Origin of the sequence: Corynebacterium sp. HMSC072D12 (genome assembly GCF_001813925.1) — a bacterium.
Taxonomy (GTDB): Bacteria; Actinomycetota; Actinomycetes; order Mycobacteriales; family Mycobacteriaceae; genus Corynebacterium; species Corynebacterium aurimucosum.
Genome location: NZ_KV814396.1, coordinates 1 through 57,671 on the forward strand (window position 1 = coordinate 1; position 57,671 = coordinate 57,671).

At 61.6% G+C, this 57,671-nt stretch carries 41 protein-coding genes and 1 tRNA gene (1 of these 42 running past the window's edge); 24 read left to right on the forward strand and 18 right to left on the reverse strand.

The window, feature by feature from the left end; genetic code table 11:
• Positions 1 to 504: 504 nt before the first annotated feature.
• Positions 505 to 4,248, reverse strand: a complete 3,744-nt coding sequence (locus HMPREF2943_RS04805) for a multifunctional oxoglutarate decarboxylase/oxoglutarate dehydrogenase thiamine pyrophosphate-binding subunit/dihydrolipoyllysine-residue succinyltransferase subunit (RefSeq protein ID WP_070710947.1) — start codon at positions 4,246 to 4,248, stop codon at positions 505 to 507.
• Positions 4,249 to 4,401: 153 nt separating this feature from the next.
• A complete protein-coding gene (locus tag HMPREF2943_RS04810; RefSeq protein WP_070710948.1) occupies positions 4,402 to 5,169 on the reverse strand; it encodes a hypothetical protein in 768 nt (255 codons plus the stop codon).
• 115 nt (positions 5,170 to 5,284) lie between these two features.
• On the opposite strand from HMPREF2943_RS04810, the gene HMPREF2943_RS04815 reads away from it, so the two are divergent.
• The 3 genes from HMPREF2943_RS04815 (at position 5,285) to HMPREF2943_RS04825 (ending at position 8,869) form a co-directional block, all read left to right on the forward strand.
• The gene (locus HMPREF2943_RS04815; RefSeq protein WP_070710949.1) at positions 5,285 to 7,006 is read left to right on the forward strand and encodes a carboxylesterase/lipase family protein; all 1,722 of its coding nucleotides are present in this window, start codon (positions 5,285 to 5,287) and stop codon (positions 7,004 to 7,006) included.
• Positions 7,007 to 7,082: 76 nt separating this feature from the next.
• Positions 7,083 to 7,955 carry a DNA primase gene (locus tag HMPREF2943_RS04820; RefSeq protein ID WP_070710950.1) on the forward strand — a complete coding sequence of 291 codons (873 nt, stop codon included), beginning with the start codon at positions 7,083 to 7,085 and terminating at the stop codon, positions 7,953 to 7,955.
• Positions 7,956 to 8,017: 62 nt separating this feature from the next.
• Positions 8,018 to 8,869, forward strand: coding sequence for a hypothetical protein (locus HMPREF2943_RS04825; protein WP_070710951.1), 852 nt, complete (start codon positions 8,018 to 8,020; stop codon positions 8,867 to 8,869).
• A gap of 77 nt (positions 8,870 to 8,946) precedes the next feature.
• On the opposite strand, the gene HMPREF2943_RS12625 is transcribed toward HMPREF2943_RS04825, so the two are convergent.
• On the reverse strand, positions 8,947 to 9,468 hold the full coding sequence (locus HMPREF2943_RS12625) for a hypothetical protein (RefSeq protein WP_246817270.1): 522 nt from the start codon (positions 9,466 to 9,468) through the stop codon (positions 8,947 to 8,949).
• 94 nt (positions 9,469 to 9,562) lie between these two features.
• On the opposite strand from HMPREF2943_RS12625, the gene HMPREF2943_RS04835 reads away from it, so the two are divergent.
• The gene (locus HMPREF2943_RS04835) at positions 9,563 to 10,798 is read left to right on the forward strand and encodes an MFS transporter (RefSeq protein ID WP_070710952.1); all 1,236 of its coding nucleotides are present in this window, start codon (positions 9,563 to 9,565) and stop codon (positions 10,796 to 10,798) included.
• Positions 10,799 to 11,143: 345 nt separating this feature from the next.
• Here the strand turns inward: HMPREF2943_RS04835 and HMPREF2943_RS04840 are convergent, their stop codons facing one another.
• Genes HMPREF2943_RS04840 through HMPREF2943_RS04855 form a run of 4 tightly spaced genes read right to left on the reverse strand, consistent with a single transcriptional unit; the run spans position 11,144 to position 17,069 of the window.
• Positions 11,144 to 14,260: a DUF3427 domain-containing protein gene (locus tag HMPREF2943_RS04840; protein WP_070710953.1), complete on the reverse strand. Its 3,117-nt coding sequence runs from the start codon at positions 14,258 to 14,260 to the stop codon at positions 11,144 to 11,146.
• Positions 14,257 to 14,649, reverse strand: a complete 393-nt coding sequence (locus HMPREF2943_RS04845; protein WP_070443670.1) for a (deoxy)nucleoside triphosphate pyrophosphohydrolase — start codon at positions 14,647 to 14,649, stop codon at positions 14,257 to 14,259. The genes HMPREF2943_RS04840 and HMPREF2943_RS04845 overlap by 4 nt, the downstream gene beginning before the upstream one ends.
• Before the next feature lie 33 nt (positions 14,650 to 14,682).
• Entirely contained in the window at positions 14,683 to 15,651 is a 969-nt protein-coding gene (hutG, locus tag HMPREF2943_RS04850) for a formimidoylglutamase (protein ID WP_070443673.1), read from the reverse strand.
• Between the two features lie 2 nt (positions 15,652 to 15,653).
• Positions 15,654 to 17,069: an amino acid permease gene (locus HMPREF2943_RS04855; protein ID WP_070710954.1), complete on the reverse strand. Its 1,416-nt coding sequence runs from the start codon at positions 17,067 to 17,069 to the stop codon at positions 15,654 to 15,656.
• 361 nt (positions 17,070 to 17,430) lie between these two features.
• On the opposite strand from HMPREF2943_RS04855, the gene HMPREF2943_RS04860 reads away from it, so the two are divergent.
• From HMPREF2943_RS04860 to HMPREF2943_RS04895, 8 genes are all read left to right on the forward strand, one after another.
• The gene (locus tag HMPREF2943_RS04860; protein ID WP_070710955.1) at positions 17,431 to 18,777 is read left to right on the forward strand and encodes a YjiH family protein; all 1,347 of its coding nucleotides are present in this window, start codon (positions 17,431 to 17,433) and stop codon (positions 18,775 to 18,777) included.
• A gap of 37 nt (positions 18,778 to 18,814) precedes the next feature.
• Positions 18,815 to 19,543, forward strand: coding sequence for an IclR family transcriptional regulator (locus tag HMPREF2943_RS04865; RefSeq protein WP_070443682.1), 729 nt, complete (start codon positions 18,815 to 18,817; stop codon positions 19,541 to 19,543).
• Positions 19,544 to 19,728: 185 nt separating this feature from the next.
• Complete coding sequence (gene hutH / locus HMPREF2943_RS04870) at positions 19,729 to 21,282, forward strand: histidine ammonia-lyase (protein WP_070710956.1); 1,554 nt, start codon at positions 19,729 to 19,731, stop codon at positions 21,280 to 21,282.
• A gap of 297 nt (positions 21,283 to 21,579) precedes the next feature.
• Positions 21,580 to 22,479: an endonuclease domain-containing protein gene (locus HMPREF2943_RS04875; protein ID WP_070443688.1), complete on the forward strand. Its 900-nt coding sequence runs from the start codon at positions 21,580 to 21,582 to the stop codon at positions 22,477 to 22,479.
• A gap of 349 nt (positions 22,480 to 22,828) precedes the next feature.
• Entirely contained in the window at positions 22,829 to 24,505 is a 1,677-nt protein-coding gene (locus HMPREF2943_RS04880; protein ID WP_070710957.1) for a urocanate hydratase, read from the forward strand.
• Positions 24,506 to 24,526: 21 nt separating this feature from the next.
• Positions 24,527 to 25,705 (forward strand): imidazolonepropionase, encoded by a 1,179-nt coding sequence (gene hutI, locus HMPREF2943_RS04885; RefSeq protein ID WP_070710958.1) that lies wholly within the window; start codon positions 24,527 to 24,529, stop codon positions 25,703 to 25,705.
• A gap of 182 nt (positions 25,706 to 25,887) precedes the next feature.
• A complete protein-coding gene (locus HMPREF2943_RS04890; protein ID WP_256380932.1) occupies positions 25,888 to 27,315 on the forward strand; it encodes an ATP-binding protein in 1,428 nt (475 codons plus the stop codon).
• Positions 27,316 to 27,391: 76 nt separating this feature from the next.
• A complete protein-coding gene (locus HMPREF2943_RS04895; protein WP_070710960.1) occupies positions 27,392 to 29,386 on the forward strand; it encodes a DEAD/DEAH box helicase in 1,995 nt (664 codons plus the stop codon).
• A gap of 102 nt (positions 29,387 to 29,488) precedes the next feature.
• Here the strand turns inward: HMPREF2943_RS04895 and HMPREF2943_RS04900 are convergent, their stop codons facing one another.
• The 3 genes from HMPREF2943_RS04900 to putP all read right to left on the reverse strand — a co-directional run bounded on the left by HMPREF2943_RS04900 (position 29,489) and on the right by putP (position 32,410).
• A complete protein-coding gene (locus tag HMPREF2943_RS04900) occupies positions 29,489 to 29,932 on the reverse strand; it encodes a DUF2269 domain-containing protein (RefSeq protein WP_070443704.1) in 444 nt (147 codons plus the stop codon).
• A 47-nt stretch (positions 29,933 to 29,979) separates the two neighbouring features.
• Positions 29,980 to 30,522 (reverse strand): HNH endonuclease family protein, encoded by a 543-nt coding sequence (locus HMPREF2943_RS04905; RefSeq protein ID WP_070443707.1) that lies wholly within the window; start codon positions 30,520 to 30,522, stop codon positions 29,980 to 29,982.
• Between the two features lie 325 nt (positions 30,523 to 30,847).
• The gene (gene putP / locus HMPREF2943_RS04910; RefSeq protein WP_070443710.1) at positions 30,848 to 32,410 is read right to left on the reverse strand and encodes a sodium/proline symporter PutP; all 1,563 of its coding nucleotides are present in this window, start codon (positions 32,408 to 32,410) and stop codon (positions 30,848 to 30,850) included.
• Positions 32,411 to 32,653: 243 nt separating this feature from the next.
• Between putP and HMPREF2943_RS04915 the strand changes: the two genes are divergently transcribed.
• The 8 genes from HMPREF2943_RS04915 to HMPREF2943_RS04950 all read left to right on the forward strand — a co-directional run bounded on the left by HMPREF2943_RS04915 (position 32,654) and on the right by HMPREF2943_RS04950 (position 42,443).
• On the forward strand, positions 32,654 to 35,725 hold the full coding sequence (locus HMPREF2943_RS04915; protein ID WP_070710961.1) for a DEAD/DEAH box helicase: 3,072 nt from the start codon (positions 32,654 to 32,656) through the stop codon (positions 35,723 to 35,725).
• Positions 35,726 to 36,559, forward strand: a complete 834-nt coding sequence (locus tag HMPREF2943_RS04920; RefSeq protein WP_070644745.1) for an SWIM zinc finger family protein — start codon at positions 35,726 to 35,728, stop codon at positions 36,557 to 36,559. It begins immediately after the preceding gene.
• 62 nt (positions 36,560 to 36,621) lie between these two features.
• Positions 36,622 to 37,746 carry a metallophosphoesterase gene (locus HMPREF2943_RS04925; RefSeq protein WP_070710962.1) on the forward strand — a complete coding sequence of 375 codons (1,125 nt, stop codon included), beginning with the start codon at positions 36,622 to 36,624 and terminating at the stop codon, positions 37,744 to 37,746.
• A 3-nt stretch (positions 37,747 to 37,749) separates the two neighbouring features.
• A complete protein-coding gene (locus tag HMPREF2943_RS04930) occupies positions 37,750 to 40,335 on the forward strand; it encodes an AAA family ATPase (protein ID WP_070710963.1) in 2,586 nt (861 codons plus the stop codon).
• A 24-nt stretch (positions 40,336 to 40,359) separates the two neighbouring features.
• Positions 40,360 to 40,869 carry a MarR family winged helix-turn-helix transcriptional regulator gene (locus tag HMPREF2943_RS04935; RefSeq protein ID WP_070644742.1) on the forward strand — a complete coding sequence of 170 codons (510 nt, stop codon included), beginning with the start codon at positions 40,360 to 40,362 and terminating at the stop codon, positions 40,867 to 40,869.
• A 65-nt stretch (positions 40,870 to 40,934) separates the two neighbouring features.
• Positions 40,935 to 41,228: a molecular chaperone GrpE gene (locus HMPREF2943_RS04940; protein ID WP_070644741.1), complete on the forward strand. Its 294-nt coding sequence runs from the start codon at positions 40,935 to 40,937 to the stop codon at positions 41,226 to 41,228.
• A 181-nt stretch (positions 41,229 to 41,409) separates the two neighbouring features.
• Positions 41,410 to 41,619 carry a hypothetical protein gene (locus HMPREF2943_RS04945; protein ID WP_070710964.1) on the forward strand — a complete coding sequence of 70 codons (210 nt, stop codon included), beginning with the start codon at positions 41,410 to 41,412 and terminating at the stop codon, positions 41,617 to 41,619.
• 383 nt (positions 41,620 to 42,002) lie between these two features.
• Positions 42,003 to 42,443 (forward strand): hypothetical protein, encoded by a 441-nt coding sequence (locus HMPREF2943_RS04950; protein WP_070710965.1) that lies wholly within the window; start codon positions 42,003 to 42,005, stop codon positions 42,441 to 42,443.
• Between the two features lie 217 nt (positions 42,444 to 42,660).
• On the opposite strand, the gene HMPREF2943_RS04955 is transcribed toward HMPREF2943_RS04950, so the two are convergent.
• The 6 genes from HMPREF2943_RS04955 to HMPREF2943_RS04980 form a co-directional block, all read right to left on the reverse strand.
• Positions 42,661 to 42,734: transfer RNA gene (locus HMPREF2943_RS04955), tRNA-Arg, on the reverse strand.
• A 140-nt stretch (positions 42,735 to 42,874) separates the two neighbouring features.
• Positions 42,875 to 44,470, reverse strand: a complete 1,596-nt coding sequence (locus HMPREF2943_RS04960) for an alpha/beta fold hydrolase (RefSeq protein WP_070710966.1) — start codon at positions 44,468 to 44,470, stop codon at positions 42,875 to 42,877.
• A gap of 104 nt (positions 44,471 to 44,574) precedes the next feature.
• Positions 44,575 to 45,204: a LutC/YkgG family protein gene (locus tag HMPREF2943_RS04965; RefSeq protein WP_070443739.1), complete on the reverse strand. Its 630-nt coding sequence runs from the start codon at positions 45,202 to 45,204 to the stop codon at positions 44,575 to 44,577.
• Positions 45,201 to 46,706: a LutB/LldF family L-lactate oxidation iron-sulfur protein gene (locus HMPREF2943_RS04970; protein ID WP_070710967.1), complete on the reverse strand. Its 1,506-nt coding sequence runs from the start codon at positions 46,704 to 46,706 to the stop codon at positions 45,201 to 45,203. The genes HMPREF2943_RS04965 and HMPREF2943_RS04970 overlap by 4 nt, the downstream gene beginning before the upstream one ends.
• Positions 46,706 to 47,491: a (Fe-S)-binding protein gene (locus HMPREF2943_RS04975; RefSeq protein ID WP_010187137.1), complete on the reverse strand. Its 786-nt coding sequence runs from the start codon at positions 47,489 to 47,491 to the stop codon at positions 46,706 to 46,708. The genes HMPREF2943_RS04970 and HMPREF2943_RS04975 overlap by 1 nt, the downstream gene beginning before the upstream one ends.
• 313 nt (positions 47,492 to 47,804) lie before the next feature.
• Positions 47,805 to 49,457, reverse strand: coding sequence for an L-lactate permease (locus tag HMPREF2943_RS04980; RefSeq protein WP_070710968.1), 1,653 nt, complete (start codon positions 49,455 to 49,457; stop codon positions 47,805 to 47,807).
• A gap of 236 nt (positions 49,458 to 49,693) precedes the next feature.
• Here HMPREF2943_RS04980 and argS point away from each other — a divergent pair, with 236 nt between their 5' ends.
• From argS to thrB, 4 genes are all read left to right on the forward strand, one after another.
• Positions 49,694 to 51,355, forward strand: coding sequence for an arginine--tRNA ligase (gene argS / locus HMPREF2943_RS04985; protein ID WP_070710969.1), 1,662 nt, complete (start codon positions 49,694 to 49,696; stop codon positions 51,353 to 51,355).
• Between the two features lie 28 nt (positions 51,356 to 51,383).
• Positions 51,384 to 52,721 (forward strand): diaminopimelate decarboxylase, encoded by a 1,338-nt coding sequence (lysA, locus tag HMPREF2943_RS04990; RefSeq protein WP_070710970.1) that lies wholly within the window; start codon positions 51,384 to 51,386, stop codon positions 52,719 to 52,721.
• A 151-nt stretch (positions 52,722 to 52,872) separates the two neighbouring features.
• A complete protein-coding gene (locus tag HMPREF2943_RS04995; RefSeq protein WP_070646010.1) occupies positions 52,873 to 54,195 on the forward strand; it encodes a homoserine dehydrogenase in 1,323 nt (440 codons plus the stop codon).
• A gap of 17 nt (positions 54,196 to 54,212) precedes the next feature.
• Positions 54,213 to 55,136: a homoserine kinase gene (thrB, locus tag HMPREF2943_RS05000; RefSeq protein WP_070710971.1), complete on the forward strand. Its 924-nt coding sequence runs from the start codon at positions 54,213 to 54,215 to the stop codon at positions 55,134 to 55,136.
• Between the two features lies 1 nt (position 55,137).
• On the opposite strand, the gene HMPREF2943_RS05005 is transcribed toward thrB, so the two are convergent.
• Positions 55,138 to 55,839: a helix-turn-helix transcriptional regulator gene (locus HMPREF2943_RS05005; protein ID WP_070710972.1), complete on the reverse strand. Its 702-nt coding sequence runs from the start codon at positions 55,837 to 55,839 to the stop codon at positions 55,138 to 55,140.
• A 118-nt stretch (positions 55,840 to 55,957) separates the two neighbouring features.
• Positions 55,958 to 57,671, reverse strand: partial view of an ATP-binding cassette domain-containing protein gene (locus tag HMPREF2943_RS05010; protein WP_070710973.1) — the 3' portion only. It continues 26 nt past the right edge of the window; the window shows 1,714 of its 1,740 coding nt (coding positions 27-1,740); its start codon lies beyond the right edge, outside the window; its stop codon occupies positions 55,958 to 55,960.

The window sequence follows — 57,671 nt, forward strand, 5'->3', positions numbered from 1 at the left end:
AATCAACGCACTCTAAAACCGGAAGGGCCAGATTGGGGAGCTCGCTGTCCAGCTCAACGACTCTCTTAGTGCTGCCGTGGGTTCTGCCGCGATCGTCGGCAGCTGGGGCGCCATCGTGGTCGAACGCGCTGGTGCGTGCGAAGACCGCTTAGAGGTTTCGCCACAGCTTGATCTCATCGTGCAGTTCTGGCCAACATTTCGTGGAGTTTCTGAGAAGAGGTTCTTATGCGTGTCTCCCTTCGCGCTCACCGGGAGAGCTTGTGGTTGCTGTTTGAGGCTCACGGTGAGCGCGAAGGGCGATTAAGGGAGAACGGAGGGCGGGTAGCTGAGCGCGAGGGGCGGGTGGCTGAGCGCGCAGCGCGGCTTTTGTGGTCTGGTAGGGGAGGAACCCCGGGTTACACAAGCAAGAAAAGGCCCCGGCCACCGCACTCGCTGTGAGTTCGTGGTGGCCGGGGCCTTGCTCGGCGCTGGGCTGTGTGCCAGCGCCTTCGGCTTTAAGCGCCTTTAGACGTCGAAGGCTTCCTCGAGCAGGTTCTTCTGCTCAATCTGGTGGACCTTCGCGTTGCCGGTGGCAGTCGAGGACTGCGAGCGGCGGGAGACGCGGACCAGCTCCGGCATATCCGGGATGAGCTCACGCAGGTGCTCGTTGTAGAACGGCCACGGGCCCTGGTTGGCCGGCTCGTCCTGTACGAAGCGAATCTGCGTTGCGTTCGGGTAAGCCTCGAAAGCCTCACGCAGGCGATTGAACGGAATCGGGTGGAGCATCTCCACGCGCACGATGGCGATGTCATCGCGGCCATCGGTTTCCTTCTTCTTGGCCAGCTCCCAGTAGAGCTTGCCGGAAACCAGCATGATGGTCTTGACCTTGTCAGTATCGCCGACCTTCTTGCCGTTGATGTCTACGAAGTTCGGGTCGTTGATAACGGACTGGAACTTCTTGACCTCAGTGAAGTCCTCCACGGAGGAGGTTGCGGCCTTGTTGCGCAGCATGGACTTCGGGGTGAAGACCACCAGCGGGCGCTTCATCTCACCAAGAGCCTGGCGGCGCAGCAGGTGGAAGTGGTTAGCCGGGGTGGAAGGCTGAGCCACGGTCATGGAGCCCTCAGCGCACAGCTGCAGGAAGCGCTCAATGCGGGCGGAGGAGTGGTCCGGACCCTGGCCCTCGTAGCCGTGCGGCAGCAGAAGGATCAAGCTGGAGAGCTGGCCCCACTTGGCCTCACCGGAGGAGACATACTCATCGATGATGGTCTGCGCACCGTTGGCGAAGTCGCCGAACTGTGCCTCCCAGGCCACCACGGCATCCGGGTTACCCACGGTGTAGCCGTACTCATAGCCCATGCCGGCGTATTCGGTCAGGGCCGAGTTGTAGACCATGAACTTACCGCCATTGCCCTTGGACGAAGCCAGCTGAGCAATCGGGTTGTGCTCCTCACCCGTGCGCGGGTCGAAGGCCACCGCGTGGCGCTGGGTGAAGGTACCGCGGCGAGAATCCTCACCGGCCAGGCGCACGACCTTGCCGGAGTTAGCCAGGGAACCGAAGGCGATGAGCTCGCCCCAGCCCCAGTCGATGCCTCCCTCGCGCGAGGACTTCTGGCGCTCCTTGGCCACCTTGGCCACGCGCTTGTGGTACTCGAAGCCCTCCGGCGGGTTGCCGTAGGCATCACCAATCTCGGCGATCTCCTCAGCGGTAATGGAAGTGTCCAGACCGCGGGTCAGCTCCTGGGAGGAGGTGATACCAGTCTGCTCCTTCGGGCCAGCCTCTTGTGCCTTCTTGTGGTCAGCGAAGACGGACTCCATCTGGTCGTGGAAGTCACGCGCAGCTGCCTCTGCCTCTTCATCGGAGAGGTCACCGCGGCCGATGAGTTCCTCGGTGTAGCGCTCACGGACGGACTTGTGGTCATCGATGATGTCGTAGAGACGTGGCTGGGTCATGGACGGGTCATCGGCCTCGTTGTGGCCGCGCAGGCGGTAGCAAACGAGGTCAATGAAGACGTCCTTGCCAAAGCGGCGGCGGTACTCGGTGGCCAGCTTGCCCACCCAGACAACAGCCTCCGGGTTGTCGCCATTGACGTGGAAGACCGGGCAATCGAAGCCCTTGGCCAGGTCGGTGGCGTAGTGCGTGGAGCGACCGGAATCCGGGGTGGTGGTGAAACCAACCTGGTTGTTAACCACCACGTGGACGGTACCGCCGGTGGTGTAGCCGCGCAGCTGGGAAAGGTTGATGGTCTCCTGGACCACGCCCAGGCCGGTGAAGGATGCATCGCCGTGGAGCATGATCGGCACAACAGTGTGGCCCTCAGCACCCTTGTCCAGGATGTCCTGCTTGGCGCGTGCGATACCTTCCATGACCGGGTCGACGGCCTCGAGGTGAGACGGGTTAGCAGCCAGGGTGACCTTGATGTCCCCGTCACCGAACATCTGCAGGTGCTCGCCCTCTGCGCCCAGGTGGTACTTCACGTCACCGGAGCCGCCCATTTGGCCGCCCTTGTAGTTGCCGTCGAACTCACCGAAGATATCTGCCAGTGGCTTGCCCACGATGTTGAAAAGGACGTTGAGGCGGCCGCGGTGCGGCATGCCGATAACAACTTCGTCGAGGTCCTGGCCTGCTGCGGTGTCCACGATGGAATCCAGCAGGGCAATGAGGGACTCAGCGCCCTCCAAGGAGAAGCGCTTCTGGCCCACGTACTTGGTCTGCAGGAAGTTCTCAAAGGCCTCAGCGGCGTTGACCTTCTGCAGGATGTACTTCTGCTCAGAGTTAGTCGGCTTCGGCATGCCGGCCTCAATCTGCTCCTGCAGCCAGCCGCGCTCATCGCGGTCCAGGATGTGGGCGTACTCGGAGCCAACCTTGAGGGTGTAGGCGGAGCGCAGGCGGGTAACCACCTCGCGCAGCGTCATGGTCTCCTTGCCACCGAAACCGCCAACGTTGAAGGTGCGGTCCAGATCCCAGATGGTCAGGCCGTGGGTAGCCAGGTCGAGGTCGCGGTGATCCGGCCAGGGCAGGCCCGGCTGCTTCCAACCCAGCGGGTTGATGTCCGCGAGAAGGTGGCCACGGGAGCGGTAGGCCTCGATGTACTGCATGACGCGGGTGTTCTTGTCGACGCCCGTGTTCGGCACGTCGGCAGCCCAACGGAAGGGCTGGTAGGGAACTCCCATGGACTCGAAGAGCTCGTCCCAGAAGGCATCATCCAGGATGAGCTGGCCCACGGTACGCAGGAACTCACCGGACTCCGCGCCTTGAATAACGCGGTGGTCATAGGTGGAGGTCAGGGTAACCAGGCGGCCGACGCCGAGGTCTGCCAAGCGGTCGGCGGAGGTGCCAGCAAACTCTGCCGGGTAATCCATGGATCCCACACCGATGATGGAGCCGGAGCCCTTGGTCAGGCGGGCGATGGAGTGGCGGGTACCGATGCCACCCGGGTTGGTCAGGTTGATGGTGACGCCGGAGAAATCATCCATCGTCAGCTTGTTCTTGCGGGAGCGGTCAACGATGTCCTGGTAGGCATCGATGAACTCGGAGAAGGTCTTGTTCTCCGCTTCCTTGATGGCAGCGACGACGAGGGCGCGGGAGCCATCCTTCTGTGGAAGGTCAATAGCCAGGCCGAGGTTGATGTGCTCCGGCTGAACCACGGTGGGCTTGCCGTCCTGGATTTCGTAGCGCACGTTCATATCCGGGTGGATCTGAACGGCCTTCACCAGCGCGTAGCCCAGGATGTGGGTGAAGGAGATCTTGCCGCCGCGGGTGCGCTTGAGGTGATCGTTGATCATCGCGCGGTTTTCCCACATGAGCTTGACCGGGATGTCACGCACGGTGGTAGCGGTGGGGATCTCCAGGGACTCGTCCATGTTCTTGGCAATGGCCTTGAACATGCCCTTGAGTACGCGGGAGCCCGGCTCCGGTGCCTCCTTGATGCGGTCCAGCGGGGACTCGGACTTCTTCTCCGTCTTTTTCGCGTCCTTCTTGGATGCGGCGGAAGCCTTGGAATCGCTCGGTGCCTTAGCGCCTGGAACAGCGGAAGACTTCTCCTCAGCCTGGGTCTTCTTCGGCGCAGCCTGTGCCGCGTCCTTCTTCTTGGTGGGGGTGCTGGATTGAGCGTTCGCAGCCTTGGGCTGTGCGGCCGACTTCGGTGCTCCGTTGGCCTCAAAGTACTCGCGCCACTCCTTGTCTACGGAGTTCGGGTCCTTGGAGTACTGCTGAAACTGTTCGTCAATCAGCCACGCATTCGGGCCATAGATGCTCGAGTTGCTCACGGCAGATGCTCGCCTCTTTCTGTGCTTCTAAGTTTGTCTTTATTCGACTCTAGTAGGCCAATCCACGGGTGCGAAAGGCACCCCGAAAAGTGTCTCTCCTTATGATACGGCCCTTGTAAGTTTGCTCACTAACCTGAGCGGGTTTCGCCCCTTTTATTCCCCCTGCAGGGGGGAGAGTTGGGTGCCCGCATGGCTGATTACTTGGCGGCCCAATTTACGGTTGGCGGTTGTTCCCAGCACCGCGCCTACACCCATCGGCAGCAGTTTGGATACCCATGCCCACTTGAGCTTCTTGGTGGCCTGCTTCATGAAGAGCTTGGTCAGGCGGCCGTTGAGACCGCTGAGGGTAGGGCCGGAAAAACGCGAGAGGGTAGCAGCGGAGGTGACGCCCGACAGCGAGGTTGCATCACCCACAAAGGTATCGACCAACGCGCTGCCTTGGGAGCCGGTGAGCACCACCAAGACCAGCGCGCGGCGGCGCTCCTTATCCCGGATGTTGTCACCGCGCAGGTGCGCGGAGGCGAGAATGTACCAGGCGGCGGCTTCAAGGAAGACCAGGGATTCCGCGCCGATAGTGGCTGCGCCGGTGACCAGGCCGATGCCAGGGATAGCCGCGGAGGCGCCCGCGGCAGCACCGGTACCGGTGATGATGTTCATGAAATGCTTGTCGATGAGCTCTTGCAGCTCCGCAGGGCTGGCGTCGGGGTTGCGCTTCTTTAGACCCTCGACATAGTTGATGATGACGGAGGACTGGACGGAGACGACTTTGTCGATGGCCGCCAGGAATCCCTTGGTGATGCGGTTGGCCTCATCCACCTCCAAGGTTCCCACAGCCTCTGCGGAGCCGGCCTGATCGACCGATGCATCCCGGCGACTAATGTCCTTGCCCTCTTTCTCCTTGTTAAAGACCTTGTCCAACATTGTCTCACCTAACTTTTTAACTAAATCTGATTGTGAATCTGAACTGTATGTTTACCACCGTATCGAAAAAGCTTTATCCAGCGCGCTAGCAGGGTGGCGCACTAGGGTATGAGGCATGAGCGAGTTTGAGCCTTTCCCTCCGCGTGAGGTCAGCGCGGCTGCGGCGCGCTTGCTTGCAGATTCCCTCCACGCCCGTGCCCTCGCCGCACAGGAGGCGGCACGCACCGCGCTTGCCGACGATCTCACGGTGCTCACCACCGGCGGCTGGGTACGAGGTTGCATCGAGGAAGAGTTACGCACGGACCGCCCGCTCAGCGCTCCTGTCCGCTCGTGGCGCGGTATCCCTTTTGGCGCAGATACCTCGGGCGCCAACCGTTTCATGGAACCGCGGCCTGCCCCGGCGTGGGAAGGAATCCGGGATTGCCGTGAGTTCGGGCACGTGGCCCCGCAGCCGGTGTACTCTTGGACCGACCGCATCGAGGGTGCAGAAGATTGCCTGACCCTTGATGTCGTCCGGCCGCACGATACGGGTTCACCCGATACACCGTCGGGTTCTAAGGCAGGGGAGAAGCTGCCCGTCGTAGTGTATTTGCATGGCGGCAGTTTCATTGTGGGTTCCTCCCACATGCTGATGCTGCGCGGCTTCGAGTTCGCAGCCCAGATGGACGTTGTTTATGTTTCGGTGAATTTCCGCTTAGGTGCCTTGGGCTACCTCGACGTCCGCAGTCTTGGCGGTGAGGCCTGTGCCAACCCGGCTGTGGCGGATCAAGTCTTAGCGCTGGAATGGGTACGCGAAAATATCGCGGCCTTCGGCGGGGACCCAGAAAACGTGACTCTCATGGGTGAATCCGCCGGCGGCGCGGCCGTCCTCACTCTCATGGCGGTGCCGCGTGCAGAAGGGCTTTTTCACCGCGCGATTGCGCAGTCGCCGCCGATCGGCATGATTCATTCACGAGCGCAGTCAGTGTTTTGGGCCCGCGAGCTGGTTCACAAGATGGCCTTGCCGCGCGATACCACCGCCGATGATCTGCGCCGCGAGGACTTCGCGGACCTCGTGCGCTCTGGCCAGTCCATGATGTGGCGCGCGGGCGAGTTGCTGTACCTGAACTCCTGCTATGCGCCGACTGTCGACAGCGACCTCATCCCGCAACATCCCATCGAAGCCTTTGAGGACGGCAACCAACACCCGGTGCCGCTGCTGGTGGGAACCAACTCCGGTGAGGCCAGCTTTGGAAAATTCCTCTTCCAACGCCAGAGCGCCCGAGAGCGAGCGGCCCTCCGACTTCTTGCTTCCTTTGATCCGGAGAGCGCACCGGATGTCATCGCGGCCTACGGCGGTGCCGTCTCGCGCCGCGATTTCGGGGATCTGCTGACCGACGCCCTCTTTTGGGCCCCGACCGTCCGCGTCGCTTCCGAGCACGCACGGCGCTATCCCACGTGGATGTACCGCTTCGACTTCGCTCCGGCGGCGCTGCGCTGGTTAGGTCTGGGTGCGATGCATTCGATGGAGCTATCCAACATCTTTGGCGATCCAGGGGCGTCGAGAGTGTCCTTCCTAAACAGCATTGCTAAGCCTTCCGAAATGGAGGACGTGACCGAGACCATGCAGGCGCAGTGGGGCGAGTTCATTCGGGGCGGAGCGCCTCTAGACAACTGGCCGCAATACCGCGCGCCGCAGCGCTCGACCATGGTTTTTGATGTGGAGCCGCGCGTGGAGGAGGCGCCGATGGAGGGGCGTCGCCAAGCATGGGAGGCCTATGACATGTTGGAGTGGGGTACTGGGCGCCCGGAGATTCTGAAGGAACTGGGATTCCTGCTCGATGAGGAGAGCTATTGACGGAGATCGCAGGTAAGATGTGTGGGGCCTTGGCAGCAGCCCGGGTGAGACTCCCACATGGACGGATGTTAATCACATGAGCTTTTTTGAAGATATCGCCTCTGCTCTGGACGGGGAGGGCATTGAGTCCCGCGTCAACGACGATGTGATGTTCGTGCCCATCACCTCCGATTTGGAAATCCAGTTTGTGGAAATTGACCCCATCCTGCCGGCGGCCAACGTCTACATTGCCGCGGCCGATGTGGATGAAGATGATGAAGACTTCGAGGCCGTTTTGGTGTCCGTGGCGTTTTCTGTGGACGATGCGGTTGAGGCCGTATCCCGCCACATTGCCACGGACCAGGTGGTGACGGTGCTGCGTGACCTGCTGGAAGGCACCGATGAACGCATCGCTGAGTTGGAGTTTCTTCAGGATGAGTTCAACCCGAATCTGGTCGTGGCGGAAGTTGCCAACGACTCGGAGCTGCGCGTGCTCGTGGAAACCATCGACGGTGTCCCGAGCGCGATCGTGCGTTTTCTCTCCTTCGACTTCGATGAGGAAGAGCTCGATGAGCTGGAGGATGAGGCGATCAGTAAGCTCTGGGATATCGACAGCCCGGAGGACATGAGTGAGGAAGAGCGCGTTGCCATCTTCGGCGATGCAGACGACGAAGACGGCGGGCTAGCCCCCATCATTGAGGTCCCGGCTGAGGCACTCGAACTGGGTACCTACACCGACTTCGACCGCCTCTTCGATGTGCTCAGCTTGGTCTCCGATCAAGCCTTAGATTGGGAAGCACAGCTAGTGAGCATCGATGACGATGACTTCGACGAGCCTGAGGTTTATGACATCTTCGGCGCCGATGATGAGGACGATGACGTTCTCTTCGAAGACGATGATGACGAAGACGATGATTACGACGAGGACGGAGCAGAGGACGCCGATAGCGACGGTGACTCCGAGGACTAAAAGCTCCCAGGGTAGGGTAGGTGCGTACTTTTCCCTACGTTAATGAGGAGCAACCAAAACACATGCCGGACAAGAAGGCATCGCGGAGCCAACGCCTGTGTGTTGGCTCCGCCCTAGTGTGTGCGGCTCTGGCTTGGGTCCTGTCGCTGAATTCGAACTACGGTAGCGGGGACTATGTTTTTGGCTCCGTCCTCTCCATCAGTGTGTGGTGCCTGACACTGCTCGGCGCCCTTCTCTTCCTTGCCGCACAATGGCGTTCTTTAGGCCATCACGCATTGCTCAACCCGTTGCTGGCGGTGATAGTGAACCTTGTGCTGTCCTCGTTGATTTTTAACGTGAGCGTTCCCTTGTACTTGGACATGATGGGCACGGCATTCGTGGCAATTGTCTACGGACCCGTCTTGGGAATGGGCACGGCGCTTTTGACTGCGTGCTTGGCCAGCATCAACAACCCGCTGCTTTTGGTGTACCTACCGGTGGCCCTGGTGGTGGCCTACCTATTTGGTTGGCTGGCGCGCCGTGGTGCCTTTAAGCGCATGATGGTCATGATGCTCGCCGGCGCTGGTGTGGGAGTAGTTGCTGGGCTGTTGACCACGATGTGTACCTTGCTCTTGCCCGGTGAGTATGGACAAAGCGGACCCATCAAGCTCATGGCCCTGTGGGAGCTAATTTTGCATGACGGACGCCTGGCAGTTCTCTTGCAGAGTCTGAGCTCCGACGTGATTGATAAAACGTTCACGGTCCTCGTAGTCTGCGTAGCTATTCGCTTAGCGCCGCAGCCCATCCTCCGTCTTTATGACTATCCGGAGACGCGCCCATCCCGAGACCGCGTCTTAACGGAGGACAGGTTCACGCTTTCCCTCGATGAGGAACCACCCCGCAACCTCCTGGGCCGGATACAGCGCTACTTCTAAAAGCTCTCAGAGCTCTCGTAGCTGCGTGGCTCCACCCACTCGGGCCACACCCGCATTGGACAGGAGCCAAGAGAGTATTAGGCGGCTTGGCTGAAGCCTTCGAAGAGGGAAAGCGGTGAATGCACCGGGGTGTAGGTGCTATCTACCAGCCACACAAACGTCGCCGCACTGCTGCTGGAAATCTCATGAACTGCGGAGACAAGCTCTTCTGGGACCAGTGCCCGCACCCAGGCTTCCGCTAGCGAGGGAGTAACGGGACGTCCAGTCGGATCGGTGATGCGTACGGTAATGAGATAAGAAGGCACGCGCTTATCGCCATAACCCAGCACGCGGGCCTTGGCCCGCTCGCCCACGCGGTGGCGCGACACAGTAAAAGCCAGCGGTAGCGATTCGCCGCCTTCTATGGCCACTGGTGGCAGAACCTTCGATGGTGGCCGCCACTGCGGAGTGGGCCGCGCGAGTGAGCGAGGATGGCGGATGATGCTCTCCATGGAGCGAAGAGTTTCATGGTGGTGGTAGAGGATCTCCGTGGTCAGCTCACCGGGGCTGAGCGTGGACGGGGACTGAACGGACTGGGGAATGCTGCTGTAATTCTTCATGGCGCACACACTAGATGCCTGTGCGGACATTCCACGTCAAAGTGTCGAACTATTGTTCGACGATTTGACGTCGTGGGCTAGAGTGAGTGGCGATATGAAAAATACTGCAGAACCGCAGGTAAAAATCCCGCGGGAAATTTGGGTCATGGTCACCGCCGGGTTCATCATCGCCTTGGGGTACGGGCTCATTGCACCGCTGCTGCCGCAGTTCATCGTCAGCTTCGACGTCTCAATGGCTGCGGCTGGTCTCGTAGTCTCCGTCTTTTCTGCTAGCCGCCTTGTCTTCGCACCCGCCGCCGGGTTCCTCATCGACCGCGTCGGCACGCGCCGCGTCTACGTGACGGGCCTGTTCACCGTGGCAGTGACCACCGGTTTAGTGGGCGTGGCGCAGGAGTATTGGCAGATCGTTGCGCTGCGCACTATCGCCGGCATTGGCTCGACGATGTTCACTGTCGCGGCGATGGGGCTCATTGTGCGCCTAGCACCACCCAGCATTCGCGGGCGCTGTTCGGCAACCTATGCCACGTCTTTCCTTCTTGGCAACGTGATTGGCCCGCTCGTGGGCGCGAGCCTCTCTTTCTTAGGATTCCGCTGGCCTTTCTTTATCTATGGCGTTGGCGTCGCCATCGCCGCACTCGTTGTGTGGATCCTTATGCCCTCGGTCAATGAGGCCGATGAACGTCGGCGTCACCTTACGCCCATGCGCTTGGAGGAAGCCTGGGCGGATACTGCTTACCGTGCAGTGCTGACGTCGAACTTCGCCCAGGGCTGGATCAATATGGGTGTGCGCGTGGCGGTCCTCCCGTTGTTCGCGGCCGCCATCTTCGCCAACGGCGCATCCACATCCGGCGTTGCGCTAGCGGCCTTTGCCGCGGGCAATGCCATCGTCTTGCAGTTCTCCGGCTCCTGGTCGGACCGCGTGGGGCGCCGGCCACTCATCGTTGCGGGACTTGTGGGCTCCGCGTTGTTCGTGGGCACGCTGGGCTTGGCGACGAACATCGTCTCCCTCCTCATCCTCTCCGCCCTGTCCGGCGCCGCCTCGGGCCTTATTGCCCCTTCGCAGCAGGCAGCCGTGGCGGATATCGTCGGCTCGAAGCGCTCGGGTGGTCAGGTGCTGTCGACATTCCAGATGGCAGGTGACTTTGGGCAAATCTTAGGCCCCATCGTCATTGGACTGCTGGCGGATAGGTACGGGTTTGAGACAGCCTTTGGCTTCTGTGCGGTAGTTGCTGCAGCTGGCGTTGTGGCGTGGATTTTCGGACGCGACACATTGGCGGAGAGAAAGGGAATCCTGCAGGGCCTGCGCCACCGCTACCGCCCGCGGCGTTAATAGACAAAAGACTGGAAGGCTCCGTCAGTATCTTTCTGGCAGAGTCTTCAGGGCCGTTTAGTTCTAGTGGGTGCGGCGCGCTTTCTTGCTGCACGCAGCCCAGCGAGGGGTGGTGCCGGTTTTGAAGCTGCGCTCCCGAAAGCGCGTAAAGCCATAGATGGAAGTTTCAGAACCGTTATCTGGGCGGCTCCACCTCTTCCGGCTACGCTCGCTCGCGGCTGCCATAACCGTCCTCCACACTTCTGTACCACGGCATCAGAGACTAATCTTTTCTTAATCTGCTAAGGAAACCTTAATTTAACGGTGCTTACGGCGTCAACTTCATAACCTGACCATAATTGAGGTTTAAGCCACAGTGCGCCCGGCGGTGTAGAGCTGCTTAGGCATATCGCGGCGAAGGCTCCATTCAAACTGGATGGGTTTCTCGCCCCTGTGCGAGACGTAATCGACATTTCCTAAGAAGGTGTATGCCGATGCCGTGTCCACCTTGTTCCGCTTGGTAAAACGCGTGGCGATGATGATGTTGCCGTTGAGTTCGTGGTGGTGGATGTAGCGTCGGGCCATTGCGGACTTGAGCGACGTAGTGGATTGGGATTCCCAGTGCAAACGATCAGGCGCCAGTGGGTAATCGCGGTAATTCGTGGAGGCACTCACGTTCTCATCCTTCTGGAAAGTTACCAGGAAGAGATCGGTATTAGTGGCGTCGAAACGGCGTACGCCCTCACGTGGCAAATTTGCGAGTTTACGCAAAGGACCATCGTCCAAAGCACCAACGAGTTCACCCAGGCTGTAGTCCGCGTGAGTCTCCAAGACGCTATTCGTAGACTTCTCTGGAATGATGCGGGAGCGGTCGAGCGTGAGCTGCATGACCTGAGTTACCTCAGCGACGAAGGAAGGACAGGCCCGGATGATACGCAGGGCCTCATCAAGGGATTCCGGCACCGTCGTATTTGAATTTGCCCACAGAGCCAGCACGAGCATGGTGGCGTACCGAATTTGCTCGCGGGTCATATCCTTCTCCTTGGGACCGTTCGGGGAAACAAGAAGGCTGTAGGCCGCTACGCGGTTGGGGTCATTGATGTGCAGTAGCACGCGGATTCGGCTGATAAGAAACTCCTCGTGTTCATTTGCGGGGGCGGAGGGCAGAAGCTTCTCATCGCGCAGCAGCGTGGTCCACGTAATTCCCTTGCGGCGGTAGATGTCTTCTAGCGGAACTCCGGAGCTGTTAGTGAAACTGGCGAGGTCCGTTGTGCCGTAATCAGAAATAAGTGCTCGTATTTTCTTAATGGAGTTACGGGCTAAGCGCTTGATGTTCTTGAGAACGCGCTCGGTCGTTACACGGTCCAAGGTGATGTTGGAGCCTGGCGGGGCGGTAGGAAATCCTTGCTCTACCTCCTTGGCCAAGTTCTTTCCGCGAGCAGGAGTTAGAGCTTTGAAGCGCTCTTCGAAATCGAATTCTTCGTGCTGTACACCCAAGAAATCAAAGACAGTGCAGGCATTCTTTCCCTCATGGAGACGCAGCCCGCGGCCAAGTTGTTGGACAAAGAGCACAGGGCTTTGCGTTGGGCGCAGAAGCAGCAGCGTGTTGATCGATGGAATGTCGACGCCTTCGTTGAAAATATCGACGGCGAAGATGATCTTAATAGTGCCTTCGCGAAGCTGTTCAATGGCGCGGCGACGCTCATCAAGGCTGAGCTTGCTGCTGACCGCCAGAGCTGGGATGCCGAAAAGATTGAATTGCTCCGCCATGTATTCGGCGTGGGCGATGGTCACGCAAAAGCCGAGGGCTTTCATCTCGGAGAGATCGAAAATGCGACGGTTGAGTTCATTGATAATGAACCTGGTGCGCTTCTCTCCAGCCTTGATATAGAACTCGCTCAGCTCCGAAGCTTTGTAGTCCTTCTTTCCGCGATTCCAGGTCAGGCTTGTCAGGTCAGTAGCATCGTCGACTCCGTAGTAGTGCAACGGTGCGAGAAGCTGGAGGCGCAAGGCATCCCAGAGTCGAAGTTCATGAGCTACGCGGTAGTCGAAATACTTTTGAACGTTCTCGCCGTCACCGCGCTCCGGAGTGGCAGTCAGCCCGAGGAGCTCACGCGGCTGCAGGTAGTCCAGAACCGCGCGGTACGTCGCGGCCTCTGCGTGGTGGAACTCATCAATGACGACGACTTCAAAATGGTCAGGCGCAAGCTGGGCTAGGCGCTTGCCATGCAGAGACTGGATGCTCGCGAAGACATGGTCCCACTGGGCGGGCTGTTCACCGCTTAAGAGGAGCTCGCCAAAACCTGCGGTGCTAAGCACCTCGCGATAGGTCCGCTGGGCCTGGGTAAGAATCTCGCGCCGGTGCGCAATGAACAGCAATCGTGGCCTGCGCCCCAGCTTCTCGCATAGGCGGCGGTAGTCCAGTGCTGCCACAACAGTCTTGCCTGTACCAGTAGCGGCAATGAGGAGATTGCGATGACGATCGTGAACTTCGCGCTCGGAATCTAAAGCTTCGAGCATCTCCTCCTGGTAGGGATAGGGCTCAACGCGAAGGCCTGAGAGTTCGAGCTTTTCACCGGGCTTTGCTTCAAGAAATCTGGCGCCGCCGAGGGCCTCCTTGAGGCGCTCGAAGTCTTGGTCCGGGTCAAATGCTTTGAAATGAGTGTCGTACCAATAGCTGTCGAAGGTCTTGATGAACTTTTCGATTATCTCCGGCGTGGAGGAACGAGAGCCCCGGACGTTCCATTCCCAACCGTCAACAAGCGCTGATCGCGAGAGGTTTGAGCTACCGATGAAGGCGGTGTCGAATCCGGACTGACGGCGGAAAAGCCAGGCTTTGGCATGTAACCGTGTGGTCTTGCTTTCGTAGCAGATCCGGACTTCAGCGCCGTAGTCTTCCACGAGGCGGCGCACGGCGGCGGCTTCGGTCGCCCCGCAGTACGTCGAAGTGATGACGCGCAGCGGGATCTGGTGATCCCTGAGGTATTCCAATTCATCGCTGATGACCGCGATGCCTGAAGTCTTGATGAAAGCGCACAATAGGTCGACGGAGTCGGCCGTTCGGATCTCGCGGGCAATCTCGACTGACATGTTGGTGTCGTCCACGCTGTTGGTGAACAAGGCGCTGGAGTTGAGCGAGACTTCCGGGAGTTTCGGGGCCTCTTCGAGCTCTGATCTATAGATGGCGTAAAGCAGTTCCTCGGCGGAGATGGACTCATCCACCCCGAGGTGTTGCGCGAGCCCATTGATGAGGGCCACACGCTCTTCGGGCTTTGATAACTCTGTGAGCTTGCGCTCGAGGGCCTTGGCAAAATGCTGGGACACTGCCGCGGCGAACCGGGGGTTGACATCCTTCTTGGAACCGGAGGCGATGCCGGTTGCTGCCGTGGGCCGAGCTCGCTTGGTTTCCTCGATTCGCTCCTGGACTCGGGCGGTGACCGGGGTTTCGTAGATGCCAAACGGCAGAATCGACTCGGAACTCATAGGCGCGAAGAAAGCAGTTTGACGGTGGGGATATCTGCAGGGGCCCAGTCGAGTTCCCGGGCCTCGGCAGGGGACACCCAACGGGTGGCATCGTGATCACTAAGAACGAGTTCCCCAGATTCCTTGGTGCACAGGAACGTCGTGAGCTCGATGGTGGCGAAATCATACTCGTAGACGGTCGTTGTGACCTGGTCACCAACCTTTGCGCTGACGGACAGCTCTTCTTTGATTTCACGTGCGAGAGCCTGCTTAGGCGTCTCGCCTTCTTCAATCTTGCCGCCTGGAAATTCCCACATGCCGGCTAGTGATTTTCCTGGAGCTTTGCGGCAGGCCAGGAATCGATTGCCGTCTACGAAGACGGCTCCGACAACACGAATCGGTGAACTCATGGGCACTAGTATGCCGGCTGGCCCGCACCTTATCTAGGAATTCGCTCCTGTGGTAGCAGAAAAGTGCGCTGTCACAATGTCATCAATCAACCGCGCGGCCAGCTTGGCGGTGTGGCTGTCGGTGTCGAAGGTGGGGTTGAGCTCGACGACGTCGACAAGCGCGAGGCGTCCCGTGGCGGCGATGGTGAGCGCGAGTTCACGGATGATGTTCAGGGGTACGCCGAGGCCAGCGGGGGCGGAGACACCCGGTGCCTGGTCGGCGGGGAGGACATCCAAGTCGATGGAGAGATGGATGGGCTTGGTGCCGGAGCAGATGCTGTCGATGGTTGTGCGCAGCTGGGAGCGATCCATGCTGAGCAAATCCTCGTCGAGGACGACGGTGACACCGAGGGCGGAGGCTTCGTGGAAAAGCACGGGCGTGTTATTGGGGCGGGAAATTCCCAAGACGGAATAGTCAAAGTCCTCCCGGCCCACCAGTTCAGAGATCTGCTTAAACGGGGTGCCGGAGGTGGGCACGTCCGCGGTGCGGAGATCGAAGTGCGCGTCCAAGTTGATGATCTGCAGAGGCCCCTGGGCGCGGAAAGCACCGCGGTGGGAGCCGAAGGCGGTTTCGTGGCCGCCGCCGAGGATGATGGGCAGGTGCCCGGCGCGTGAGAGTGATTCCACCGCATTGGAGAGGCGCTCGTGGGCGGCCTCCAGGTCGGTGCCTTGGGTGGTGATCGTGCCGGCGTCGTACAGCGGATGCGGATGGTGCAGCGCCAGGGAACCCAGGGCGCCGCGCAGGGCAGCTGGGCCTGCAGCCGCGCCGGGGCGGCCATGGTTGCGCTCAACGCCCTCGTCGGAGGCAAAGCCCAGGAGTGCCACGCCGGGGTGTTCCTGGGGGTTCGCTAGGTCGAGGGGACGAACTACGCTGTGCCACCGCGCATGCTCGGGGCCTGGGCCATCGGAGCGGCCGGACCACTCGGGGGCAGGGGAGTAGGCGGGGGCATCAACGGTGTTCATGGTTATCCTTTCGCGTCTGTTTCTTGTTCGGCTGTATTTTGCAGGGCTGCTTCCTGTGGGGTGCTCGCGGCGGCGCTGCGGCGGCCGGTGAGGTAGAAGATGGCGGTCATAAGGAGGATGAAGATAACGCCGGTGGCGAGTGCCGGGCGGTATTGCTCCTGCCACACCATGATGCCAAAAGTGAAGATGATGAAGGCGATGGAGAAGTATTGGCCCCAGGGCCAGAAGGGGACGGTGTATTCCAGGCTGGCGCGTTCCTCGGGCGACATCTGGCGGCGGGAAGCCACGTGGGCCAAGAGGATCATCAGCCACACGTAGATGGTGGCAAACGTGGCCAGGGAGGCGATGACTTCGAAGACGTTATCCGGGATGAGCGCGTTGAGTCCGGTGCCGATAATCATGACGATAAGCAGGATGATCATGGTCATGACCGGCACACCTCGGGTCTTTTTGGCCATGACCTTTGGCGCGAGGTTCTGGCGTGCCAGTCCGGTCAGAACGTTGCCGGCGCCGAAGAGATCCGCATTGATGGCAGAAACCGCCGCGGTGATGACAACGACGTTGAGTGCGGCGGCAGCCCAGGTGACGCCGAGGGTGGAGAAGATTTGGACGAAGGGGCTTTCCTCACCGGTGATGCTGCGCCAGGGATTGATCATGAGGATGACCAGGATGGCCAGGACGTAGAACAGCAGGATGCGTACCGGGATGGTGTTGACGGCCTTGGGCACGGACTTGGCGGGATCTTCTGCCTCCGCACTGGCGACGCCGACGATCTCCGTGCCGCCGAAGGCGAAGAGAACGAGGATGAAAGAGGCGACCATGCCGGAGACGCCGTTGGGGAAGAAGCCGCCATCGTTGACGAGGTTGGCCGGGCCGGTGGTCTCCGCGGTGGAGAGGCCGAAGACTAGGACGGCCACGCCACCTAGGATCATCGCGATGACCGCGCCGACCTTGACGATGGTGAAGGCGAATTCCAGCTCGCCGAAAGCCTTGACGGTGGCGAGGTTGGCGCCGCCGACGAGAAGCAGTGTGGCGGCGACCCACACCCACTTGGGTGAGCCGGGGAACCAGAATTGCATGTAGACGCCAATAGCGGTGAGGTCGGCGAGGGCCACGATGACCATCTCGAAGGCGAACATCCAGCCGGTGATGTAGCCGGCCCAGGGGCCTAAGAAGGTGCGGGCGTATTCGGCGAAGGAGCCGGTAACGGGGTGGTGCACGGACATCTCACCGAGCGCGCGCAGGAGGAAATAAACCACGGCGCCGCCGAGGAGACAGACCAAGAGGACCGAGGGGCCGGCGGCTTGGATGGCGCCGGCAGAACCGTAGAACAGGCCGGTGCCGATAGCTGAGCCTAAGGCGATGAAGTGCAGGTGCCGGTGTTTCAAGCCGGCGCGCTTGGTGGTGGTTTCTGCCACGGGGATGCGTCCTCCTCTGTCCCCTGTGCGGGCGCTAGTTGGTTCTAGCACCGCGAATGTGGGGAGTGGTTGGTGCGAGTGGGTCTGGGAGCTACTTTCCTCTAGTTGAGACGCGGGGTCAATTTTGTGGTGGGTAGCTTGATCCGGCGCTATGGTGGGCGCCTCATTTCGTGCGTGGGGGTGACGTGCGTGACATTTGTGTGGGGTGCCGCTAGTATGTGGGAGACCTGCGTGTGGCTGTCGCGTGGGCATGGCTAGAAGCAATCGCTGTGTAGCGGCGTGTGTGCTTGGCGCGTTCCTTTAAAGGGCGCGTGCGTGGCCGTGCTAATGACGTGTCGTTTCCACCACCGTGAGGTAGAACATGAACTCTGAAGACGCAATCGTTGACGCCTTCTACGAGAACGAGGATGACGTGCCCTCCAAGAAGGGCATCTGGCGCCTCTTTGTCTACAGCGCTATCGGCGCTTTCGTATTCTTCTTTCCCATTAGTTATGACGGGAAGAAATCCATCCCGCTTGACCACGTGGTCACCATCATCCGCACCTATGCCGAAGTCTTGGTGCCCTGGTTCATCCTGGCGCTAGCGCTCTATGGCACGGTGCGCAGTATCGTGAATAAAAACTGGCAGGAAGGCCCGCTGCAAGCGGTCTTTACCGCGCTCAACGCGGTGGGCCTGGTGGTCTCCTTCTTGATGGTCATCGGAAAGCTTCCAGGGGTACTCGGCAACGAGGACATCGTGCCCTTCCTGTGGAATTCGGTTGCGACACCCGTCGGCCTCATCGTACCCATCGGCGGCGCATTCCTAGCTCTGCTCATCAGCTACGGCTTTCTGGAATTCGTGGGCGTATTTATGCAGCCCATCATGCGCCCGCTCTGGCGCACACCGGGGCGCTCCGCCATCGACGCGGTAGCCTCCTTCGTGGGCTCCTACTCTTTGGGAATCCTCATTACTGACCGTGTGTACCAGCGCGGCGGCTACACCGCGCGTGAGGCCTCCATCATCGCAACGGGCTTCTCGACGGTCTCGGCAGCGTTCATGGTCATCGTGGCCAAGCAGCTGGACTTGATGGATATGTGGGGCGTGTACTTCGCAGTATCCCTTGTGGTTACCTTCCTGGTCACGGCGATTACCGTGTGGATTCCGCCGCTGAGTAGGATTCCTAATGACTACGTAGATGGTGTAAAGCCGGACCCGGAAAAGCCGGTAAAGGGCAATTTCTTTAAGGCCGCCTGGCGGGAAGCGCTGCTAGCGTTGGACCGCGCGCCGTCTTTAGGCGCTGCCATTTGGGAGAACCTGCGCGATGGCGTGCGCATGGCGTCGGCGATTGTGCCCTCCATCATGTCCGTGGGCCTGATTGGTTTGCTGCTGGCAAACTTCACCCCTCTCTTCGACTGGCTGGGGTACCTGTTCTACCCGTTCGCCTGGATTGTTCAATTACCGGAACCGGAACTGGCGGGTAAGGCCGCGGCTATGGGCATTGCGGAGATGTTCCTGCCGGCGACGGCCGTGGCGGGCTCTGAAAGCATGGTGCTCAAGTTCGTCATCGGTGTGGTGGCTATCTCCGCCATTATCTTCTTCTCCGCGCTGGTGCCGTGCATCTTGGCCACCAAGATTCCGATCAAGCTGTGGCAGATCGTGGTCATCTGGTTCGAGCGCGTGGTGCTGACCATCATTATTGCGACGCCGATTGCCTTCCTGGTGACTTAGCTGGGGCTTGTACGAGGGCTCATTAGAATGTGGGCCCATGAGTACCTCCCGAGTCCCGGCGGCGCGCAATGCACTGGAGATCCTCCGGCTGCTGTCGACCATCGACGTGCCGATTTCCGCCGCGCGCATCCGCAGTGAGCTGGACCTGCCGCGCTCAACTACTTACCACCTGCTCAAGGAGATGGTGGACGCGGGGTTCGTGGTACACCTGCCGGAGAACCAAACCTACGGGTTGGGGCTTGCTGCCTACTCGATGGCCGCGGCCTATGCCACGCAGCAGCCTCTGGTGCGGGCGACGCAGGGGCACCTCGAGCGGATTGCCAGCAGTGTTGGGGGATCGGGGCACTTATCGCGTTTGGCGGGCTCGGAGATTCTCTACCTCAACGAGGTGCGCGCGCCGGGGGCGCTGTCGCTGGTGACGGAGAAGGGCGTGCGGCTGCAGGCACAGCGGACGGCCTCTGGGCGGGCCATGTTGGCATTGCTTCCGGAAGCAGAGTGGCGTGCAGCATTTGTCCCGGGGTCCTTAGGTTTTGGGGAGTACAAGGAAATCTTGCGCCAGGTACGCGAACGCGGTTGGGCCGAAGAGGTCGAGGTGGTGGCGCGCGGGCAGGCGTCGGTAGGCGTGGCGGTGGTTGACCACGTGGGCAGGCCAGCAGCGGCACTCGCGGTGACTTTTCCCGTGGGCGCAGCTGATGCCACTGATGCCGCGCAGCAACTGCACGCGGCTGCGCAGCAGGTGGCCGAGAGGATGTACGGGCGCCGCTAACAGGTAGTGCCCGAGGTATTGGCGCGCCGGGCAGCCTGTTGTACTATGAGCGCAACGCGTAAGGCTGTCGCGCGTATCACTATTTTTCTATTCTTGTGAAAACGAGTACGTGTTTTCACGTGCCTTCTTCCCTTCCACGTGGGTGGTGGGACGTGGGTAACGCAGCGACGTTAAAGGAGCCTTACATGTCTAATTCTTATCCTTCCACCGTGACCGTGGGTATCGGGGCGCTGAGTATCGAAGAAGTCGTGGCCGTGGCACGCTACGGCGCGAAGGTGGAGATTTCCCAGGATGCGATTGAGGAAATCGCCTCGACCCGCGAGCGCGTCGAGGAACTAGCCCAGGATCCGACCCCGGTCTACGGTATTTCCACCGGCTTCGGTGCGCTGGCGCGGCGCCACATTCCGGAGGAGATGCGCGCGCAACTGCAGCTCTCACTCGTGCGCTCGCATGCGGCGGGAACGGGCCCGGAAGTTGAGCAAGAGGTCATCCGTGCGCTGATGTTGCTGCGCTTGTCCACCCTGTGCACTGGACGTACCGGCGTGCGTCCGGTGGTGGCGGAAACTTATGCCGCGGTGCTCAACGCCAATATCCATCCGGTGGTCCGCGAATACGGCTCCCTGGGCTGCTCCGGTGACTTGGCGCCGCTGGCACACTGTGCGCTGGCGCTGCTGGGTGAGGGTGAGGTGCGCGTCGATGGCGGCCAGGTCACCCCGGCCGCCGAGGCGCTGTCGGCTGCGGGCATTGAACCGCTCAAGCTGCGGGAGAAGGAAGGCTTAGCACTCATTAACGGCACCGACGGCATGCTGGGGCAGCTCTGCCTGGCTATCACTGACCTGCGCGAGCTTGCCAAGACCGCTGACATCGCCACCGCAATGACGGTGGAGGGCTTGCTGGGGACCTTGGTGGTCTTCGCCGATGACCTGCAGCAGCTGCGCCCGCACCCGGGCCAGGCAGATGCCGCCGCCAATATCCTGCAGGTCGCAGAGGGCTCGGAGATTCTCGCGGCCGCCCTCGAGGAATTCAAGAAGAAGCAGGTACAGGACGCCTACTCGGTGCGCTGTGCCCCACAGGTGGCCGGTGGTTTCCGCGATACCGTGGCGCACACAGCAACGGTTGCGGAGCGCGAGCTGGCCGCGGCCGTCGACAACCCGGTGGTGGCCAAGGATGGACGCGTGGTCTCCAACGGCAACTTCCACGGCGCGCCGGTGGCCTATGCGCTGGACTTCTTGGCCATCGTCGTGGCTGACCTGGCCTCTATTTCGGAGCGCCGCACCGATCGCTTCCTCGACGTTGCCCGCAACCGCGGCCTCAACGCCTTCCTTGCGGATGACCCGGGCGTGGACTCTGGCCACATGATTGCGCAGTATGCGCAGGCGGGCATCGTCTCTGAGCTCAAGCGCTTGGCCAACCCGTCTTCGGCGGACTCCATTCCGTCTTCGGCCATGCAGGAAGACCACGTGTCCATGGGCTGGTCGGGTGCCCGCAAGCTGCGCAAGGCCGTAGACGGTCTGCAGCGCGTCCTCGCCATTGAAATCCTCACTGCCGCCCGCGCCATCGATATGCGCGAGGGTCAGCCCGCCAAGGGTACCGGCGCGGTCATCGATGCTCTGCGCCAGACCGTCCAAGGTCCGGGCACCGACCGCTATCTGTCCCCGGAGATCGAAGAGACCGTGCGCCTGGTCAAGGAAGGTGCGCTGGTGGCTGCGGTAGAGGGGGCTGTCGGCACGTTGCGCTAACTCCACCCCCAGCCCCATGGCGTATGCCATGGGGCTTTTTCATGCGCCCTTGATTTCAAAAGTGCAGACCTGGAAGTGCAGACCTGCTGGTCGCCGCAAAGCACTGTCCTCGCGATTGACGACGCCCACCTGCATGAATGCACTTCCAGGTCTGCACTTTTGCCTTCGCAGCGGAGACGAGAGGCGCCCTGAGGCAATGAGTGGGTGATTTTTTGTAGTGCGGCGCGGGTGTGGATGCGGGTGAAGAGCGGAAGCCTATCTGTGGCGAGTCACACAAAGCTGGGTTATGAGTAGTGCATGAACAATGAAGAACTCTTTAACTTTTTAGACCAGCATCTTATCGACCTTCGGAAGCTGCCCAATGATGATCCCCGATGGAAGAAGGTGCACGCCGGCAAAGTGGCCACACTGGCGTGGTGCTTCGTGCTGCCGTTGGTGCACTGGCACGAGCTCAAGCCGTGGCACAAGGAGACCGCGAAGGCATACGCGCTCGGGTTGACCTTGCCCAAGGCAACATTAGTAGGAAAATCCGCCGCGCTCATTCACGGGGTTCCCCTGGTTGTGCCACCCGCCGAGTGGGAGGCAACGTTGCCTTCGAACTCGGTACCCCCACGAGCTAAAGCCAATGTCCGGTATCGGCGCATGAACTTGCGCGGTAAAGAGGCGGTGGTGCACGGGATTCGCGTGTCCTCGCTGGAACGCACGGCCATTGATATTGCGCGGTTCTATGGATTTGAGGAGGGGCTCGTTGCCGTCGATGATGTGCGGGCGCGCAATGTTGGCCAGTTCTGGATCAATGAGACGCTCGGCGCTATGGGGAGAGTTAAGGGCGTTGCCGCCGCGCGGCGGGCGGTTGCTGAAAGTATTAACTGCGCGGAGTCACCGTGGGAATCCTATGCCCGTGCCTTGATCCTTGCGGCTAATTACCCTGAGCTGCGCTGGGTCAAGGCGCAATATGTGATTGAGAATTACCGGGCGGACCTGGTTATTAATGGGTGGTTGGTGATTGAGATTGACGGGAACGTCAAGTACCGGCACGAGGTTGAAGAGGTGATTCGCGCGGAGCATCGGCGTCAGCAGGACATCCTCAACAAGGGCTACATCGTCTTGAGGTTTAGCCCGGAACAATTAAGCGCGCGCCCCGACTACTTCCAGGAGACCGTGGGGAAGCACTTGGCGCGTGGTCCGCGGTTGTAAAAGTGCAGACCTGGAAGTGCATTCATGCAGGTGGGCGTCGTCCAGCGCCCGGGCAGTGCTTGACGACGACCAGCAGGTCTGCACTTCTAGGTCTGCACTTTTGGCTTTGGGCGTTGCTGGGTTACTGGGTGTCAGACGGACATGGCGGGTGTAGGCAAGACGGGGGCAGACCACCGGTCACGCGGCAGTCTCGTATCTGAGACAGGCGGCCTAAAAGTTCCCTGGCTCATGGTTTTGGGTCACAGTAACTTGTCCTGTGTGACGCTGACCAAGCCCCACTAGGGACAGCCCCGGGGAACCGGCCTTGGGGGTTTGGGAGGGCGTCGAAAAGCACGAGCGAAAGGAAGTCATGTCTGAACCCCGCGAAGTACGCGCTCCGCGCGGAACCGAAATCACCGCCAAGTCTTGGCAGACCGAAGCCCCGCTGCGCATGCTCATGAACAACCTTGATCCCGAGGTTGCCGAGCGTCCCGAGGACCTCGTGGTCTACGGCGGCACCGGGCGTGCTGCCCGCAGCTGGGAGGCTTTTGATGCCATCGTGGAGTCGCTGAAGGACCTCGAGTCCGATGAGACGCTGCTGGTGCAGTCCGGCAAGCCGGTCGGCATCTGGAAGACCAATGAGTGGGCACCGCGCGTGCTCATCGCCAACTCTAATCTGGTCGGCGACTGGGCCAACTGGGAGCACTTCCGCAAGCTCGAGGACGAAGGCCTGATGATGTACGGCCAGATGACGGCCGGTTCCTGGATCTATATTGCTACCCAGGGCATCCTGCAGGGCACTTTTGAGACCTTCGCGGCCGTGGCCAAGAAGCGTTTCAACGGCACGCTCGCCGGCACTTTGACGCTGACCGGTGGCTGCGGCGGCATGGGCGGCGCGCAGCCGCTGTCCGTTACTTTGAACGGCGGCGCCTGCCTCATCGTCGATGTTGACGAAACCCGCCTGAAGCGCCGCCAGCACAAGCGCTACCTCGATGAGGTCGTCACCGACCTGGATGAGGCCCTCAAGCTGGTGCTCGACGCCAAGGAGAACAAGAAGCCGCTGTCCGTGGGCCTAGTGGGCAATGCCGCCGAGGTTTTCCCGGAGGTGCTGCGCCGCCAGCGCGCGGGCGAGTTCACCGTGGATATCGTCACGGACCAGACCTCCGCGCACGACCCGCTGAGCTACCTGCCTACTGAAATCACGGTGGAGGATTGGCACAACGAGGCCAAGGCAGATCCGACCACCTTCACCAAGAAAGCCCGCGAGGCCATGGCCGCCCAGGTCCAGGCCATGGTGGAATTCCAGGACGAGGGCGCCGAGGTCTTCGACTACGGCAACTCCATCCGCGACGAGGCCCGCAAGGCCGGCTACCAGCGCGCCTTCGAGTTCCCGGGCTTCGTCCCGGCCTACATCCGCCCGCTCTTCTGCGAGGGGCTCGGCCCGTTCCGCTGGGCAGCGCTCTCCGGCGACCCGGAGGAGATCAAGGTCACCGACCAGGCGCTCAAGGAGCTCTTCCCGGACAACGAGCACCTGCACAACTGGCTTGATGCCGCCGAGGAGTACGTGGAGTTCGAGGGCCTGCCGGCGCGTATTTGCTGGCTGGGCTACAACGAGCGCCACAAGGCTGGTCTGCTCTTCAATGACCTGGTCAAGGAAGGCAAGATCAAGGCCCCGATCGTCATCGGCCGCGACCACCTCGACTCCGGTTCCGTGGCCTCCCCGTACCGCGAGACCGAGGCCATGCTCGACGGCACCGATGCCGTGGCTGACTGGCCGCTGCTCAACGCCATGACCGCTGTCTCCTCCGGTGCCACCTGGGTATCCATCCACCATGGCGGCGGCGTGGGCATGGGCCGTTCCATTCACGCAGGTCAGGTCACCGTGGCTGACGGTAGCGAGCTGGCCGCCGCCAAGCTGCGCGCGGTGCTGACCAACGACCCGGGCATGGGGGTTATCCGCCACGTGGATTCCGGTTACACTCGCGCCAAGGAAGTTGCCGACGAGCGCGGCGTGCGTATCCCGATGGAATTCAAGGCCCGCGACTAGATAAGAGAGGAAAAGAAGATCATGTCCACCCTGTTTACTGGAATCTCAGAGCTGCGCACGGTGTCGGAGGCAGGCACGCTTGCCGACGCCTCCCTCATCGCCAACACCGACGGCACCATCGCCTGGATCGGACCGGAGTCCGAGGCGCCGGCCGCGGATGAGAAAGTCGACCTGGGCGGGCGCGCGGTCCTGCCGGGATGGGTGGATTCTCATACGCACATGATCTTCGACGGCGACCGCTCCGCCGAGTTCGAAGCCCGCATGGCGGGCGAGTCCTACCAGGCCGGTGGCATCGCGGTGACCATGGACGCTACCCGCTCGGCGGGGGAGGAGCGCCTGGAAAAGCTGTTGGTGGAGCGCATTGCCGCCGCCCGCCGCGGGGGTACGACGACCTTGGAGACGAAGACCGGCTACGGTCTTAATACTGAATCCGAGGTGGAGGCCGCGAAGGTGGCGGCCCGCCACGTCGATGACGTGACCTTCCTCGGCGCACACCTCGTGCCGCCGGGAGCAGAGGTCGAAACCTACCTCGACGAGGTTGTCGGCCCGATGCTGGACGGTGTGGCCGAGCACGTGCAGTGGATCGATGTCTTCTGCGAGCGCGGCGCCTTCGACGAGGGGCAGTCGCGCCGCGTGCTCGAGGCGGGCAAGGCGCGGGGCCTGGGCGTGCGCGTGCACGGCAACCAGCTCGGCGAGGGCCCAGGCGTGACGCTTGCCGTGGAGTTGGGCGCTGCCTCGGTGGACCACGTCAACTACCTCAGCGATGCGGATGTCGAGGCGCTGGCTTCCTCCGATACGGTGGCCACGCTGCTGCCAGCCTGCGATCTGTCTACCCGTGAGCCGCTGGCGCCGGGCCGGAAGCTTATTGATGCCGGCGCGACCGTCGCCATCGCCTCGAACCTCAACCCGGGTACCTCGTATACCTCCTCGATGAACTTCTGCGTGACCACGGCTGTGCTCCAGCAGCACCTCACGCTTGATGAGGCCATCGCCGCCGGCACGCTGGGCGGTGCCACCGCGCTGCGCCGCCAGGATGTTGGCGAGGGTAAGGACGCGAAGGGCCGCCCGGCTAAGGGTTCGCTGGTGGTGGGCGCTGCTGCGGACCTGCACGTGCTTGATGCCCCGAGCGCTATTCACCTGGCTTATCGCCCGGGCATGCCGATGACCTGGAAGACCTTCGTGGGTGGCCGTGAAGTCTAGAACGTAAAGTCTTGCACTCTAGAGTGTAAAACTTTGTAGTCTGCGGTATTCTGCAGGCATGATGTGGACGGTTGATGAGCTCGAGGATTACCTCGAGCACTGTCGCCTTTTGTAGTCGGATACTACGACCGTGGAAGTGAAGTCGGGACGCGGGGGAATGCCGCAGTCCCTCGGGGGCTACTCTGTGTGCCTTCGCCAACATGCCGCGCGGTGGCACCGTCATTATTGGAGTGGCGGAACCCGACTTTGCGGTGCACGGCGTGGACGATCCCGGCGCCATCGAAAGCGCGCTGGCGGATCAGGCACGCACTCTAGTGGAACCCGCGCCCTTCATTGAGACTCAGACCCTGTACGTCGAAGGGCGAGCTGTCGTGCTTGGACACGTCGAAGGCGTGCTGCCGCACCAGCGGCCGGCACTCTATCGGGGTCGGCCTTACCTGCGAATGGCGGATGGTGACTACGTCATGAGCGCCAATGACCTTCGCATGGTCGAAGTGGATAAGCTGCACGCTCGCGAGGCCATTGCCTATGACTCAGCACCGGTTCCCGGGTCAAACCTAGAAGTCTGTGATGCTTCGGTGCTTAAGGAGGCGGTGGCGGAGCTGCGCAGCGCCACCCCTCGTTTGCGGGGTGCGAGCGATGCCGAGCTGCTGGAGCTATTCCGCGTGGTTGATTCACAAGGGCAGCTGAGTGTGGCAGGTTTATACGCTCTGGGGCGCTTTCCGCAGGGATTCTTTCCCGACCTGCATATTTCTGCGGCCGTGCAATACCCAGCGGGGGAAGAAGGACCGCGTACCCGGAATCTGGAGGAATTCTACGGCCCTGTGCCGGATCTGGTGGATGGAGCCGTGGCGTGGGTGCACAGGAATATCGACACTGACTTGGTCTATGGCACAGATGGCCACCTGCGCGAGGTTCCAGAACTACCGCTGGAGGCTGTTCGTGAAGTCATTGCTAATGCCGTGGTCCACCGCGACCTTGGCCCAGAAAGCTTAGGCGCCGGCAAATTTGTCACTGTCCGGCTGACCCGCCAAGCACTGATTGTGACCAGCCCCGGTGGATTGCGGGGCATCTCCGTGGAAGAGCTTAGGGGAAAGATGCTGTCACCCGTCGCTGTGAACCCGCGCCTATACACATTGAGCACGAAGCTGCGGCTTGAGGGCGGCGAGCGTGTCATTGAGGGCCAGGGCGGAGGAATGCGGGTGGTTTTTGAATCGCTTCGGAAAGCTGGACTGCGTCCGCCCACCCTCATCGACACTGGTGTGCGCTTCACCGTGATCCTCTGGAGGGCGGGGCGAGGCGATGACGAACATGACGCGGCACCGCACGGCGCTAACGCTTCCTCTCTGTCTGCTCCGGAGCCTGCGAGCATAGGCAGTGAGGACAGTGTGGTGGAAGACGGGCTCGTCGCCAAGCTCGGCGGAAACCCCGCACTTGTGCTTGCTGCGTTGCGCCGGAAGGGCGAGCTCTCGCTCGTGGACATCGTAAACAGTACGCAGCTCACCCGCGGCCAGGTGCGTTACGCGCTGGGCAAGCTTATCGAGTCCGGGCACGTCATCATGCGCGGCAAACACGGTGACCGAGCCACGCGTTACGCTGCGAAGGAGTAGCCCCTAGTGGAAAAGCTCGGGTAAATCTTCGGCGAAATAGCTAATTGGATGTTGGTACCGTACTCTGGTGTGAGCAATGAGCATTACCGATAACGCCACCGGCGGCGTCAACGAGCCGGAAGAATTCAATAAGTCGGAATCTCAGGAAAACTCGCAAGGTGGCGAAGCATTGGACGCTTCGCAGGTGTCGAATCAGGACACCGGGGCTGCGAATAACCCTGAGGACACCGGCGCTGAAGAAGAATCAGCCAACGACAACTCCCAGGGTTTTGCACACCTCGGCCTTCCCGATGACGTTCAGGAAGCCGTGTCCAAGGTGGGCTTTACCAAGCCATCCCCAATTCAGGAAGAAACCATCCCGATCCTCATGGAAGGCCGCGACGTCGTCGGCCTCGCCCAGACGGGTACGGGTAAGACCGCAGCCTTCGCGCTGCCGGTTCTCTCCCAGATCGATACCGAGGCCCGCTACCCGCAGGCTTTGGTCCTGGCACCCACTCGTGAACTGGCCCTCCAGGTAGCGGACTCCTTCCAGTCCTTCGCTGACCACTTGGGTCGCATCGAGGTTCTGCCTATCTACGGTGGCCAGGCTTATGGCATTCAGCTCTCCGGGCTGCGCCGTGGCGCCCAGATCATCGTCGGCACCCCAGGCCGCGTTATTGACCACCTGGAGAAGGGCTCCCTGGACATCTCACAGCTGCGCTTCCTCGTCCTCGACGAGGCGGACGAGATGCTCAACATGGGCTTCCAGGAAGACGTCGAGCGCATTCTTGAGGACACCCCGGAAGAAAAGCAGGTCGCACTGTTTTCGGCCACCATGCCGAATTCGATTCGCCGCCTGTCCAAGCAGTACCTCAACAATCCCGCTGAGGTCACTGTGAAGTCGGAGCGCCGTACGAATGACAACATCACGCAGCGCTTCCTGCTGACCCCGCACCGCCACAAGATGGATGCCTTCACCCGCATCCTCGAGGTCATTGACTATGACGCCATCATCGTCTTCTGCCGCACCAAGCACGCGACTGAGGACGTGGCCGATAGTCTCAAGGAGGCCGGCTACAACGCTGCTGCCATCAATGGTGATATTGCCCAGCAGCAGCGTGAACGCACCGTCGATCAGCTCAAGGATGGCCGCCTGGACATCCTGGTGGCTACCGACGTGGCTGCTCGCGGTCTTGACGTGGACCGCATTACCCACGTGGTCAACTACGACATCCCGAATGACACCGAGTCCTACGTGCACCGCATCGGCCGTACCGGCCGTGCTGGCCGCACTGGTGAGGCCATCCTGTTTGTCACCCCGCGTGAGCGCCGCATGCTGCGCTCCATCGAGCGCGTGACCAATGCCCGCTTGGAGGAGATGGACCTTCCGACCGCGGATGAGGTCAACGCTAAGCGCAAGGAGAAGTTCTTCGCTTCCATCGGCGCTTCGCAGGAGGACAAGCAGTTCGAGTTCTTCCGTGACATGGTGCGCGAGTACTCCGCGGCTGAGAACGTGGCGATGGATGATATCGCTGCTGCTCTGGCCGTGCAGTTACAGGGCGGGACGGACTTCCTGCTCAAGGAGCGTCCGGTATCCAAGAAGGACCGTCGCGAGCGCGACCGCTTCGAACGCGACGGGCGTGGCCGTGGCCGTGAGCGCGCTGGCCGCGACCGTGACCGCGGCCCGCGCCGACCGGACGGGGACTTTGAGACGTACCGGTTGGACGTCGGCAAGCGCCAGAACGTGCGCCCCGGAGCCATCGTGGGCGCGCTGGCCAATGAAGGTGGCCTGTCCTCCAAGGACTTCGGCCGCATCACCATCGCGGTGGGCCACACCTTGGTGGACCTGCCGAAGAACCTGGACCCGGCAGTGCTGGAGCGTCTGAAGGACACCCGTATTTCCGGACAGCTCATCAAGATTCAGAAGGACACCGGCCGCCCACCGCGCCGGAACTTCGACAATGATCGCGGCCGCGGCGGCTACGGTGGACGTGGCCGTGGTGGCCGTAGTGAGCGCGGCGGATACCGCGACCGTGACCGCGGTGGACGCGGTCGTGATCGTGGTGGGCGCCGCGGCGGCTGGCGCGACTAGTCCTGCCAGGCATCGCAGCGGCCTTAATGCTGCACGAGAAAACCTCCCAAACTCTCATTGAGGGCTTGGGAGGTTTTGCTATTGAGGGCTAAACCGGAAAGTTTAGACGTACATCAGGATGGCGCAGACAACCCACAGCAGGTTGAAGATGCCGGAGAACATAGCCAGCTGCTTCTTCAGCTTGGCCACATCGGCGCTGCCCGGGCTAGCAATCGCAGCCATGGCCTTGTTCTGCTTCGGGATAACCACGACGAGCAGAATGACCCAAGCGATGACGGAGAGCAGAAGGGCAATGTGGAACTGGACCTGGGATTTGTAGGCATCCAGGTCGGTAAGGAAAACGGCCAGGCCAATAACCGGAACAATGGCGGATATGTAGCCATAGGTCGAGGTGATCTTGTTGAGGATGCCGGCGGCACCAGCAGCCGAAGCATCACCAGCGCCAGCCTTTGCCAGCTGTGCTGGGAAGGCGGAGGTGGAGATACATACGGTACCGACCAACAAGATAGCGGCGAAGGCGTGGAGGAAAATGAGCAAGCTAGTCATGGGGAGTGCGCTTTACCTTTCTGTACGGGGCTTTTCCCAGCGAAAGTCTAACGGTGCTGTGAGATGAAATCGAATCGGCACTGGTGGCGCATGACCGCATAGTCGCGGGAGGGAAGCGGGAGTTGATACTTGCGGGCCACAGCGGCAAGCCGCTGCGAATAGTCGCAACGATCAGCCGGTGGGAGCCAGTCCGCCGGCAAGGAATCGGACTTGGCTTGGTTCAAATTGCGGGCGGTAGCGACGAGGTTGAGCGGATCATTGGCGAAGGCCATTTTCTTATCACGCGGCCACGTTGATGCGCCAAGGTCCCAGGCCGCTGAGAGCGGAAAGACGTGGTCGACTTCCACGCGCGCCGGCGCCGGAGCGCGGGAATAGGGGTCATAGAGTGTGCCGTTGGTGGTCTGCGCGGCTTTGACATTATCGCGGGTTCCGGGAGCCCAGCCGCCGAAGTCATCGCGGTCATAGCCAGGGGCCTCCACGCGCGCAGGCACGGTAGTCACACCCAGGTCGGGGCCGGGGAGGAGGTGGTAGCCGCCGTAGGCCACGGTGGCTATAGAGAGGAAACCGATATAGGCCGCGCGCAGGTTCATGCACTTTTAGACTGCTGGGGTGTATGAGCGGTTCCCGAATAAGCAGGAAGCACGTGACTGTAGAAACGGGTTAGGTGGGGCAGCCATACGGCTTTTCCCAAAAGGCATTAGTCAGAAGGTTTCTTTGGGGGCAAAGGCACCTTTTAGAGGCTCGCACACGGCGTTTTCGAGGCAAAGGCACCTTTTGAGAAATGCCTTTTGAATAGAGGCTTTTGAGTAGCGACCTTGTAGAGCCATCCGAGTCAATCACAAGCGAAACCCCGCCACAGCAGTAACTGGACTGCTGAAGCGGGGTTTGCGCAGAAGGATCGGGGAGAGAGGAGGGTTACTTCTGAACCTTCTCTGCGGCCTCCTCGAAGTCCAAGTCATCGTTCTTCTCAACGAGCTTGGCCAAGCGGGTAGCCTCCTCGAACTCCTGGGTGACCTTCGCATCCGGGGCCTTGGTGGCCAGGGAAACGCCGACAGCCACGAGTAGAGCGGAGATGAAGCCCGGAACCAGCTCGTAGAGGGTATCGCCCAGCGGGCTCATGCCCCAGCCGATGGCCACGATCGCACCGGTGAGCATTCCGGCGATAGCGCCGGTGGAGTTGAGGCGCTTCCAGTACAGCGCCAGCAGGACGATTGGGCCGAAGGCGGAGCCGAAGCCAGCCCAGGCGAAGCCAACTAGGCCCAGGATCGAATCCGACGGGTTGATGGCCAGCACGGCAGCGATGATGGCGATGGCCACGACGGCGGTACGGGAGAGGTTGATCAGAACCTCCTGGCGCGGCTTCTTCTTAGCGAAGATGAGGTAGAGGTCCTCGATGAGGGAGGTGGAGACAACCAGCATCTGGGAGGACATCGTGGACATGATGGCTGCGAGAACGGCGGTCAGAACCAGACCAGCAAACAGCGGGTGGAACATGACCTGAGCCATGTCCAGGAAGATGGTCTCGTAGTTTTCCTGGTCAGTAATGGAGTGGCCGGTCTGGGTGAAGAACACGGTACCCGACAGCGCCACGAAGATAGCGCCAATCAGGGAGATACCCATCCAGCTGACACCGTAGAAGCGACCCGCGCGGGCATCGGAAGGCTTACGCAGCGCCATGAAACGCACGATGATGTGCGGCTGGCCAAAGTAACCCAAGCCCCAAGCCAAGTTACCGATGATGACGGCGGCGGATACGCCAGAGAACAGGGAGAAGTAATCGGGGTTCTCAATAACGCCATTGGTGGCGTAGGGGTTCTCAGCAGCGAAGCTGAAGATCTCGCCCGGGTTGTCCAAGGAGAAGAGCACCATGATCGGCACGATGATGAGGGAGGCGAACATGAGCAGGCCCTGGACGGTATCGGTGTAGGACACCGCAAGGAAGCCACCGACGAAAGTGTAGAAGACCGTCACGGCAGCCACGACGAGCATGCCGACCATGTAGTCACCGCCGAAGCTTGACTCGAAGTAACGGCCGCCAGCCACCATGCCGGAAGAGACGTAGAAGGTGAAGAAGAAGATAATGATCGCCGCCGCGATGATGCGCAGCACGCGCGACTTATCGTGCAGGCGGTTCTCAAAGAAGGAGGGGACGGTAATAGAGTTGCCGGCAATTTCGGAGTAGGAGCGCAGGCGCGGCGCGACCCACTTCCAGTTGGCCCAAGCGCCGATGAGGAGGCCGATGGCCATCCACAGCTCGGACATACCGGTCAGGAACAAAGCGCCCGGCAGGCCCATGAGCAGCCAACCCGACATATCGGAAGCGCCGGCGGACAGGGCGGCTACGAACGGGTGAAGGCCGCGGCCGGCGAGAACGTAGTCGTCATACTCATCCGTCTGCTTGTAGCTCCAGAAGCCGATAGCGGCCATGGCAAGCAGGTAGATGATCATCGCAACGACATACCAAGTGGAGTCTTGCACTGATCTCTCCTTGAGATTGAGATTAAAAAATAGGACCTCACCACGCTAACGAGGCACAAGCTCCTACCCAACTGAAAATTGGCTGGTTGACCAGTATTTGGTTACCTTGGTCACAGCTTAATGTACGGTCTTACTGGTGTTACGTCGTTATGTAACGAGACTGTAACGATTGCTTATTTGGGCTGGATTTGGGAACTTTCTGCAACCCTGACCCCCAGAAGGCGTGCTGCTAAACTGGCCCCTATGGCTTCTTACCTGCTGCATGGCCTCTGGCTGCCCGTCTCCGGCCTGAGTCTATGGATCGAACAGGTCGAAGGGCACAAGATCATCATGCCCTCAGCAGTCCCAGAGGGAACTTTCCCGGATGTGGTCGATAGCATCCTGAGCAAGAAGACCTTCCGCAACCGCGCGCGAGTCTCCCTGCGCACTCCGAAGGGCAAGGATGTCTCCCTCATGGTGCCCATGGCCATGTTTGCCCCGGATGAAGCGGTGGAAACACTGGCCAAGCTGGAATACCTCGACACCGAAAGCCAAGCGGTCTCCGTGGAGCAGCGTGCGACCATCGCGCCGGATCTCCTGTGGCTCATCCGTGCCTACCGCGGGCTTTACCGTTTTGTCCGCGCCGGCCGCGTGACCATCCGCCTGTCCTACCAAGCCGGCGAGTGGTATCCGATGTGGCAGCTGGCCTCCGGTTTGGGCGAGCGCAGCTGGTTGGCGGAAATGCTGGCGTCTGCACCCGGCATCCTGTCCATTAATAACCGGGCCCTGTCTGATGATTTGGCCGATGAGCTCACGCACTGGATTGCCTATACCCAGCTGCGCCCGCAGATCGACGCCCCACGCGCTGCCCCCTGGCACGACTTCGCCCAAGCGCTGCTGAAAACCGCGCCCGTGAAGAAGGGGCGGGCCCAGCTGTTGCGCGGGCTCAACGAGTGGAAGGATTCCATTACCTCCGTCGATCTGCAGCTGGTGTTCCTCGTGGAGGAGCCACCAAATGATAATGTCGCCGTCGAGGACGCAGCATGGCCCATCCGCCTGCTAGTTCGCTCCGGTACCGATTCGCCAATGCCGGTGCGCCAAGACCAGTTGGATCGGGGGAGCGTCGAGAAGCTGCGCGAAGCCCGTCGTCACGCCTTCGATGTGGCCCCGCGGCTAAAGTACAATTCCGCGCCGGCGAGCCGGAATGCGGGGGACTGGGATGTGTACCTGACCACGGAACAGCTCGTGGATTTTGTCACCCACGACGCCGCCGCCCTGCGCAAAGCCGGCTTTACCGTGCTGCTGCCCAAGTCGTGGTCCCACATGGAGACCAAAGCCAAGCTGGAAACCACAGAGGTGCGCGATCCTGCTGATGCCGCCACCAAGGCGCACATCGGCATGGAGAAGCTGTTCAGCTATGACTGGAAGCTTTCGGTGGGGGATACGCAGCTTACCGACGCCGAAATGCACGAGCTCATCTCCTCCAAGTCCGGCCTGATTCGTCTGCGCGGCGAGTGGGTCATGGCGGATACACAGGCCCTCAACAAGATCTCGCAGTACATGCGCGAACTGGCCGATACCGCCCGTAAGCGCGCCCTAAAGGAACTGGAGCAGCTCGCCGCGACCGCGGAGATGGCCCGCCAGCTGGAACAGCCTGGCTGGGAAGAGCTCGTTGCGGAGGTGGAGCGCCGCCGCAAGGAATTCAACGAGGGCGAGCAAGAGGAAGCGGTCACGCTTGCGGACCTACGCGAGATGGCGTTGAAATCCATGGCGGAGGACCCAGTAGCGTTCACCGGATCTGAGTGGCACACCTCTTTGCTCGGTGGGATGGATAGTACCGCGCCCGACCGCGTGGAGATCCCCGATACGGTCCATGCCGAGCTGCGCGAGTACCAGCGCCGGGGCGTCGACTGGCTGTATTGGATGTCCCGCAACAATATCGGCGCGGTGCTGGCAGATGACATGGGTTTGGGCAAGACGCTGCAGCTGTTGTCCCTGCTGGCGGTAGAAAAGGCCGCCCATGAGACAGAGGGGGAAGCAGGGGTGTGGAAGCCCACCCTGGTGGTTGCCCCGACCTCCGTGGTGGGCAACTGGGCTAGGGAAGCCAAGCGCTTCGTGCCGGACTTTAAGGTCATGGTGCAACATGGCACCGGGCGCCTGAAGAGCGAGGAGCTGGTCACGGCGGCGCAGAACGCCGATATCGTCATCACCTCCTATGGCACGGTCAGCCGTGACTTCCTGACCTTGAGCAAGGTGGAGTGGGACCGCGTGGTCCTCGATGAAGCCCAAGCGATCAAGAACGCCTCCACGCGCTCCTCCAAGGCCGTGCGCGCCATCCCCTCGCGGCACCGCGTGGCGCTGACCGGTACGCCGATTGAGAACCGGCTGTCGGAAATGCGCTCCATCCTAGACTATTGCAACCCCGGGATCCTGGGCTCAGCTTCCTTCTTCCGCAACCACTTTGCCAAGGCCATCGAGCGCGAAGGAAGCGATGTCATGGCGGAGCGCCTGCGCCTGCTCACCGGCCCGTTCATCCTGCGCCGCCTCAAGACGGACCCGAATATCATCGATGACCTGCCGGAGAAGTCTGAGCAGATCATCACCGTGCGCATGACTGATGAGCAGGCTGCCCTTTATAAGGCTCTGGTCAATGACGTGGAGCAGGCTCTGGGAAAGAAGAAGGAGGGCATCTCGCGCCGCGGCCTCATCTTGGCTTCGCTGACCCGTATTAAGCAGATTTGTAACCACCCGGCGCACTTCCTGGCCGATGGCAGCGCCGTCACCATCAAAGGCAAGCATCGCTCCGGCAAGGTGGAAGAACTCATGCGGATCATCGACCAGGCCATCGAATCCTCGGAGCGCGTACTGATCTTTACCCAGTACAAGGCCTTCGGTGACGTTCTCCAGCCCTACCTGTCTGAGCAGCTGGGCTGCGAGATTCCCTTCCTCCACGGCGGGGTGAGCAAGAACCGGCGCGACCAGATGGTGGAGGAATTCCAGGCCGATGATGGTGCGCCCGTCATGCTGCTCTCGCTCAAGGCGGGTGGTACCGGCTTGAACCTCACGGCGGCGTCGATTGTCGTGCACATGGATCGCTGGTGGAATCCGGCGGTGGAGAACCAGGCCACGGACCGCGCCTTCCGCATTGGCCAGCAGCGCAACGTGCAGGTGTACAAGATGATCACCGCCGGTACCTTGGAGGAATCCATCCAGGACATCCTCGACGGCAAGACGCAGCTGGCCGGTGCCGTTGTGGGCGAAGGCGAGGGCTGGCTCACGGAGCTGAGCCCCGAGCAGCTGGCGGATCTCATGAGCTATAGGGAACAGGAGAAGTAAATGGCACCGAAGAGTCCTGAGGACAACAACGTCATCTACGCCAACTTCGGCACCCGCAAGCGCGTGAGCACGCCGGAGGAGGTCAACCGCGTCGACCGCGTGCGCACCATGCAGCCGGCGGCCACGCGCCTGCTCAACTTTGTCAACCAGCAAACGGATTCCGGTCGCATTCGCCGCGGGCGCCAGTACGCCACCGAGGGCCATGTCGTGGGCCTCGATGTGCGCAATGGCGCGGTGCACGGAAAGGTTGCGGGCTCCCAGAACGAGCCTTTCGCGGTGCTCATCCAGGTGCCCTACCGCAATAACGAGGACATCGGGCGGCTGTCGGAGATGTTCGCACGTACCCCCAACTCCGTGGCGAAGGCCAAGGAAGGCATGCTTGCCGACGCCTCCCTCGACATTCTCATCGCCGAATACCCCGACGATCTCCGTTTCTCCTGCACCTGCCCCGACCCGGAATATGTGTGCAAGCACGTCGTGGCGGTGGCGGACCGCCTCGCGGCCCGGATGGATGCCGATCCTTCCGTGATTTTTGCCCTGCGTGGCCTCGACTTCGCGCGGCTGGAACAAGCGGTCATGGAACAGGCCAAGGCGGCTTCGGAGGACTCTTTTTCCGCTTCTGCGGCCTCTGAAATCTCTGCCGAGGAACGCAATGCCTTGTTCTGGGAGGGGCGAGAATTGCCGCCCTTGCCGGAGCCCAAAACTGCTCCAGCCGTGGATGATTCCGACCCGGAACTGCTGCGCAAGGCCATGCGTTCTGTCAGCCATACGAACATAGATTTGCTTCGGGCGGTCTCCGATGTCGAGGACCTTTACTATCATCTGACGCACTAGACATTGCCACCCCAGGGCAGCGGCTTGAGCACCAGCCCTGGATAACGTTGTAGGGAGTTTGCATGGCCGCGGTCACGTTCATCCACACCTCCGATTTCCAGCTGGGCATGACCCGCTGGTTTTTAAGTCCCGCGGCGCAATCGCGTTTTGATGATGACCGCGAAGCAGCGGTCCTGCGGCTGGGGGAGTTGGCCACCGAGACGGGTGCCGAGTTCATCGTTGTGGCCGGTGACGTCTTCGAGCACAACTCCTTGAGCAAAACCACGCTGTTGCGCGCGAAGGATATGTTCAAGCGCCTGCCGGTTCCTGTTTACCTGCTGCCCGGCAACCATGATCCGCTCGTGGCGGATTCCATCTTCTTCAACTCCTTTGCGGATAACGTGCACGTGATCGCTGATTCGGAGCCCATCAAGGTGCGCCCGGGCGTGGAGATCGTTGGTGCCCCTTACCTGTCTAAGCGGGCTAATTATGACCTCGTGCGCCGTGCGCTGGAGCCTTTAGAGCCTGCCGAGGAGGGCGCGGTTCGCATCGCGGTGGGCCACGGCCAGGTGGAATCCCGCGCGGGCGAGGGCGAGGACTCGGATGCCGATACGATCGACCTCGCCTTCGTGGAAGAGTGCCTGGATAAGGGTGTTATCGATTACCTGGCGCTGGGGGATACACACTCCACCGAATCTCTCGGTTCTACCGGCAAGGTATGGTTCTCCGGCAGCCCGGAGACCACGGCCTTCGACGATAGGGAGCGCGATTCGGGCAACGCCTTGGTGGTGACCGTTGAGGGAGAGCGGGTGGACGTGGCCAAGCACCACGTTGGCCGCTGGGACTTCCGGGCGATTGATGCGGACGTTAACTCACTGGAGGAGGTCGAAGCGTTTCTGGCGGAGCTCGATGCCGTTCCAGAGAAGATTCGTACTGCGGTGAAGTACAGCCTGCGTGGCACCGTGGGCTTGAGCGCGCAGGCCCGTCTGGAGCAGGGCCTGGCGGAGATGGAGGAGGTCTTTGCCTCCCTCAAGCCGCGCAAGAGGACCATGGACCTGCATCTGGCGCCCTCAGAAGAAGAACTCGGCGAGCTGAGTTTGAGCGGGTACGCCGCCGATGCGCTAGCGGAGCTTCTCGAGGACCTAGATAATCCCACTGCCCGCGACGCCGCCAACCTGCTGTTCCGCCTCAGCGCGAAGGGAGCCTAAACCATGATGCAGCTGCATTCTGTTGAACTGAACAACGTCCGAGGCGTGGAGCACCTCGAGATCAAGGACCTCCCGGAGACCGGGGTGGTGGTCATCGGTGGGCCGAACGAAGCTGGAAAGTCCACGCTGGTGGAGGCCATCGATTTCGTGCTCACGGAAAAGCACACGGCAAATTCCAAGCCGGTGAGGGCGCTCCAGCCTGCCGGCCGCGATGTGGGACCTGAGGTCACGCTGGAGGCAACCGTGGGGCCTTACCGCTTCCGTATTCGCAAGCGGTGGGTGAAGAAGCGCACCTCGGAGCTGCATGTTTTCTCCCCGCGCCCGGGCCAGTGGACCGGTGCCGAGGCGGATGGGGAGTTGGAGCGCATCCTTAGTGAGAACGTGGACCGCGCGCTTCTCGACGCCCTCTTCGTCCGCCAGGACGACCCCCACCAAGGCATCGCCGCGGTGGGCATTCCTTCCCTAACCGCCGCACTCGAAGAAGAAACCGGGGCGAGTGCCGCGGCAGAAGATTCTGAACTGCTCACGCGCATCGAAGCGGAATATAAGGAGTACTTCACCGCGAAGACAGACAAGCCGGCAGGAGACTATAAGGCTGCCATTGCTGCGCTGGCGGATGCTGAGGAGAAGCACGCTGCCGCCGAGGCCGCGCTGCGCGAACTCGACGGCGTGGTGGAGCGCTATGAAGCCGCCGAGCTGAAGAAAGCCGAGGCTGAAGCCGCTCTGCCGGCAGCCGCGGAAGAATGCGAGCGCCGTGACGGTGAGCTGCTTGCCGCTCGGGCCGCCCAGGAGAAAGTCACCGCGCAGGAGGCGGCGGTGGCTCGGGCGGCGGAGGCTGTGACGCGCGCGGAGAAGGAAGCGGAGCGCCGTAAAGCTGTGGTTGCTGAGCATGCCGCAGCTGCCGAGGCTGCTGAGCGTGCCGCCGCAGCGGTTATTCAAGCCCGCGAGCGGGCCGAGGAAGAAGCCGCCGCCCGAGCGAAGCTGGAAGAAGTGCACGCCGAGGTCCACCAGCGCTATGAGGCCGTGCGCGAGGAGCGCCAGCGCGCCCGCCGCGCGCAGCAACGCGCTGAACGCGAGGCCCTGGGTACCCGCCTCGAAGCACTGAACAAACTGGAAGAGACTTTGGCGTCCCGCCGCCGTGAACTGGCCGCGACTCCCGACGTTCCGAACCTTCAGGCCTTGGAGGACGCTGCACGCGAGGTCACCGTCCAGGAGCGCCTGCGCGCGGCTGCGGCGGCCAAGCTTTACTTTTCTGGCGAGGGCTCCTTTAGCGTCGATGGCGAAGAACGTGCGCTGGAGAGCGGTCAAGAACTGGCAGTCGAACTGCGCGAGGGCACTACGCTGAAGATCGGCGACATTACCGCCCGCTATGCAGCCGGTGCGGGCGATAGCGGTGAGGAAGGCGTGGAGAAAGCCCGAGCGGAGCTCACACGCCTGCTGGAAGACGCCGGGTGCGAGGACGTGGAGGCCGCCCGTGCCACCCACGAAAAACACGTAGAGCTAGCATCCGCTGCCGATACCGCGGCCCGCGAACTCACTGCGGCACTGGGTGGGGAGGACCTGGGTGAGTTGCGTGCTCGCTTCGAGGCGGGCGCGGCCGATGTTGCGGACACCGAGGGGCCCGGCGGCTCTACCGATTCCACCGCACAGCCGCGGGAGCTCGACGTCGTGGAGCAGGAAGAAGAGGAGCTGCGCAGGAAGCTGGATGAGCTCGACCGCGCCCTGGCACCCTACCGCGAGAACAAGGCGGGCGCCGCACTGGAGGTGGCGATGGTCCGTGCGGAGGAGGCCACGATGCAGCGTGATGCTCAGGCCGCAGCCGTAGAGGCCGCCCGCGCCAAGCTCAGTGATGCCGAGGTGACCGCCGCGATTGAGACAGCACGGACTGAGCTGGCGAAGGAGAAGGCGGCTTTGGAGGAGATGTCCACCGTGGATGTCGACACCGCAGAGCAGCTAGCTAGGGGAGCACACACGCACGTTGATTCGCTGAACGCAGCGGTCAATGCGGCGGTTGGCGATATGCGCGAGTTTAACGGGCTTATCACTATGCACTCTGGTGCAGCTGAGGATGCAGAGAAAGCTGCCGCGGAGCTCGAAGTGGCTCGTGAGCGCCATGCCGCTGTCGAGCGCCGTGCGAATGCCGCGCGCTACCTGCGCACGCTCATGCTGCGCCACCGCGACGCCGCCCGCCAGCGCTATGCTGCGCCCTTTGTCACGGCTCTTAATGGTTTGGCTCGCACCGTCTTTGGCGGTGGCGTGGACTTCGAGCTCTCCGAAGAGCTCAAGGTCCAAGCTCGCAGCCGTAACGGTGAGACCGTGTCCTTCGACGCGCTCTCCGGCGGTGCTAAAGAACAGCTGAGCATCCTGACACGCTTTGCCATCGCTCAGCTAGTGTCCGGCGAACCGGTTCCCGTCGTCATCGACGACGCGTTAGGGTCTACCGACTCGCAGCGCCTTCAGCTTATGGCGGCGTTGTTCAGCAAGGCCGGGAAAAACACTCAGGTCATCGTGCTGACCTGTATGCCGCAGCGCTACTCGTGGGTACCGGGGCGCATGGACCTAGATATGGAGAGACTTACAAGCGCTTAAGTCATGGAGTGTAGGGTGTGAGCCATGACTGCGGACACTCGATGGCTCACGGAAAGCGAACAGGACCTCTGGCGGCACATTCTCGCCAGCATTCGCAAGATTAATCGCGGCATGGAGGAAACCCTCTTAGCCTGCAGCGATATCTCCGCGGCGGAGTTTGCGGTCCTCGTCTCGCTTTCGGAGGCACCCGATCACATGCTGCGTTTGCGCGAGTTGTGCTCAGAATTGGAGTGGGACCGCTCCCGCGCCTCCCACCAGATCACACGCATGGAAAAGCGCGGTTTGGTGCGCAAGGAAAAGTGCGCAGGCGATGCACGCGGCGTTGAGGTCGTCATGACTAAGGCCGGCCGGGAACGCCTGGAGGCGGCAGTTCCTGAGCACGTCGAGTCGGTGCGTCGCATGGTGTTTGATCACCTCGATCCTGCCGATGTTCCGGCGCTTCTGCGCTTTTGCAAGGGCGTCCTGTCGGAGAATAATCTTCCGGGCTATGACGGCTTCGTTCCGGACGAACGCCTGGGCCTCCACGCAGACTAGCCGTGCCTGGCGCGGGTAGAGTAGGGCCCGTCCGTTAATTCACCAGGAGGTGACCTTCCCACACCATGATGGGACAAGAACTGTTTGAGCATCCGCAGCGCCAATACGTTACGTACGGCATCACTCCCTTGAAGGAACTCAGCGTGCAGGTGGGTTCGGTTGAGGATCTGGAAGAGCTCACCGAGGAACAAGCCACCGCGCTTGAGGCAGCCCTTGAGCAGCATCCGGAGGGCGCACTAACCTTCGATGATGCCTCGCAGCTGTGGATTATTGGCGCGGAAGAAGATATTGAGAGCATGCTCCAGGACCGTGAAGACTTCGTCGAAGCGCTCAATAACAATGAGGATCCTGGGGTCTAGGCCACAGTCGGCGTCAAACTAAAGGCGGATGCGTTCTGAAAGATCTGCGTTTAACTACGGGCGGCTCTGCATAAACTGCTAAGATACTCTGTGTTAAAGGGCGAGCATCCCCCGTGCAGTGAAGAGAAGGCATTCCATGAGAATGCAGTCTGGCTAGGGGAGCTAAGTGAAAGGATTAAACATGATCGTCGAGCGCGATATGGCTCAGGAGCAGCGCGAAGCAGCTGCACGTGACAAGGCTGACGGCTGGGTATCCGTCTTCGTTCAGTGGATTCCCTCCATGCTTCTCTCCGTGGTGCTGCTTGGTGCTTTGATGTTCGGCATGTACTACGTCGAGCACGGCACCCTGGACATCACCCAGCCAATCGTCAATCAGTACATCACCCAGTAAACTGGTTCGCTCTCTTTTCACCGCCCGGCGGGGGAGAGCAGCTTGACGTAAAGCCCCAGCAGCAATGTCTGCTGGGGCTTCGTTCTTCCAACCTGCCGCACCCCTCAACCTTGTTCCCCTGAGCCGAAAGCCACCGTGGTTTGGGGAGGGTTTCATGCATGCGCAGAACCATGCCCAGGCGGCGCAACTGCCCTAGCTGCCAAAACCATCGCGCTCGCCGCAAGATCTGGCCAGAACTTTGGCAACTAGGGCAGTGTTGAGCCTGAGAGTTAGTGTTCGAGTGAGCAATTCTTCGCCCTTCGCGCTCACCGTCGGTCTCAATCAGTCGCCGTCCGCGACTTCGGTGAGCGCGAAGGGTGTATTCATCCGATAGTGTGAACGCCATGGACTCTCACATCTACGTTCGCTATCTCAACGGCCCGCTCCAGTGGCTGGGAATCATCGTTGGCCTTGCCGTCGTGGCAGCTGTGGTTCCCACGATGATTGACTCTACGTGGGCAGCAGTCCTTTTCGGTGCCTTGGTGATCGTTGCAACCGTGGCTTGCATCATGATGCGGGTGAAGATCGTCGTGAGTGACGACGACGTAGCTGTTTCCATCCTGGGTATATTCACGAAGAGGATTCCACTCAGTGATATCACCGGGGCAAGCATCGGTCCCGAGACTGGGCTCAAGGAAGGTGCGGGCCCGCGTGTTGTCGACGGAGCACCGGCCTACATCGTTTCTGGGCCGACCGTGCGTATCGAGCAGGGCAGAAGCTCTCTTATCGCCTCGGCTAAGAATCCGGAGGAAGTGGTCGCGGATATCGAGGTGCGCTTGCGCTAGTTCTATATCCCCAGACCTAGAACCCGCAACCTCCAAGTGAGTGGCTCGGTGCCGCGAAGCGCTGGGCGACGCCCACCTGCAGGTTGCGGGTTTCAGGTCTGGGGGAATGCCGAGAGCGAAAGGCTTTCCCGCACTCGTGGCATCGTTGAAAATGAGGGCCGGGTTGCGGCCCGATGGGAGAGGGTTGTGGGCATGAAAAAGTGCCCCTGACACAAAGTGCCCCTGACAGGGATCGAACCTGCGACCTTCGGTACCGGAAACCGATGCTCTAATCCGCTGAGCTACAAGGGCATTGCTGGCGAAATGCCAACGATGCGATTCTAGCCTATAAAGACTGAAGCGCAGTAATTGGCCTCACGCCGATGGGGGTGTGGTGGGAGGAAGGCGCGGCTAGGTAAGCCGCGCCTTCATTGTTCCCGCAGCCTTTCTGGCTAGGCGGGCTGTTCCTGAGCCTGGGGCTGGTCAAAGAAGCCCGGCGCATCCGCGGTGTGGACCTCACCGGTGCGCAGGTAGTCAACCACAATCTGGTCGACGGCCTTGTTGCCCATGGCGAAGTGGCCGTGGCCCGGTCCGTGGACGGTCACCACGCGGGACTGCATCGGATCCGAAAGACCGCGGTAGAAGGCGTACGGGGTCTGCGGGTCACCGGTAGCCTGCAGCTGCAGCGGCTTGGTCTGCAGCTTCTCACCGGAGACGGCAATCGGGGTGCTGACCGGCGCGCGACCGCCGCAACCCGCGCCAGAGGCGTACATCGAATTAAACAGAGTGAACGGGTCAATCGTCACGTAGTTCGACCACAGGAACGCCGGAATGAGAGTCGGATCCGTCGGCGCGGTATTCTCATTGCACATAATGATGTTTTGCATGCTCATTGCATTGACGAGCTGCTGCTGGGCTTTTTCTGGATCCTGTTGAGGCTGTTGTGCCGCCTGCTCCTCAAAGTTCATAGGCTCAACACCGCCGATGTGCTTGGCCAGTGCGTCCCACGTCTCGGGGCGGGGAAGGAGCTCACGGGTCGCGCTCAGCGTCGGCGAGGCAGCTTGAACAGCCTGCGGGTTGCGTACCTTGCCCGCAAGGTGCTCTGCCTGTACACGCAGCTCTCCCGTGGCGGTCATGACATTGGCGCCGGGCTGGCCAGCAAACTCCAGTCCTGGCGGGAGGTCACCAATCTGGGCGTTCGGAGGAAGCACAGTCGGGCGCACGCCTGCTTCCTTGGCCACGATCTGGGACCAGCGCTCATAAGCCTTCAGCGGCGTGGTACCGGCGTGGTAGGTGGCGTCGTTCTTGGCCACGTACGCAAAGAAGTCATGGAGGGCATTCTCATAGCCTGCCTGCTGGGAGGCGAAGATCTGGTTCCATGCCATCTTCGGATTCATGCCGGAGTCCAGCACGACCTTGTCGGTGTGCTGCGGGTAAAGCGTGGCGTAGGTGGAGCCTAGGAAAGTGCCGTAGGAAAGACCGGCGATGTTGATTCTCTCCTCACCGAGCGCCTGGCGAACAACCTCCCAGTCCTTAGCGGTGTTCTCCGTGGTTAGGGAGTCGGTGTAGCCCGGGGTGTTCTTCTCACAGTCATCGCGGGTAATCGCGCCGATCTGTGTCAGCTGCGCTAGCGGGTTTCCGCGTACTTCGCTGGACGAGCAGTTCACTTCTCCGGATTCGCGCAAACCTCGGGGCTGGACGCCAATGATGTCGTAGCCCTGTTTGATTTCTTCAGGCCACGCCGCAAAGTTAGCCCAGCTGTATGCGTCACCGCCCGGACCGCCAGGGTTGGTGAATAGGGCGCCCTGGCGGTTGCCCGTGGCCTTGAGACGGATGAGGCCGACATCGATGGTGCCTTTCTCCGGGGCATCGTGATAGGTCGGAACGGTTACGTGGCCACACTCGGCGCGCTCCTCGGTGACCCCCTCCGGGCATGGGCCCCAATTGATGGTGGGTTGGTCTGCGTGAGCGACAGCGGGCGCGGCAACCAGACCAGCAGCGATAGCCACGGGCCCCAGCACCGAGCCTAAAACACGAGAAAGACGCATAGAATAAGGCTCCTCAAATCGTTAATTGGTACGGGCCTTATCCTATGCGCCGGGGGTGATGTGAGCCGAGTATTCGGAAGGGGCGGGTGCCCCCGAACGTCACATTACTTAACAATCACCACAATGAGATCGCGCGGGCCGTGGACACCTTCCACGCGGGAGAGCTCAATATCCGAGGTTGCAGAAGGGCCAGAGATCCACGTTGCCGGGCGCTCCGGGTTCATACGGGAAACCATCTCCGGGACACCGTAGACGATCTGGTCCTTGCGCACGATACACACGTGACGGTCCGGCACCAGGGTCAGCGCGCGACGGCCACAGGTCTCATTGGACTCAAGCACAATGGTGCCGGTCTGCGCGGAGGTGACGTGGGATTCGGTCACCACGGCATCGACAGCGTCGAGCTCGCGCGGGTCCTTGGCGTTGTCGTCTGGGGTGGTGGTGCCTTCGAAGCCGTCGAGAAGCCCAGCGTCCATGCCGGGTGCGTAGACGACGTTCGAGCAACCGCGCTCTTTAAGGATGTCCACGAGGGTGGAGTTCAACCCAGACTCATCGGTGACGTGCACATCAGCCTTGTAGTCTTCGAGGCGGTCCACCAGCATCTCACGCAGCTCATCCTCGTTGAGCGTGCCTTCCTTCTGGTACTCGCGCGGAATGTCTACGTGGTCCGGCAGGCCAGCCTGCTTCTGGGCGGCGGAAATGCGGTTGAGGATTTCCTCTTTGGCGGTGGTCACTTGATGCCCTCCTTCTTGGCTTGGGCGAGGAGTTCTTGAGCTTCGTCAGTGTCGAACCATTGGCGGAAGGACTTCTTCGGCGGAACGGCGGTATCGCGTACGTCGGACCACCCAGACATGAACAGCGGCAGCTTGTCGATGACTCCGTTGAAACCGCCGAGGACACGGCCGAGCGCCACCAAGTGGGTGATCTGGTTCCAGATCTTCGGGTTTTTCCACACCAGCTCAACTACCTGGAAGAGTTTCTCTTCGACCGGCGGGGTGGCGTGGGTGACCTTCTGGTAGCGGTTTTCCAGAATGACCTGGGAGAGCGGGATGCGCACCGGGCATACCTCGTCGCAACGGCCGCACAGGGAGCAGGCATAGGGCAAGCTTGCCGACGGATCGTTGTGGTCCTTCATGCCAGTCAGCTGCGGCGTCAGGGAGATACCAATCGGGCCCGGGTAAACGGAGCCATAAGCGTGGCCGCCGGCGCGCTCGTAGACCGGGCAGACGTTCAGGCAGGCAGAACAGCGGATGCACTTGAGTGCCTCGTGGCCCTTGGGGGAGGACAGAGCAGCGGTGCGGCCGTTATCCAGCAGCACGATGTGGAAGTTCTGCGGGCCGTCACCTTCGGTCACACCAGACCACATGGAGGTGTACGGGTTCATGCGCTCTGCAGTGGAGGAGCGCGGCAGAAGCTGGAGGAAGACCTCGAGGTCCTGGAAAGTCGGGACCAGCTTCTCAATACCCATCACGGTAATGAGGGTCTCCGGCAGGGTCAGGCACATGCGGCCATTGCCCTCAGACTCCACGATGTTGATGGTGCCGGTTTCTGCCACACCGAAGTTAGCGCCGGAGATGGCGACCTTGGCCTTCATGAACTGCTCGCGCAGGAACTGACGGGATGCTTCAGCCAATTCCGCCGGCTCAGCCTTGAGGGAGTCATCGGTATTCGGCATCTTGTTGACAAAGATGTCACGGATTTCCGCGCGGTTGCGGTGGATGGCTGGGACCAGAATGTGGGAAGGCTTGTCCTCTCCCAGCTGGACGATGAGCTCCGCCAGGTCGGTCTCTTGGGCGTGGATGCCGGCTTCTTCCAGGTGTTCGTTGAGCGCGATTTCCTGGGTGGCCATGGACTTGATCTTGACCACGTCGGTCTCACCGGTTTCGCGGATAAGGCCCTCGATAATCTCGTTGGCTTCCTTGGCATCGCGTGCCCAGTGGACGATGCCTCCGCGCTTGGTCACCTGCTCTTCGAACTGGACCAGCAATTCACCCATGCGTACGGCGACGTCATCCTTGAGCGCGGAGCCGGCGTCGCGAAGCTGCTCCCAGTCCGGGGTCTCATCCACGGCGTGCTGGCGCTTATCACGAATGGTGGTGGTGGCGTGGTGCAGGTTGCGGCGCTGGGTGGCGTTGTTGAGACCCACGTGAGCCAGCGGCACGAAGGCCTTCGAGCCGCGCAGGTTGCCGTAGCCTTCGGGGGCGCGCGGAGGAGTGGTGTCGAGGAAGGAAGTCATTAGAGCATCTTCTCCTTGGAGTAGGCCGCAGAGGTAGGAGTCCACGGGTGTTCCTTGGTGGAGGCGAGGATTTCCGCCAAGTGGATAGCGCGAACGCCGGAGCGCTGGCGAGCCAGAGCACCACCGATATTCATCAGGCAGGAGGAGTCACCGCCGGTGACGTATTCGGCCTCGGTTTCGCGGATGTGGCGGGTCTTATCACCGACCATCGCTGCGGAGACCTCCGCGTTCTTGAGGGCGAAGGTTCCGCCGAAACCGCAGCATTCTTCTGCATTAGGCAGCGGGGCGAGGTCGATTCCCTCGACCTCCTTCAGCAGCTGGTAGGGGCGGTCACCCAACTTGAGGAAGCGCAGGCCGTGGCAGGAGGGGTGGTAGGTCACGCGGTGAGGGAAGAAAGCGCCGACGTTGGTGACCCCGGCGACGTCGACCAGAAACTCCGGCAGATCCAGGGTCTTGCCGGCTGCCTTCTTGGCGCCGTCCACATCGGCGGAAGTGCCGAAACGATCAGCGATCATCTCGTGCTGCTCACGCACGGCGCCCACGCAGGAGCCGGAGGCGGAGACCACGTAGTCGATGGAGGGATCCGCAAAGGCGTCCGCATAAGTGCGGATCATCCCCAGGGTCTGCTCCTGGTAGCCGGTGTTGATGTGCATCTGGCCACAGCAGGTCTGCTCCTCTGGGAAGACGACGTCATAGCCCAAGCGGGAGAGGATGAGGGCCGTGGCCTTATGAGCATCGGGGAAGAGTGAATCACCGATGCAGGTGGAAAACAATGCTATTCGCATTCGCGTGTGCTCCTTAGTCTGCCTCTCTGTAGCTTGTCCTGTGCTTGGCACAGCGATGGTGTACTCGGATGCGCGCTACCAGGACAGCCGCAGTGGGCATTTTTCGAGTTTGTATCTATGAGCCTACCGCCCAAAACTCACATTATCGAGGCGGAATTAGCCCTCCTACCTGGCGTTTTATCGCAACATTAATGTTGTGAAATTCCTTACGTGCAGAGATGAAGCGGACACAAAACGCGGGCAAGCGAAAACCCCCAGACCGAGCGGGCGAAGCGCCCTATTCTGGGGGTAGTTGGTGCTGAGGGCTGAGAACTTAAGGAACCAGGAAGCCCAGCACGTTGGTCATGAGGAAGACGATGATGCACACGACGGCAAGGAAGGCCACGGAGTAGCCCACAACGGCCTTGAAGATGCGGGATTCCTCGCCCTCCATTTGAACCGCAGTGGCTGCAATGGCCAGCGACTGCGGGGAGATCATCTTGCCCACAACGCCACCCGAGGTATTGGCAGCCAGCATGAGGTCCGGGTTAACGCCGATGCGCTCAGCAGCGGTGACCTGGAGGTTGGCAAAGAGTGCGTTAGCGGAGGTATCCGAACCGGTAACCGCGGTACCAATCCAACCCAAGACGGGGGAGAAGAGCGCGAAGATACCTCCGACAGAAGCCACGAACTGGCCGATGGAGATGGTCTGGCCGGAGTAGTTCATAGTGTAGGCCAGCGCCAGGACCAGGATGATGGTCAGCGCAGAGAACTTCATGCGGGAGATAACCTCGCCAAACTTAGCTAGCGGTGCCGATGCCTCCAGCGTGTAGCGGCCGTTCTCGTTGAAGGACATGTAGATAACAGCCACGATGATGCCGGAAATCAACAGCAGGGTGCCCGGGTTGCCCAACACGTTGAACTTAAATGCGGTATCCATGGCGTGGCCTTCGGCGTCGAAGACGGTGCCTTCGAGAAGCGGCCAGGCAACGTTGAGCTGCAGGAAGCTGAAGATGGACGGCCACGCGGTGGCGATGGCGAAGACAGCGGTGACCACGGCATAGGGCAGCAGTGCCATCCAGATGCGGCTGCCGTTGAGGTCCGTGACCTCCTCTTGGGCGGGCAACTCCATGCGCTCACGCAGGCTGTCCACACCCTTGGGCTTCCACACACGCAGGAAGAGGAAGCCAGCGCCGAGGGAGACAATGCAAGCCACGACGTTGGTGAGCTGGTAGGCAAAGAAGGTGGCCGCGGCCCACTGAGCAATGGCGAAGGAGATGCCGATGACAGCGGCGGCGGGACCTGCTTCTTTAACACCCCGCATGCCGTCAAGGATGAAGAGGATAAAGAAAGGCACGACGGCGGCGATGAGCAGGACCTGCAGCGAAATCAGTCCGGCGATATCAGCGGTCTGTTCGGCGGTACGGCCGCCCACGGAGCCTGCGGTGGTCACCGGGATGCCTACCGCGCCGAAGGCCACGGGTGCGGTGTTGGCGATGAGCACGGTGGTGGCTGCCTTGAGGGGTTTGACGCCCAGCGCCAGGATCATGGTGGCCGTAATTGCTACCGGAGCGCCGAAGCCGGCGAGCGCCTCCAAGAGGCCACCGAAGCAGAAAGCGATGAGAATGGCCTGGATGCGAATATCGCCATCGCCCAAGAGGTCAAAGGTCTTGCGCAGGTCATTGAAGCGGCCAGAGGCCACGGTGACCTCGTAGAACCAGATGGCAGTAATGATCACCCAGACGATGGGGAAGAGGCCGAAGAGCCCGCCGCGCACCGCGGAGGACAAAGCCATGCCGGTTGGCATGCCCATGCCAAAAATGGCGATGAGAACCGCGACGAGAAGCGCTACCGCACCCGAGGTGTGAGCGCGGGCCTTGAGCCCTAGGAGCATGATGAAGAACGCGATGAGCGGCAACGTGGACACCAGCGCGGTGAGCCCGATGTTGCCAGCGATGGCGTCGGTGGTGATATTGAAGGTTGACATAAAGCTCAATTCCAGTTGGCTCCCGTCGGCGTCCCCGTGGAGGTCCCCAAGATGCGGCACCGCATGTTTCGGCCGAGCGAGAGGGCGAAAGGTTGGATCGATTCAGATAACGCCTTTTAGGGTAGAACTTGGTGCTTCGCTGTGCTGCATTGTTCACCTGATGGGGGTGAGTGACCTTGCTAACCTCTGCGACCTGATAGCGCCTCCCAGCGGCGGAGACGATAGACTTTGGCCCTATGAATCCTGAAGATCTTTCCGTCCTGATCAAGAACACTGCCGCTGCCGTGCTCACCGAGCATGAACTGGACGCCTCCGTCCTGCCGGAGACCGTCACCGTGGAGCGCCCGCGCAACCCGGAGCACGGCGATTACGCCACCAACCTGGCACTCCAGGTAGCCAAGAAGGCTGGTGCCCAGCCCCGCGAGCTGGCGCAGTGGTTGGCGGATGCCCTCGCCGGCAACGACGCCATTGATGAGGCCTCCATCGCAGGCCCGGGATTCCTTAACATTCGCCTCGCTGCCGCAGCGCAGGGCGCCATCGTGGCCCAGGTGCTCAATGCCGGCACAGACTTCGGCAGCAACACCACCTACCAGGGCAAGAAGATTAACCTGGAGTTCGTCTCCGCGAACCCGACTGGCCCGATCCACCTGGGCGGTACCCGTTGGGCTGCCGTGGGCGATTCGCTGGGCCGCGTGCTCGAAGCCTCCGGCGCGGAGGTGACCCGCGAGTACTACTTCAACGATCACGGCGGACAGATCGACCGCTTCGCTCGCTCCCTCGTGGCTGCCGCCAAGGGCGAGCCGACCCCGGAGGACGGTTACGGCGGCGATTACATCAAGGAGATCGCTCAGGGTGTGCTGGAGCAGAACCCGGGCGCCCTCGACGGCAGTGATGCCGAGGTCCAGGAAGCCTTCCGCTCCGCGGGCGTGGAGATGATGTTCGCCCAGATTAAGGAGTCCCTCCACGAGTTCGGCGTGGACTTCGATGTCTACTTCCACGAGAACTCCCTCTTCGAGTCCGGTGCCGTGGAGAAGTCCATCCAGAAGCTCAAGGACAACGGCAAGCTCTACGAAGCTGAGGGCGCATGGTGGCTGAAGTCCACCGAGTACGGCGATGACAAGGACCGCGTGGTCATCAAGTCCGACGGCAACGCCGCCTACATCGCCGGCGATATCGCCTACGTGGCTGATAAGTTTGACCGCGGCCACGACCTGGCCATCTACATGCTGGGCGCAGACCATCACGGCTACATCGCTCGCTTGCGCGCTTCCGCCCAGGCTTTGGGCTATGACCCGGAGGCCGTCGAGGTCCTCATCGGCCAGATGGTCAACCTGGTCCGCGATGGCCAGGCGGTCAAGATGTCCAAGCGTGCCGGCACCGTCATCACTCTTGATGACCTCGTCGAGGCCATCGGCGTCGACGGCGCGCGCTACTCCCTGGTGCGCTCCTCCGTGGATTCCAGCCTGGACATTGACCTGGGCCTGTGGGCTTCCCAGTCGGCGGATAACCCGGTTTACTACGTGCAATACGGCCACGCCCGCATCTGCTCCATCCTGCGCAAGGCAGAAGAGCTGGGCTTCGATACTGCCGCGCTTGCCGACGCCCCCCTCGACCTCCTCACCCACGATAAGGAAGGCGACCTCATTCGCACCCTGGGCGAGTTCCCGGAGGTTGTGGCCACCGCCGCCACGCTGCGCGAACCGCACCGCATCGCGCGCTATGCCGAGGAGCTTGCCGCCGTGTTCCACCGCTTCTATGACCAGTGCCAGGTGTTGCCGAAGGCTGGTGAAGAGACCGAGTCGATTCACTCCGCGCGCCTCGCCCTGGCCAGCGCCACCCGCCAGGTCATGGCCAATGCCTTGACCATGGTTGGGGTCAGCGCACCGGAGAAGATGTAAGACGGAGAAGATGTAAGACAAGGTATCGATGACTGATTTCAATTCTCTTCCGGCCCACGTGTGGCCGCGCAACGCTGCTCGTGACTCCGATGGTGTGGTCTCGATCGGCGGCGTTTCCCTGACCGACCTGGCCGAAGAATACGGCACCCCGCTCTATGTCTTTGATGAGCAGGATTTCCGCTCGCGCTGCCGGGACATGGCCCAGGCCTTCGGCGGTCCTGACCACGTGCACTATGCCTCCAAGGCTTTCATTACCAAGCGCATCGTCCGCTGGGTAGATGAGGAGGGCCTGTGCCTTGACGTGGCCTCCCTCAACGAGGCCAAGCTGGCGCTCGCTGCGGACTTCCCACCGGAGCGCATGACCGCGCACGGCAACAACAAGGAAGACGAATACCTTGAGTTGTGCGTAAACGAGGGGATTGGCCATGTGGTTTTGGATAACGCGGAGGAGCTCTCGCGCCTCAACAGCATTGCGGCGGCCGCCGGCCGTGTGCAGCCGGTGATGATCCGCGTCAAGCCCGGCGTGGATGCCCACACGCACGAATTCATCGCCACGGCTCATGAGGATCAAAAGTTCGGCATTTCTCTGTCCACCGGCGCCGCCTTCGATGTCGCTCGCACGGTGTTGGAATCCGCGAACCTGAAGCTCGTGGGCCTGCACTGCCACGTGGGCTCCTCGGTGTTTAATGCCGATGGCTTCAAGCTGGCCGCCGAGCGCGTGCTGAGCCTATATAAGCGCATTCACTCCGAGCTCGGCGTTGCCCTTGAGGAGCTGGACTTGGGCGGCGGCTTCGGCATTCCCTACATGGAATACGAGGAAGCACTCGACGTCGCCAAGCTGGCCAAGGACCTGCTCGACGCCGTGGAGCGCACCGCCACTGAGCTCGGCATCAAGCCGCCCTTCGTGCTGGTGGAGCCCGGCCGCTCGCTGGTGGGTGCCTCCGCGGTCACCGTCTACCGCGTGGGCACGGTCAAGGACGTGGAGACCGGCAAGGCGGATCTGCCGATGCGCCGCTACCTCTCCGTGGACGGTGGCATGTCCGATAACATCCGGCCGGCGCTCTATGGCTCTGAGTATGACGTGCGCGTGGTCAATCGCCGCACCCAGGGCGAGCCGGTGGACTCGCGCATCGTGGGCTTCCACTGTGAGTCCGGTGACATTCTGGTCAACGAGCGCCGTTTCCCCTCGGATATCACTACCGGGGATCTCCTCGCTTTCGCCACCACCGGCGCCTATCAGTACATGATGGCCTCGCGCTATAACGGCGCTCTGCGCCCAGCAGTAGTTTCCGTGCGTGACGGCAAAGCCTCGCTCATGCTGCGCCGGGAAACGGTGGAGGACTTGCTGGCGTTGGACGTCGACTAGCGCGGCGTTGGCACAGCTCACCGCATTTTATTCACAAAGACATGGCCGGTCGCACGTTGTGCCGGCCATGTCGTATAGAAATAGACAGCTCGTTCTGTATAGTGATGGGCTAGCACGTAAGAATCTTTCGCAATTTCAACAAGGGGACACCATGACGACGAACCGTAGCAAGAAGCCCGAAGGCGAACCCGTAGGAATCGCGCTGCTTGGATTTGGCACTGTGGGCGCTGAGGTTTTCCGCCTCGTGCAGGAGAACGCTGACGCTTTTGCACACCGCATCGGCGGCCCCGTGGAGATCCGCGGCGTTGCCGTGCACAACAAGAACAAGCTGCGCCCGGGCGTTCCGGCGGAGCTGCTGACCGACGACGCCAAGGCACTTGTCCTGCGCGATGATATCGACCTTGTCGTCGAGGTCATCGGCGGCATTGATTTCCCGCGCGAGCTTGTCCTCGCCGCCCTCAACGCCGGTAAATCCGTGGTCACCGCCAACAAGGCTCTCGTGGCCGCGCACGCGGATGAGCTCGCTGAAGCTGCCGACCGCGCCGACGTTGACCTTTACTTCGAGGCCGCTGTAGCCGCCGCCATCCCGGTCGTCGGCATGCTGCGCCGCTCCCTGGCCGGTGACAAGATCCAGCGCATCTCCGGAATCGTCAACGGCACCACCAACTTCATCCTGGACGCCATGGAGTCCACCGGTGCCTCCTATGAGGATGCGCTGGCTGAGGCCACTCGCCTGGGCTACGCCGAGGCCGATCCCACCGCTGACGTGGAGGGCCACGACGCTGCCTCCAAGGCTGCCATCCTGGCATCCCTGGGCTTCTATACCCGCCTGACCTTCGACGATGTCTACTGCGAGGGTATTTCCAAGATCACCGCCGATGACATCACGGCTGCCAACCAGGCCGGCTACTCCATCAAGTTGCTGGCCATCTGTGAGCGCCTCGTGGATGAGGAGACCGGTGCGGAATCCGTCAACGCCCGCGTGCACCCGACGTTGGTTCCGAAGGAGCACCCGTTGGCTTCGGTCAGCCAGTCCTATAACGCCATCTTCGTTGAGGCGGAGGCCGCTGGTTCCCTGATGTTCTACGGCAACGGTGCCGGCGGTAACCCGACGGCATCTGCTGTGCTGGGTGATGTCATCGGTGCGGCACGCAACATCGTCCACGGCGGCCGTGCGCCGGGGGAGAACACCTATGCCAACCTACCTATTGCGGAGTTCGGAGAAGTGGAAACTCGTTATCACGTCGACATGGAAGTTGAAGACCGCACCGGCGTGCTCTCCGCCATCTCCGGTGTCTTTGCCCGCCACGGTGTCTCCCTGCGCACCGTGCGCCAGGAAGACGGCGATGCCACCGCCCGCCTCATCGTGGTCACCCACGCGGCGAAGGAAGCGGTGCTCGAGGATATCGTTGCTGCCCTCGGCGAGCTCGATGAGGTCAAGGCCGTTCACTCCGTCATCCGCCTGGGCGTTTAAGGGGCTTAGGTACAACAATGAGTATCGATATCGAAGTTGGCACCAAGGTCACCGTCCAGGTCCCGGCCTCCTCGGCCAACTTAGGCCCGGGCTACGACACCCTTGGCATCGCGCTGAGCCTCTACGACACCGTAGAGGTAGAAGTCACGCGCTCCGGTTTGGAAGTGGAGATCTTCGGCGAGGGCGCCGATGAGCTTCCTCGCGATGGCTCCCACCTGGTAGTCAAGGCCATCCGTTCTGCGCTGAAGGCTGCTGACGTGGAAGCTACCGGCCTGCGCGTGGTGTGCACGAATAACATCCCGCAGTCCCGCGGTTTGGGCTCCTCGGCCTCGGCCGCGGTAGCCGGCGTGGCCGCGGGCAATGGTCTGGCTGGCTTCCCGCTCTCCGAGGAGCAGGTTGTTCAGCTGTCTTCAGCCTTCGAAGGCCACCCGGATAACGCCGCGGCCTCCGTGCTAGGAAACGCCGTGGTCTCGTGGACCACCGTGCCTGTCGACGGCCGCTCGCTCCCGGAGTACCGCGCCGCCACCTTAGACGTGCACCCGACTATCAAGGCCACGGCCTTGGTCCCGGACTTCCATGCATCAACCCAGGCGGTGCGCCGCGTGCTTCCCTCGCACGTCACGCACGCCGATGCCGCCTTCAACGTCTCCCGTACTGCGGTGAACGTGGCGGCGTTGACCGCCTATCCGGACCTGCTGTGGGAAGGCACCCGCGACCGTCTGCACCAGCCTTATCGCGCTGATGTCCTGCCGGTGACCGCGGAGTGGGTCAACCGCCTGCGCAACCGCGGCTATGCCGCCTACCTGTCCGGTGCTGGCCCCACCGTCATGGTCTTGCACACCGAGCCCATCGAGGAAGAGATCCTCGAGGATGCCCGCGGACAGAACCTGCGCGTGCTGGAGCTGGAGGTCGCCGGGCCGGTTTCCGTCGAGCGCGGTTAGGCTAGCTAGCCTCCTTTTCCACGTTGATTCGGCACACGCCGTTTCCGGACTTCGGGATCAGCTTCAGGCTTAACCTCCCACCGGAATCGGCAGCCGCCTGCTCCAAGTAGCCATCGTGGATGGCGCAGACGAAGGGGGAGGGCTCCACACCGGCGCTGACAAATGGGCAGGCGTGTAGCTCCACATCGGCGCGGCCTTCCTCGTCGAAGTGATCGGACGAGGTTACCGGGTCAAAGCCCATATCGCGCATCATCAGATAAAGCGAGCCGAGTGCCTCAGCACCATGGCTGGTGGCCGCAGTTTTGGCCCATTCGCGGCCAAGCTCCCGCGCCTGCTCCGAGGAATAATCGTTGAGCTGGTCTTTTTCCGCCAGCGCTGTGATGAGCACGCTGATCAGCGTGACGTATTCCTCCGCCACTGAACGGTTGTCCGGCACCCGCACTTGGAAGATCAGTGAGGGGCGTCCGCGCCCCTTCGCCGGAGCAGTAACTACTCGCACCGCGCCAGCGCGAACGAGCTCATCTAGGTGGCCGCGCGCGGTGTTGACATGCATGCCCATCTTCTTCGCAATCTCTGCAGCCCGTGCTCCTTGCGGGAATTTCTGTAAGGCCGAGAGGACGTCGCGCTGCTTGGGGGAGAGCTTCATCGTGTCAGGAAACAGCTCGCTGGAGGAGCGGGGGCTAGGCGTAGCAAATGCGGACATGAACTGTGACTCCTTGAAAAACTCTAGAAGGATTCTACATCCGAGGTCCTGATTTTCTTCCACTGCGGTGCTCAGAGGCACCACGACCTGCGTGACGACGTGGGTAAAATCCCATGGATTAAGTACGGGTGTAGACCGTGAGGGCGGTGGCGTCGAGGGCCACGGAGACCTCGTCGCTGGGAGCATTGTTGCCTGCTGGCTCGCCCACTGTGAGCCGTTGGCCGTCAATGTCAATAAGGGTGGTTTTGCCCAGATCGGCCACAATGGTCGCGCTCAGTGCGCCAGCGGGGTCGAAGCGCAGCGCAGACTGGGGAAAGGCCGCCCAGTGCTCGCCGTTGCGAGCTGGCTGAAATGCATCATTCTGGTGGTAGCCGCGAAGCACATTGACGCCCGCCAGCTCTGCCATAAAACGGGACGGGGGCCGTTCCAGTAGGCGCTCCGCGGAGCCTTGAGAGATGATGTTGCCGGCTTCCATCACCAGGATGTCGTCCGCCAGCGTGTCGAGGTCCACGCGGCTGTGGGTGACGATGACGGTGGTACGGTCAGCGGCTGAAAAGCGCAGTAAGTGGCGCCAACGCGCGGCGGATTCTACGTCCATGGCGGCAAAGGGCTCATCCGCAACCAATACCGCCGGGCGCGCCGCCAGCGCGCGGAGGAGGGCAACTTGCGCGGCTTGACCGCCGGAAAGCTCGGATACATGGCCCAGCTCTTGCAGTCCGGCGGCGTTGATCAACTCTTTGGTCCTTTGCGGGTCTTTGGTCACCATCGTCAACGCTTGAGCCACGGTGGCAGTGGGCGGCAGCCCAGGGTTTTGAGAAAGCATGATCACGCGTTCGGCGTTGGTGTGTGCCCCTTGGAGTCGCCCGCTAATGAAACGCAGAAGCGTGGTCTTTCCGGCACCGTTGGGCCCGACCACCGCGGTCATGCGCCCGCCCCGGAACGTGGTGGTGGCGTTACCGATAGTTACGGAAAGATCGTGGGCTGAGTCCACAGGGGTGGTGGCAGTGCGAAGTGCCGCAGGATCCATCGGCTTGAGCATGCGCACCTTCGGCTCGCGGCGACGCCGCAGCAACAGGGGCAGTCCGGCGGCGGTGAGCGCAAGGATGGCTATTCCAATAAGCACGGCGGAAAGGGCATAGGCATTGTCCGCGCTGACCTCGCGCTCGAGGTAGATTCCGCTCGGCATGGTTCGGGTCGAGCCGGGCAGGGAACCGGCGAAGGTGATAGTTGTTCCGAATTCACCCAGTGAGCGGGCGAAAGCCAGCGCACCACCGGTGAACACAGCGGGGCGGATGGCTGGGAGAATGATGCGCCGAAGGATGGTTCCCGCTCCTAAGCCGATGCCGCGCGCGCTGGCGATGACCTCAGGATCGAGTTGCCGCAGCGCGGAGTCCACCGCCACCACCGCGAAGGGAAGCGTGACGAAGACATGGGCTGCCACGACACCCGGGAAGGCGAAAGACACGTGCAGTCCAGCCTGCTCCAGAACAGGACCAAGCAGCCCACGGCGCCCCAGCAGCGCAGTGAGAGCCAAGCCGCCCACGACGGGAGGCATGGCCAAGGGGAGGTAGACCACCAGCCTCACCAGGTGGGAGACGCGGTGCAGCTGCTGCAGCCACAGCGCCAAGCAGGTGCCCAGCAACGTGGACAGCACTGTAGACCACGCCGCCGCGGACAGGCTGACGCGGAGAAGATCCTGGGTCGTCGGAGAGTTCAGCGTGTCAGAGAGTTGCCCCCAGGGCACCCGCACTCCCAAGGCGAGGACTGGGGCGAGAATGTAGATAGCGGCGAGCGCGCCAGCGGCGATGACCGGCCAAGGGACTCGTGGGCGC

Excerpts from the sequence above, each read along its gene's own strand:
- HMPREF2943_RS04970 (WP_070710967.1), bottom strand. The coding sequence starts at position 46,706 with ATGACTTCCTTCCTCGACACCACTCCTCCGCGCGCCCCCGAAGGCTAC.
- hutH (WP_070710956.1), top strand. The coding sequence starts at position 19,729 with ATGTCTAATTCTTATCCTTCCACCGTGACCGTGGGTATCGGGGCGCTG.
- HMPREF2943_RS04920 (WP_070644745.1), top strand. The coding sequence starts at position 35,726 with ATGGCACCGAAGAGTCCTGAGGACAACAACGTCATCTACGCCAACTTC.
- HMPREF2943_RS04865 (WP_070443682.1), top strand. The coding sequence starts at position 18,815 with ATGAGTACCTCCCGAGTCCCGGCGGCGCGCAATGCACTGGAGATCCTC.
- HMPREF2943_RS04930 (WP_070710963.1), top strand. The coding sequence starts at position 37,750 with ATGATGCAGCTGCATTCTGTTGAACTGAACAACGTCCGAGGCGTGGAG.
- HMPREF2943_RS04980 (WP_070710968.1), bottom strand. The coding sequence starts at position 49,457 with ATGTCAACCTTCAATATCACCACCGACGCCATCGCTGGCAACATCGGG.
- HMPREF2943_RS04810 (WP_070710948.1), bottom strand. The coding sequence starts at position 5,169 with ATGTTGGACAAGGTCTTTAACAAGGAGAAAGAGGGCAAGGACATTAGT.
- HMPREF2943_RS04875 (WP_070443688.1), top strand. The coding sequence starts at position 21,580 with ATGAACAATGAAGAACTCTTTAACTTTTTAGACCAGCATCTTATCGAC.
- HMPREF2943_RS04860 (WP_070710955.1), top strand. The coding sequence starts at position 17,431 with ATGAACTCTGAAGACGCAATCGTTGACGCCTTCTACGAGAACGAGGAT.
- HMPREF2943_RS04925 (WP_070710962.1), top strand. The coding sequence starts at position 36,622 with ATGGCCGCGGTCACGTTCATCCACACCTCCGATTTCCAGCTGGGCATG.
- HMPREF2943_RS04880 (WP_070710957.1), top strand. The coding sequence starts at position 22,829 with ATGTCTGAACCCCGCGAAGTACGCGCTCCGCGCGGAACCGAAATCACC.
- HMPREF2943_RS04915 (WP_070710961.1), top strand. The coding sequence starts at position 32,654 with ATGGCTTCTTACCTGCTGCATGGCCTCTGGCTGCCCGTCTCCGGCCTG.
- HMPREF2943_RS04995 (WP_070646010.1), top strand. The coding sequence starts at position 52,873 with ATGACGACGAACCGTAGCAAGAAGCCCGAAGGCGAACCCGTAGGAATC.
- HMPREF2943_RS04820 (WP_070710950.1), top strand. The coding sequence starts at position 7,083 with ATGAGCTTTTTTGAAGATATCGCCTCTGCTCTGGACGGGGAGGGCATT.
- HMPREF2943_RS04975 (WP_010187137.1), bottom strand. The coding sequence starts at position 47,491 with ATGCGAATAGCATTGTTTTCCACCTGCATCGGTGATTCACTCTTCCCC.
- HMPREF2943_RS04845 (WP_070443670.1), bottom strand. The coding sequence starts at position 14,649 with ATGAGTTCACCGATTCGTGTTGTCGGAGCCGTCTTCGTAGACGGCAAT.
- HMPREF2943_RS05005 (WP_070710972.1), bottom strand. The coding sequence starts at position 55,839 with ATGTCCGCATTTGCTACGCCTAGCCCCCGCTCCTCCAGCGAGCTGTTT.
- thrB (WP_070710971.1), top strand. The coding sequence starts at position 54,213 with ATGAGTATCGATATCGAAGTTGGCACCAAGGTCACCGTCCAGGTCCCG.
- HMPREF2943_RS04825 (WP_070710951.1), top strand. The coding sequence starts at position 8,018 with ATGCCGGACAAGAAGGCATCGCGGAGCCAACGCCTGTGTGTTGGCTCC.
- HMPREF2943_RS04905 (WP_070443707.1), bottom strand. The coding sequence starts at position 30,522 with ATGAACCTGCGCGCGGCCTATATCGGTTTCCTCTCTATAGCCACCGTG.
- argS (WP_070710969.1), top strand. The coding sequence starts at position 49,694 with ATGAATCCTGAAGATCTTTCCGTCCTGATCAAGAACACTGCCGCTGCC.
- HMPREF2943_RS04960 (WP_070710966.1), bottom strand. The coding sequence starts at position 44,470 with ATGCGTCTTTCTCGTGTTTTAGGCTCGGTGCTGGGGCCCGTGGCTATC.
- hutG (WP_070443673.1), bottom strand. The coding sequence starts at position 15,651 with ATGAACACCGTTGATGCCCCCGCCTACTCCCCTGCCCCCGAGTGGTCC.
- HMPREF2943_RS04935 (WP_070644742.1), top strand. The coding sequence starts at position 40,360 with ATGACTGCGGACACTCGATGGCTCACGGAAAGCGAACAGGACCTCTGG.
- HMPREF2943_RS04815 (WP_070710949.1), top strand. The coding sequence starts at position 5,285 with ATGAGCGAGTTTGAGCCTTTCCCTCCGCGTGAGGTCAGCGCGGCTGCG.
- lysA (WP_070710970.1), top strand. The coding sequence starts at position 51,384 with ATGACTGATTTCAATTCTCTTCCGGCCCACGTGTGGCCGCGCAACGCT.
- HMPREF2943_RS04900 (WP_070443704.1), bottom strand. The coding sequence starts at position 29,932 with ATGACTAGCTTGCTCATTTTCCTCCACGCCTTCGCCGCTATCTTGTTG.
- hutI (WP_070710958.1), top strand. The coding sequence starts at position 24,527 with ATGTCCACCCTGTTTACTGGAATCTCAGAGCTGCGCACGGTGTCGGAG.
- HMPREF2943_RS04840 (WP_070710953.1), bottom strand. The coding sequence starts at position 14,260 with ATGAGTTCCGAGTCGATTCTGCCGTTTGGCATCTACGAAACCCCGGTC.
- HMPREF2943_RS04835 (WP_070710952.1), top strand. The coding sequence starts at position 9,563 with ATGAAAAATACTGCAGAACCGCAGGTAAAAATCCCGCGGGAAATTTGG.
- HMPREF2943_RS04950 (WP_070710965.1), top strand. The coding sequence starts at position 42,003 with ATGGACTCTCACATCTACGTTCGCTATCTCAACGGCCCGCTCCAGTGG.
- HMPREF2943_RS04895 (WP_070710960.1), top strand. The coding sequence starts at position 27,392 with ATGAGCATTACCGATAACGCCACCGGCGGCGTCAACGAGCCGGAAGAA.
- HMPREF2943_RS04940 (WP_070644741.1), top strand. The coding sequence starts at position 40,935 with ATGATGGGACAAGAACTGTTTGAGCATCCGCAGCGCCAATACGTTACG.
- HMPREF2943_RS04945 (WP_070710964.1), top strand. The coding sequence starts at position 41,410 with ATGATCGTCGAGCGCGATATGGCTCAGGAGCAGCGCGAAGCAGCTGCA.
- HMPREF2943_RS12625 (WP_246817270.1), bottom strand. The coding sequence starts at position 9,468 with ATGAAGAATTACAGCAGCATTCCCCAGTCCGTTCAGTCCCCGTCCACG.